Annotated in this window: 52 protein-coding genes (2 of these 52 running past the window's edge); all 52 read right to left on the bottom strand. The window is 38.7% G+C overall.

Annotated features, from left to right (window positions below; all coding sequences use genetic code 11):
- Positions 1–122, bottom strand: partial view of an outer spore coat protein CotE gene (gene cotE, locus AC6CHJ_RS04375; protein WP_066791840.1) — the start only. It extends 433 nt beyond the left edge of the window; the window shows 122 of its 555 coding nt (coding positions 1–122); it begins with the start codon at positions 120–122; the stop codon falls past the left edge of the window.
- Positions 123–268: 146 nt separating this feature from the next.
- Complete coding sequence (locus AC6CHJ_RS04370; RefSeq protein WP_066785828.1) at positions 269–703, bottom strand: YlbF/YmcA family competence regulator; 435 nt, start codon at positions 701–703, stop codon at positions 269–271.
- On the bottom strand, positions 703–2,250 hold the full coding sequence (gene miaB, locus AC6CHJ_RS04365; RefSeq protein ID WP_498287408.1) for a tRNA (N6-isopentenyl adenosine(37)-C2)-methylthiotransferase MiaB: 1,548 nt from the start codon (positions 2,248–2,250) through the stop codon (positions 703–705). The genes AC6CHJ_RS04370 and miaB overlap by 1 nt, the downstream gene beginning before the upstream one ends.
- A 166-nt stretch (positions 2,251–2,416) precedes the next feature.
- Positions 2,417–3,283 (bottom strand): 2-oxoacid:ferredoxin oxidoreductase subunit beta, encoded by an 867-nt coding sequence (locus AC6CHJ_RS04360; protein ID WP_066785824.1) that lies wholly within the window; start codon positions 3,281–3,283, stop codon positions 2,417–2,419.
- Positions 3,270–5,021 (bottom strand): 2-oxoacid:acceptor oxidoreductase subunit alpha, encoded by a 1,752-nt coding sequence (locus AC6CHJ_RS04355; protein WP_392994556.1) that lies wholly within the window; start codon positions 5,019–5,021, stop codon positions 3,270–3,272. The genes AC6CHJ_RS04360 and AC6CHJ_RS04355 overlap by 14 nt, the downstream gene beginning before the upstream one ends.
- 214 nt (positions 5,022–5,235) lie before the next feature.
- On the bottom strand, positions 5,236–5,592 hold the full coding sequence (locus tag AC6CHJ_RS04350) for an SdpI family protein (RefSeq protein ID WP_498287406.1): 357 nt from the start codon (positions 5,590–5,592) through the stop codon (positions 5,236–5,238).
- A gap of 165 nt (positions 5,593–5,757) precedes the next feature.
- Positions 5,758–6,024: a stage V sporulation protein S gene (locus AC6CHJ_RS04345; RefSeq protein WP_066785813.1), complete on the bottom strand. Its 267-nt coding sequence runs from the start codon at positions 6,022–6,024 to the stop codon at positions 5,758–5,760.
- Positions 6,025–6,141: 117 nt separating this feature from the next.
- Complete coding sequence (locus AC6CHJ_RS04340; protein ID WP_498287404.1) at positions 6,142–6,939, bottom strand: TIGR00282 family metallophosphoesterase; 798 nt, start codon at positions 6,937–6,939, stop codon at positions 6,142–6,144.
- A gap of 146 nt (positions 6,940–7,085) precedes the next feature.
- On the bottom strand, positions 7,086–8,642 hold the full coding sequence (gene rny / locus AC6CHJ_RS04335) for a ribonuclease Y (RefSeq protein ID WP_147194064.1): 1,557 nt from the start codon (positions 8,640–8,642) through the stop codon (positions 7,086–7,088).
- 245 nt (positions 8,643–8,887) lie between these two features.
- Positions 8,888–9,931 carry a recombinase RecA gene (gene recA / locus AC6CHJ_RS04330; protein WP_498287402.1) on the bottom strand — a complete coding sequence of 348 codons (1,044 nt, stop codon included), beginning with the start codon at positions 9,929–9,931 and terminating at the stop codon, positions 8,888–8,890.
- 170 nt (positions 9,932–10,101) lie between these two features.
- Complete coding sequence (locus AC6CHJ_RS04325) at positions 10,102–11,355, bottom strand: competence/damage-inducible protein A (protein ID WP_150283934.1); 1,254 nt, start codon at positions 11,353–11,355, stop codon at positions 10,102–10,104.
- A gap of 146 nt (positions 11,356–11,501) precedes the next feature.
- Positions 11,502–12,080 carry a CDP-diacylglycerol--glycerol-3-phosphate 3-phosphatidyltransferase gene (gene pgsA / locus AC6CHJ_RS04320; RefSeq protein ID WP_066785797.1) on the bottom strand — a complete coding sequence of 193 codons (579 nt, stop codon included), beginning with the start codon at positions 12,078–12,080 and terminating at the stop codon, positions 11,502–11,504.
- A gap of 46 nt (positions 12,081–12,126) precedes the next feature.
- On the bottom strand, positions 12,127–13,047 hold the full coding sequence (locus AC6CHJ_RS04315) for a helix-turn-helix domain-containing protein (protein WP_147194068.1): 921 nt from the start codon (positions 13,045–13,047) through the stop codon (positions 12,127–12,129).
- Positions 13,048–13,064: 17 nt separating this feature from the next.
- Positions 13,065–13,865, bottom strand: coding sequence for a DUF3388 domain-containing protein (locus AC6CHJ_RS04310; protein ID WP_066791839.1), 801 nt, complete (start codon positions 13,863–13,865; stop codon positions 13,065–13,067).
- Between the two features lie 458 nt (positions 13,866–14,323).
- On the bottom strand, positions 14,324–15,052 hold the full coding sequence (gene ymfI, locus AC6CHJ_RS04305) for an elongation factor P 5-aminopentanone reductase (RefSeq protein WP_147194070.1): 729 nt from the start codon (positions 15,050–15,052) through the stop codon (positions 14,324–14,326).
- On the bottom strand, positions 15,049–16,359 hold the full coding sequence (gene yfmH, locus AC6CHJ_RS04300) for an EF-P 5-aminopentanol modification-associated protein YfmH (protein ID WP_147194072.1): 1,311 nt from the start codon (positions 16,357–16,359) through the stop codon (positions 15,049–15,051). The genes ymfI and yfmH overlap by 4 nt, the downstream gene beginning before the upstream one ends.
- Entirely contained in the window at positions 16,359–17,627 is a 1,269-nt protein-coding gene (yfmF, locus tag AC6CHJ_RS04295; protein WP_498287400.1) for an EF-P 5-aminopentanol modification-associated protein YfmF, read from the bottom strand. Before yfmF ends, yfmH begins: the two co-directional genes overlap by 1 nt.
- A gap of 271 nt (positions 17,628–17,898) precedes the next feature.
- Positions 17,899–18,858: an ABC transporter permease gene (locus tag AC6CHJ_RS04290; protein WP_147194075.1), complete on the bottom strand. Its 960-nt coding sequence runs from the start codon at positions 18,856–18,858 to the stop codon at positions 17,899–17,901.
- A 1-nt stretch (position 18,859) separates the two neighbouring features.
- Positions 18,860–19,909 carry an ABC transporter permease gene (locus tag AC6CHJ_RS04285; protein ID WP_498287398.1) on the bottom strand — a complete coding sequence of 350 codons (1,050 nt, stop codon included), beginning with the start codon at positions 19,907–19,909 and terminating at the stop codon, positions 18,860–18,862.
- On the bottom strand, positions 19,909–21,444 hold the full coding sequence (locus AC6CHJ_RS04280) for an ABC transporter ATP-binding protein (RefSeq protein ID WP_251645691.1): 1,536 nt from the start codon (positions 21,442–21,444) through the stop codon (positions 19,909–19,911). Before AC6CHJ_RS04280 ends, AC6CHJ_RS04285 begins: the two co-directional genes overlap by 1 nt.
- 270 nt (positions 21,445–21,714) lie before the next feature.
- Positions 21,715–22,782 (bottom strand): BMP family lipoprotein, encoded by a 1,068-nt coding sequence (locus AC6CHJ_RS04275; RefSeq protein WP_066785773.1) that lies wholly within the window; start codon positions 22,780–22,782, stop codon positions 21,715–21,717.
- Positions 22,783–22,846: 64 nt separating this feature from the next.
- Complete coding sequence (locus AC6CHJ_RS04270) at positions 22,847–23,575, bottom strand: GntR family transcriptional regulator (protein ID WP_066785771.1); 729 nt, start codon at positions 23,573–23,575, stop codon at positions 22,847–22,849.
- 194 nt (positions 23,576–23,769) lie between these two features.
- Entirely contained in the window at positions 23,770–26,106 is a 2,337-nt protein-coding gene (locus AC6CHJ_RS04265; RefSeq protein ID WP_498287396.1) for an FtsK/SpoIIIE family DNA translocase, read from the bottom strand.
- 144 nt (positions 26,107–26,250) lie between these two features.
- On the bottom strand, positions 26,251–27,924 hold the full coding sequence (locus AC6CHJ_RS04260) for a ribonuclease J (protein WP_066785766.1): 1,674 nt from the start codon (positions 27,922–27,924) through the stop codon (positions 26,251–26,253).
- Between the two features lie 208 nt (positions 27,925–28,132).
- Positions 28,133–29,026 carry a 4-hydroxy-tetrahydrodipicolinate synthase gene (gene dapA / locus AC6CHJ_RS04255; protein WP_498287394.1) on the bottom strand — a complete coding sequence of 298 codons (894 nt, stop codon included), beginning with the start codon at positions 29,024–29,026 and terminating at the stop codon, positions 28,133–28,135.
- 12 nt (positions 29,027–29,038) lie between these two features.
- Positions 29,039–30,079, bottom strand: a complete 1,041-nt coding sequence (locus AC6CHJ_RS04250; protein ID WP_498287392.1) for an aspartate-semialdehyde dehydrogenase — start codon at positions 30,077–30,079, stop codon at positions 29,039–29,041.
- 80 nt (positions 30,080–30,159) lie between these two features.
- The gene (locus AC6CHJ_RS04245; RefSeq protein ID WP_066785757.1) at positions 30,160–30,747 is read right to left on the bottom strand and encodes a dipicolinate synthase subunit B; all 588 of its coding nucleotides are present in this window, start codon (positions 30,745–30,747) and stop codon (positions 30,160–30,162) included.
- 1 nt (position 30,748) lies between these two features.
- Positions 30,749–31,555: an NAD(P)-dependent oxidoreductase gene (locus AC6CHJ_RS04240; RefSeq protein WP_498287390.1), complete on the bottom strand. Its 807-nt coding sequence runs from the start codon at positions 31,553–31,555 to the stop codon at positions 30,749–30,751.
- Positions 31,552–31,821 carry a YlmC/YmxH family sporulation protein gene (locus AC6CHJ_RS04235; protein ID WP_066785752.1) on the bottom strand — a complete coding sequence of 90 codons (270 nt, stop codon included), beginning with the start codon at positions 31,819–31,821 and terminating at the stop codon, positions 31,552–31,554. The genes AC6CHJ_RS04240 and AC6CHJ_RS04235 overlap by 4 nt, the downstream gene beginning before the upstream one ends.
- 76 nt (positions 31,822–31,897) lie before the next feature.
- The gene (locus AC6CHJ_RS04230) at positions 31,898–33,124 is read right to left on the bottom strand and encodes a M16 family metallopeptidase (protein ID WP_498287388.1); all 1,227 of its coding nucleotides are present in this window, start codon (positions 33,122–33,124) and stop codon (positions 31,898–31,900) included.
- Between the two features lie 104 nt (positions 33,125–33,228).
- The gene (gene pnp / locus AC6CHJ_RS04225) at positions 33,229–35,340 is read right to left on the bottom strand and encodes a polyribonucleotide nucleotidyltransferase (protein ID WP_249775699.1); all 2,112 of its coding nucleotides are present in this window, start codon (positions 35,338–35,340) and stop codon (positions 33,229–33,231) included.
- Positions 35,341–35,655: 315 nt separating this feature from the next.
- The gene (gene rpsO / locus AC6CHJ_RS04220; RefSeq protein WP_066785740.1) at positions 35,656–35,925 is read right to left on the bottom strand and encodes a 30S ribosomal protein S15; all 270 of its coding nucleotides are present in this window, start codon (positions 35,923–35,925) and stop codon (positions 35,656–35,658) included.
- A 150-nt stretch (positions 35,926–36,075) separates the two neighbouring features.
- A complete protein-coding gene (gene ribF / locus AC6CHJ_RS04215) occupies positions 36,076–37,026 on the bottom strand; it encodes a riboflavin biosynthesis protein RibF (RefSeq protein WP_498287386.1) in 951 nt (316 codons plus the stop codon).
- A gap of 16 nt (positions 37,027–37,042) precedes the next feature.
- Entirely contained in the window at positions 37,043–37,954 is a 912-nt protein-coding gene (gene truB / locus AC6CHJ_RS04210) for a tRNA pseudouridine(55) synthase TruB (RefSeq protein WP_249775697.1), read from the bottom strand.
- A gap of 89 nt (positions 37,955–38,043) precedes the next feature.
- Positions 38,044–38,394 carry a 30S ribosome-binding factor RbfA gene (gene rbfA, locus AC6CHJ_RS04205; protein WP_066785730.1) on the bottom strand — a complete coding sequence of 117 codons (351 nt, stop codon included), beginning with the start codon at positions 38,392–38,394 and terminating at the stop codon, positions 38,044–38,046.
- 19 nt (positions 38,395–38,413) lie between these two features.
- Entirely contained in the window at positions 38,414–38,692 is a 279-nt protein-coding gene (locus AC6CHJ_RS04200; protein ID WP_147194098.1) for a DUF503 domain-containing protein, read from the bottom strand.
- The gene (gene infB, locus AC6CHJ_RS04195; RefSeq protein WP_392994589.1) at positions 38,692–41,238 is read right to left on the bottom strand and encodes a translation initiation factor IF-2; all 2,547 of its coding nucleotides are present in this window, start codon (positions 41,236–41,238) and stop codon (positions 38,692–38,694) included. Before infB ends, AC6CHJ_RS04200 begins: the two co-directional genes overlap by 1 nt.
- A gap of 14 nt (positions 41,239–41,252) precedes the next feature.
- On the bottom strand, positions 41,253–41,564 hold the full coding sequence (locus AC6CHJ_RS04190) for a YlxQ family RNA-binding protein (protein WP_066785714.1): 312 nt from the start codon (positions 41,562–41,564) through the stop codon (positions 41,253–41,255).
- The gene (rnpM, locus tag AC6CHJ_RS04185) at positions 41,561–41,839 is read right to left on the bottom strand and encodes an RNase P modulator RnpM (protein ID WP_066785711.1); all 279 of its coding nucleotides are present in this window, start codon (positions 41,837–41,839) and stop codon (positions 41,561–41,563) included. Before rnpM ends, AC6CHJ_RS04190 begins: the two co-directional genes overlap by 4 nt.
- A gap of 61 nt (positions 41,840–41,900) precedes the next feature.
- Positions 41,901–43,055: a transcription termination factor NusA gene (gene nusA / locus AC6CHJ_RS04180; protein ID WP_066785709.1), complete on the bottom strand. Its 1,155-nt coding sequence runs from the start codon at positions 43,053–43,055 to the stop codon at positions 41,901–41,903.
- 20 nt (positions 43,056–43,075) lie between these two features.
- Positions 43,076–43,558 carry a ribosome maturation factor RimP gene (gene rimP, locus AC6CHJ_RS04175; RefSeq protein ID WP_066785707.1) on the bottom strand — a complete coding sequence of 161 codons (483 nt, stop codon included), beginning with the start codon at positions 43,556–43,558 and terminating at the stop codon, positions 43,076–43,078.
- Between the two features lie 130 nt (positions 43,559–43,688).
- Entirely contained in the window at positions 43,689–48,023 is a 4,335-nt protein-coding gene (locus AC6CHJ_RS04170) for a PolC-type DNA polymerase III (RefSeq protein ID WP_498287383.1), read from the bottom strand.
- 96 nt (positions 48,024–48,119) lie between these two features.
- Positions 48,120–49,826 carry a proline--tRNA ligase gene (locus tag AC6CHJ_RS04165; RefSeq protein ID WP_147194105.1) on the bottom strand — a complete coding sequence of 569 codons (1,707 nt, stop codon included), beginning with the start codon at positions 49,824–49,826 and terminating at the stop codon, positions 48,120–48,122.
- A gap of 61 nt (positions 49,827–49,887) precedes the next feature.
- Positions 49,888–51,147 (bottom strand): RIP metalloprotease RseP, encoded by a 1,260-nt coding sequence (gene rseP, locus AC6CHJ_RS04160; RefSeq protein ID WP_066785698.1) that lies wholly within the window; start codon positions 51,145–51,147, stop codon positions 49,888–49,890.
- 38 nt (positions 51,148–51,185) lie between these two features.
- Positions 51,186–52,331 carry a 1-deoxy-D-xylulose-5-phosphate reductoisomerase gene (gene dxr / locus AC6CHJ_RS04155; protein WP_249775692.1) on the bottom strand — a complete coding sequence of 382 codons (1,146 nt, stop codon included), beginning with the start codon at positions 52,329–52,331 and terminating at the stop codon, positions 51,186–51,188.
- A 13-nt stretch (positions 52,332–52,344) separates the two neighbouring features.
- Complete coding sequence (locus AC6CHJ_RS04150) at positions 52,345–53,139, bottom strand: phosphatidate cytidylyltransferase (RefSeq protein WP_498287380.1); 795 nt, start codon at positions 53,137–53,139, stop codon at positions 52,345–52,347.
- Between the two features lie 6 nt (positions 53,140–53,145).
- Positions 53,146–53,931, bottom strand: coding sequence for an undecaprenyl pyrophosphate synthase (uppS, locus tag AC6CHJ_RS04145; protein WP_147194111.1), 786 nt, complete (start codon positions 53,929–53,931; stop codon positions 53,146–53,148).
- A 243-nt stretch (positions 53,932–54,174) separates the two neighbouring features.
- Entirely contained in the window at positions 54,175–54,732 is a 558-nt protein-coding gene (gene frr / locus AC6CHJ_RS04140; RefSeq protein WP_147194113.1) for a ribosome recycling factor, read from the bottom strand.
- Positions 54,732–55,469 (bottom strand): UMP kinase, encoded by a 738-nt coding sequence (gene pyrH, locus AC6CHJ_RS04135; RefSeq protein WP_066785685.1) that lies wholly within the window; start codon positions 55,467–55,469, stop codon positions 54,732–54,734. Before pyrH ends, frr begins: the two co-directional genes overlap by 1 nt.
- A gap of 74 nt (positions 55,470–55,543) precedes the next feature.
- Positions 55,544–56,431, bottom strand: coding sequence for a translation elongation factor Ts (tsf, locus tag AC6CHJ_RS04130; protein ID WP_066785683.1), 888 nt, complete (start codon positions 56,429–56,431; stop codon positions 55,544–55,546).
- 343 nt (positions 56,432–56,774) lie between these two features.
- Complete coding sequence (gene rpsB / locus AC6CHJ_RS04125; RefSeq protein ID WP_066785674.1) at positions 56,775–57,497, bottom strand: 30S ribosomal protein S2; 723 nt, start codon at positions 57,495–57,497, stop codon at positions 56,775–56,777.
- A 152-nt stretch (positions 57,498–57,649) separates the two neighbouring features.
- Positions 57,650–57,671 carry the 3' end of a hypothetical protein gene (locus AC6CHJ_RS04120; RefSeq protein ID WP_498287377.1) on the bottom strand. It continues 485 nt past the right edge of the window, so 22 of the gene's 507 nt are visible here — the last part of the coding sequence; its start codon lies beyond the right edge, outside the window; the stop codon is at positions 57,650–57,652.

Here is a 57,671-nt window from a genome sequence, read left to right as displayed (position 1 = left end):
ATGACCCAGCATCCTAAGATACTTGATGGATTATTTGGCGGACGCAGGTTTTCTGTGCATTCTGTACTTTTTTTACCCTTTGCAATCACTGCTTTTGTCACAATATGACGTAACTGTTTCAGCATGATTCCTCCTTTATTCCGTTCACCTCATCATATGCGGCTATGGCCTAGCAGGTTCTTAAATCAGTTGAAAAATAAAAATGGACAAAAAAGATGCCTTAAAACAAAAAGTTGTTTTAAGACATCTCTGATGATGGGCTACTAAATTATGAGCAGCTTCCAGGCTGTGAATTACGCACTTTAGATCCTGTTTCTCCTCTTAATACATCGCCGCCTGTTGTTTCCACAATTTCATCTGTTACTCTGTTAGCAATTGAATTTGATACAAGCTGTAATAGGTCGTTGACATCGCCTTGTGATTGTTTAAATTCTACGACGATCGGCAATTCATCAATTTCTGCTTCGATTTTCTCTATTTTTTCATCAATTAATTTTAGTGCTTTTTCTTTTCCGTAATGTTGGAAATTTACAGCTTGTTTTTGTAAGCTTTTTAGACTAGCGATTTTTTCGCGAACAAATTGATTTTCATTAATTTGTGCTTCTGCCCGTTTAAAGAAATCCACTTCTTCAGTATTTGCAATCATGTGTGCAATTTCATGTGCTTTTTTAATAATATCGTCTTTTGTATATAATTCTGTCATTATACCTTCACCTCTTCACTCGCTATTACTTCAACCAATTCACCTGACAAAGACCATGTTTTTGCTTCTGTCACTTTGACTTTAGCTAATTTGCCGATTACTTCTTTAGGTGCTTTAAAGTTAACGAGTTTATTTTTTCTTGTATATCCTGCTAAAACATCAGGATTTCGCTTACTTTCTCCCTCTACCAAAACTTCTACAATTTCACCATCATACTTTTTCAATGCTTTGCCGCAATATTCATTTACCACAGCGTTTAAACGCTGTAGTCTATCTTTTTTCACTTCTAACGGCACATTATCTTGCATTTTAGCAGCTGGTGTTCCAGCGCGAGCTGAATATATATAAGTATAGGCCATTTCAAAGCCTACTTCTTTGTAGAGAGATAATGTTTCTTCGAATTGTTCTTCTGTTTCATTCGGGAATCCCACAATAATATCAGTTGTCAACGCTACATCCGGCATTTTTGTACGAATTTTACGCACTAGTTCTAGATAGCTTTCACGCGTATATTTTCGAGCCATAATTTTCAGCATATCAGATGAGCCTGATTGGACAGGCAAGTGGATATGTTCTACTAAATTGCCTTTCTGCGCTAATACCTCTATTAATGCGTCATCAAAATCTCTTGGATGGCTTGTCGTAAAACGAATGCGCGGAATATCAATTTTACGTAAGTCGTCCATTAAGTGGCTCAAGCGATATTGTCTATTCTCAAAGTCTTTGCCATAAGCGTTAACATTTTGGCCAAGCAGTGTAATTTCTTGATACCCTTGAGAAGCAAGAGAACGTACTTCTTGAATAATATCTTCCGGCAACCGGCTTCGTTCTTTGCCCCTTGTGTAAGGGACGATACAATAGGTGCAAAACTTGTCGCAGCCATACATGATATTTACCCATGCCTTTGTATTTCCTTTACGTACCTTTGGAAGGTTTTCTATAACATCGCCTTCCTTGGACCATACTTCAATCACCATTTCTTTTGAAAGGTAAGCTTCGTTTAAGATTTCAGGAAGCCGGTGGATGTTGTGTGTGCCAAAAATCATATCAACTTGATCATATGTTTTTAATATTTTCTTGACCACTGCTTCTTCTTGGGACATACAACCACAAACACCAATCAGCAGATCTGGATTTTTTAGTTTTAATGGTTTTAGATGCCCTAGCTCACCAAATACACGGTTTTCGGCATTTTCTCGAATGGCACATGTATTCATCAGTATAACATTCGCTTCTTCGACATTTTCGGTTGGTTCATAGCCAAGCTGTAAGAAGATGCCAGCCATTACTTCTGTATCGTGTTCATTCATTTGACAGCCGTATGTACGGATTAAAAATTTACGTCCCGTCCCCATACCCATGAATTGTTCATCGATATTAAAATCCTTATGGTATTGAATTTCTTCCTTGCCGCGTTTTTTGGCATCTTTTAAAGAAGGGGCCGTATACGTGCTTTGAAAATATTTGCTATAGTCTTTTTCAGTATTTGCACTGGTTGACTTAGAATTTATTGCTTGTTGACTAGCTAGTCGTTGTTCTTCGTTCATGGTATTCTCCTTTCGATCGAGTACCCATCTTCCTATTATACTGGAGTTGGAAGGATTCCTACAAGATAAGAGTACGAAATGTTGGCTATTCGCCATAAAATTCTTTTTCGAATAAATAAAAAAGAGATCAAGTTAAATACTTGATCTCTTTTTAAAAAGTTAGCTACTACATAAAGTCGTTCATCAATTCTTGAAGTTGTTCTTCTTTCATCATAATGTCCGCTTTATTCAAAGGTTCTTTACTGTAGCCTTCCACTTTATCCTGATAAGATTCTTCTTCATTGTTTTGATAGATAATACCTGTCACTAGTCCATCATGTTCCATGACAGTTTTCATTGCTTCCGCCCGATTTGTATTATCATAGCCTTCAATGCTTGAAAGTTTTGTTAAGTTTTCTTTAAACCAATCATACGTATTCACTTTATTATAAGTAACACATGGACTAAACACATTGATAAAAGAAAAACCTTTATGTTTCATTCCTTCTTCAATAATAGCTGTTAGTTCTTTCAAGTCAGTCGAAAAACTTTGAGCTACAAATGTTGCACCAGAAGATAGTGCTACTTCAAGTGGTTTTAATGAAGGCTCAATGGCACCACCAGGAGTAGATTTTGTAACAAATCCTGCAGCTGAGCGAGGAGATGTTTGGCCCTTTGTTAAGCCATAAATTTGGTTGTCCATGACAACATAAGTAATATCAATATTACGACGGATCGAATGGATTGTATGCCCCATTCCGATAGCAAAACCATCTCCGTCACCGCCTGTTGCGATAACGTTTAAATCACGATTGGCCATTTTGAGGCCTTGTGCAATTGGTAATGCTCTACCATGAATACCATGCAAACCATAAGAATTGATATAACCTGATAGACGTCCAGAACAGCCTATCCCGGATACGACCGCCAATTCATGCGGTACGATTTCAAGATTTGCTGCTGCACGTTGAATAGCAGCTTGTACAGAAAAGTCGCCACAACCTGGGCACCAGTTAGGCTTTACTGTATTTCGAAAATCCTTAAATGTTACCATCTGTTAGCAACTCCTTTACACGGCCAAATAGTTCTTTTGGCAAGAACGGTGTGCCGTCATATTTCGTCAAGTTGACGATTTTGTCATGGTGTCCCATGTTTAATTTGATAATATTCGCTAGTTGGCCTGTTGCATTGTTTTCAACAACAATAATCTTTTTAGCGTTTTCTACTAACGGTTTCATTTCTGCAACCGGGAATGGATGTATTAATCGGATATGTGCATGGTTTGATTTAATTCCCTCTGCTTCAAGCATTGGAAGAATCTCTTCAATTGCACCTTTTGTTGAGCCAAATCCTACGATTAATATATCTGCCTCTTCATGTGGTGCTGCTTTGAAGACCGGATTCTCAAAATGTACATGCTGTAATTTTCTAAAACGCTTGTCCATTTGATTTTTACGGTTACCAGCTGCTTCAGAAGGTTTTCCTTCTTCGTTATGCTCTACGCCTGTAACATGGTGGATACCATATTTCTGTCCAGGAACAACACGTGTTGAGATACCATCTTCTGTCACTTCATATCGTTTGAAGTATTGTTTATCTTCAATTTCTGGCAATTCACCAAGATTTAGCTTACCACGGCTAATGTTAATTTTTGAGTAATCAAACGGTTCAACTGTTTGTTTACCTAGTGATAGCTGCAAGTCAGACAAAATAATGACTGGAAGCTGTAATTCGTCCGCAATATTAAATGCTTGGATTGTATCATAAAATGCTTCTTCGCCCGTAGAAGGTGCGATAACTACTTTCGGAATTTCACCGTGTGTACCATAAAGCATTGCCATCAAATCGGATTGTTCTTGTTTTGTTGGCAGTCCAGTTGATGGACCTCCACGCTGTGTATCAACGACTACAAGTGGTGTTTCTGTCATGCCTGCTAAGCCTAACGCTTCCATCATTAATGAAAGACCAGGACCAGCTGATGCTGTGAATGCTCGTACGCCGCCATAATTTGCTCCTATTGCCATTGTAGCTGCTGCGATTTCATCTTCTGTTTGGATGACTGTGCCGCCGAATTTAGGTAGTTTCTTAATAAGATATTCCATAATTTCAGACGCCGGAGTAATTGGATATGCAGCCATAAAACGAGTACCTGCTGCAAGTGCTCCTAGAGCAATGGCTTCATTCCCAATCATAAATAGACGATGTTTGCCATCTCCTGGCTCAAGTTCAAATTTCCCTGCTTGATCTTGTAATAAATCATTCATCACTAAATGGCCTTTGGCAATAGCCTCCATGTTTTTTTGGACAACTGTTTCACCTTTACGACCAAAGATTTCATCTACTACAGATTGAAATGCTGCATCCTTTAAGTTCATAAGAGCAGCAGTTGCACCGATGGCAACCATGTTTTTCATTAGGGAAGTCCCTAGTTCTGTTGCAATTTCTGTGAATGGAACAATATATAGTTCAGCTATGCAATCTTCAGGCTTAGTTGGTTTGAATTTAGCATCAGCCAGAATGACGCCTGCTTCATTTAATTCTTTATAATTGACATCGATTGTTTCTTGGTCAAACGCAACCAATATGTCCAGATCATCTGGAATCGTATGCACAGTCGATGTACGAACGTTGATTTTATTATTTGTGTGGCCACCCTTAATACGAGAAGAGAAATGGCGATATCCGTATAAATGGTAACCAAGTCGGTTCATCGCAGTGGAAAAAATCTCGCCGGTACTTTCAATACCTTCCCCCTGCTGCCCACCGACTTTCCATGAAAGCTGATGTAACATCAATTAACATCTCCTTAATATACAAACGTTTAGCAATAATCCTACATAAGTTTAACACGAACAAGCGCTTGAAACTATTGTTATGGGATGAAATTGCTTAAAATCAGACCTTTGACGGAAAGCACATTTTCGCAGATGTTTTAAGTACTCAATGTAATGATGCCAAAAGCTATTGCTTAATCTGCCTACTAATGACATAGTGGCAACAAATAATTTATTCTAACAAAGTTTTTTCTAGCTGCTTTAATTTCCTTTCTACAGCCATAATTAAAAGAATAGACGATACTATCATCAACCCGATAATAACAAGAAGAGTATACTCACCATTTGATAAAGCAAAGCTTACTACAATGTCCAAGACCATTAGAATAACACCATATAAAATTAATAGTTTGGCGCTGTATTTATTTCCTTCCTTCCAAAGCACCTTATTTTTCATGGAGCGTGTTGTTCGATAGCCGTATAGCCCATTTATATCTTTTGGTGGCTTATACAACAATATCAGTCCAGCAATGATAAAGATTCCTCCCACAAGAATGCTCATTCCAACATTAATTAATAGCGTGCTCATTCGAATCCCCCATTCTAGTTAATTTACATTATATAACATTTAAGTGAACGGTGGAGTCACAATGAAGTTTTATTGCTTTATGTACTTTTATCTGCCAATTAACCGCTGAAAAGCAAAAAAGACAAAGGGATATCTCCCAATGTCTTAAGTAATGAAGTTAGCAATCTATCTTACTCGTTTTTCAACAAGAAGCTTTAATGCTGTACGATCTTCTCCAGCAATTAAAATATCTGTAAATGCTGGCGAACAAGTTAAATCTGTTCCGCTTGGTGCTACAAAGCCCCGCGCAATAGCAATAGCCTTTACCGCTTGGTTCAGCGCTCCTGCTCCTACTGCTTGCATTTCTGCAAATCCTTGCTCTCTAATCACTGCCACTAATGCTCCTGCCACAGAATTAGGGTTTGAGCGAGATGATACTTTCAATGAATCCACAACTATTCCTCCCTTAGTTTGAAAAAATCAGGGACATTTGATTGTCCATGAAGCATTGTATGCTCGCTCGCTTCCAGTTAGACTTCAAATTATGAATTACAGTCATGGCAATCTTATTTATCCTTTAAAAGGCTTATCTCCATTAATATAGATTCGTTCAATACTTTTCGCTTTACCAGTTATCGTATCCAGCTCAACAATCAATCCGCTAAATACTTCTCTGCCTTCTTGTGGCACTTCAAAGCGTACAGGCATATTTGTTTTAAAACGATAAAGCACACTTTCCTTCTTAGTGCCTAATATCTCATCATACGGCCCTGTCATACCCACGTCTGTAATATAAGCTGTACCCTTCGGCAAAATTCTTTCATCAGCTGTTTGTACATGGGTGTGTGTTCCAACAACAACTGAGGCTTTTCCATCTAAATGCCAGCCCAATGCCACTTTTTCGCTAGTTGCTTCGGCATGGAAATCAACGAAAACAAGAGGAGAAGTTTTCTTTGCTTCATTAATTAATTCTTCTCCCATAGTAAAAGGGTCCTGATGCGGTGGCAAAAATGTTCTTCCGTGCAAATTGATGATAGTGAGTGTTTCCCCGTTTTTTGTGATTGAAACCATCCCTTTGCCCGGCGCCTCTTCAGAAAAATTAGCAGGACGTATTAAATAATCGACATCATCTATAAAATCAAATATTTCTTTTTGATCCCATGTATGATTGCCCATAGTGATAACATCTATACCCATCATCAGTAAATCCTGATAGATTCGTTTTGTTATGCCTTTACCTTTTGCTGCATTTTCTCCATTTGCTATCACAACGTCTACTTGATATTTTCTTTTCAAACGAGGCAAATAATATTGAACAGCCTCCAATCCTATATCTCCCACTATATCTCCTATAAATAAAATTTTCATTGTTCCACCCATTCCATAAAAAAAGGCTTCTCGACCGAAGATCTAAGAAGCCTTTTGTCATTTAGTTTAGTTTGTAAAAAGTTAGAAATGATTTCGTTTATCGTTCCACTTTATAGCTATAGCAAGAGATGATGTAATGCTCTCTTTTATTTTGCGTAGTCTACTGCCCGCGTCTCGCGAATAACAGTAACTTTGATGTGGCCTGGATAATCTAGTTCGTCTTCAATTCTTTTTCGAATATCACGTGCTAGGCGGTGTGAAGCCAAATCATCCACTTGATCCGGACGTACAATAATACGGATTTCGCGGCCAGCTTGAATGGCAAATGATTTTTCCACGCCTTCGTAAGACTCTGAAATTTCTTCTAGTTTTTCTAAACGTCTAATATAGTTTTCTAGCGTCTCACTTCGTGCTCCAGGACGCGCAGCAGATAAAGCATCAGCTGCTGCAACGATGACTGCAATAACGGATGTTGGCTCTGTATCACCATGATGTGAAGCGATACTATTAATCACGACTGGATGTTCATGGTATTTTGTTGCTAATTCAACACCGATTTCAACATGGCTTCCTTCTACTTCATGGTCAATCGCTTTTCCGATATCATGAAGGAGACCAGCACGTTTTGCCAACGTCACATCTTCACCTAATTCGGCTGCCATTAATCCAGCTAAATGTGCCACTTCTATTGAGTGTTTTAATACATTTTGGCCATAGCTTGTCCGGTATTTCATGCGACCAAGGATTTTCATTAAATCAGGATGAAGATTATGAATTCCTACTTCAAAAGTAGTCTGTTCACCTGTTTCGCGAATTTGTTCATCAATTTCACGACGAGACTTTTCTACCATCTCTTCTATGCGAGCTGGATGAATTCGTCCATCTTGAACTAATTTTTCAAGTGCCAATCTTGCTGTTTCACGGCGGATTGGATCGAAACCAGATAAAATAACTGCTTCTGGCGTATCATCAATGATTAAATCAATACCAGTAAGCGTTTCAAGCGTACGGATATTACGGCCTTCACGCCCGATAATGCGGCCTTTCATTTCATCGTTAGGCAAGTTTACAACCGATACAGTGGTTTCTGCCACATGATCTGCTGCAAAACGCTGTATCGCTAATGATAAAATTTCTCGTGCCTTTTTGTCAGCATCTTCCTTTGCACGTGTTTCTGCTTCTTTAGTCATAACGGCAATATCAGTTGTTAACTCATTTTCTACTTCTTCTAATATAATCGTTCTTGCATCTTCACGTGTTAATGCTGAAATGCGTTCGATTTCAGATTGTTGTTTAGCAACAAGCTCTTCCGCTTTGCTTTCCATCTGTACAATATGCTGTTGTCTTTCTACTAACGCCTCTTCCTTACGCTCTAAACCAGATTCTCTCTTGTTAAGCGCTTCATCCTTACGATCAAGATTCTCTTCTCTTTGCAATAAACGGTTTTCTTGTTTCGTAAGTTCTGAACGGCGTTCGCGGATGTCATTTTCTGCTTCAGTTCGAAGTTTGTGAGTTTCATCTTTTGCTTCAAGTAATGCTTCTTTCTTCAGAGCCTCTGCTTCCCTTTTACCTTCTTCAACAATTAGTTCTGCAGTGCCCTTTGCACCTGTCACTTTTGAATCATTCACCTTTTTCGTAATAAAATAGATCACAGCTGCACCGACGATCAGTCCAATCAAAGCGGAGATGACTATTTCTATCATTCGAACACCTCCCCTTGAGTTATTGATATTTTCTTTTAGTCGGCTTTACATTGAGTTAACAATATAGCGCCAATTTCATTTCAAATTTAGAAATAATACATATTAATTGTATAGTTGATAGATAGACCTGTCAAGGATTCACAGTTTTTGGATACCCAAAAATACTAATAATTCTGTGATTAAAATCCTATATTTCTCCTAGCTAAAAAGGCCTCTTTTAATAAGAGGCCTTCACAGTAATATTATTACTCTTCAAATAGAGTAGGATTTTCTTCTGGTTCTTCGATAACTTCATATTCTTGCTCACCAATACCTGAAGCAACCCGAATTTTTTGTGCAATTTCTTCACGTACTTCTGAATTCTCTTTAAGGAATTGTTTTGCATTTTCACGACCTTGGCCTAAACGTTCATCTTCATACGCATACCATGAGCCGCTCTTTTGTACGATATCTTTTTCTACGCCGATATCGATGATTTCTCCCTCTTTAGAGATTCCTTCGCCATACATAATATCAACTTCTGCAGTTTTAAAAGGTGGAGCTACTTTATTTTTTACTACTTTGATTTTAGTACGGTTACCGACCATATCATTACCTTGCTTAATTGTTTCAGCACGACGCACCTCTAAACGAACTGATGAATAGAACTTAAGCGCTCTTCCGCCTGGTGTAGTTTCAGGGTTCCCAAACATTACACCGATTTTTTCACGGATTTGGTTAATGAAGATGGCAATTGTATTTGATTTATTAATAATACCGGATAGCTTACGCAATGCTTGAGACATCAAACGCGCTTGCAAACCGACATGGGAATCACCCATCTCGCCTTCAATTTCTGCTTTTGGTGTAAGAGCAGCAACAGAGTCGATTATAATAATATCAATAGCACCACTGCGAACTAGTGCTTCTGCAATTTCTAGTGCTTGCTCACCTGTATCTGGTTGAGAAAGCAATAATTCATCAATGTTTACGCCTAGTTTGGACGCATAAACTGGATCAAGCGCATGCTCTGCATCTATGAAAGCTGCTTGTCCTCCATTTGCTTGTACTTCTGCAATGGCATGAAGTGCTACTGTTGTTTTACCAGAGCTTTCTGGTCCATATATTTCTATCACACGGCCGCGGGGATAGCCACCCACTCCAAGTGCTGTATCAAGAGCTAAAGATCCAGTAGAAGATGTAGAAACTTTACGATCTGCTTGCTCGCCTAATTTCATTACAGAGCCTTTACCAAATTGTTTTTCAATTTGTTTTAAGGCCATATCTAATGCCGCTTTCCGTTCGTCCACTCTGTTTCCTCCTATTAAGAACACTTTTTTATTTCTAAACCTACTATACTTCTTTTCTGAGAAAAACACAAGAAAAAAGCGAACATTTATTCGTTAAAATGTACACTTTTAAAAACCAAACGCTAAATTGAATATAGAATTCAATTTTAGCGTTTTTTAGTTGAAATCTTTTAGGCTCTTTCATAGCCCTTTTCAATTAATAGCTGAATTAAACGATAGAATGCAGATTTCGTTGCACGAAGTCGATTTGTATTACGGCTGCCAGATAATTGGAGGCGATACGTATGCGGAGGCTCATCACCAATTGCAATACCAATCCATACAGTACCAGCTGGTTTATTACCGTGTGCTTGCGGTCCTGCTGCGCCTGTTAAGCCAACGCCAATAGTCGAACCAAATTTCTCCTTCACTAAACGCGCCATTTCACTAGCACATTCACTGCTGACAACGCCATGCTGTTCAATCACTTCTTTCGCCATGCCTAATTGATTAATTTTTACTTGCTCATTATATGTGACCATTCCGCCGAGTAATGCTTCACCCACCCCCGGATTATTAGCCAGTTCTGCTTGGAATAGCCCAGCCGTTAAACTTTCAGCAGCAGCGATGGTTAATTCATTCTTCATCAGCATTTTAGTTAATACGCTTGATATAGAATCATCGTCTACCCCGTAAAAATAATCTCCTGCTATGTGTAAAATTTCTTCTTTGGCTACTCGAATTTTTTTCCATGCCTCTTCCGTCGTGTCGGCATTCGCTGTAATGCGTATTGTCACTTCACCATCAGAAGCTAATGGTGCTAGCGTTGGATTCGTTTGGTTTTCTAGTAAATGTTGAAGCTTATCTTCTAATTCAGCCTCGCCTATTCCGTAAAAACGAAGCACGTGAGAAACAATTTGGCCTTTTGAAACAAGAGAAGTAAGCAATGGCTTTGCTTCGAATTGGAACATGGGTTCAATTTCCTTCGGCGGGCCAGGTAAAAGAATGTAAGTGTGATTGCTCGCTGTATACATCATGCCAGGAGCCATGCCATTTTTATTAGCTAAAACATGCGAGCCTTTAAGAACAAGAGCTTGTTTGCGATTATTTTCAGTCATTGGTTTGTTTTGGTTTTGGAAGAATTCAACTATGCTTTTCATTGCATCCTTGTCTTCTTCGAGTTCAATATGTAAATGCTTTGCGATTGTTTCCTTTGTTAAGTCATCCTTCGTAGGTCCTAATCCACCTGAAAAAATAATAAGGTCCGAGCGATTTTCTGCAATAGTAATTGCATCAAGTAGTCGATTTGGATTGTCACCTACAACAGTATGATAATAAACATTTATTCCGATTTCAGCTAATTGACTTGAAATAAACCGTGCGTTTGAATTAGTTATTTGACCTAACAATAATTCAGAACCCACAGCAATAATTTCTGCATTCATCTAAATTCATCTCCTTAGACATCTCTTCATTAGTAAAAAGACTCACCGTTCAGTATATGGAACGCCACGTTAGTGGTTGTACTGCTGCAAGCAACAGGACAAAATGAGTCTTTATAGTATTTCCTTATTAAGTTTGAAATAAACCGCTATTTAGATTCTAACAAAATTTTTCGATTTAACCAGAAATAGTCGAGTCCAGACCAAATCGTAAAGATAAGGGCCACATACAACATAATTTGATCAAAAGGAATGCCCCACATAGCAAAAATAATATTATGAAGCAATAGGAAGGCAATAGCTAAAATTTGTGTCCAAGTTTTAATTTTGCCTAACTGATTAGCAGCAACTACTTCACCATGTTCTGCACAAATTAAGCGCAAGCCTGTAACTGCAAATTCTCGGCTGATAATAATGATGATGACCCATGCAGGAGCATAGTCCAAACCAACCAATAAAATGAAAGCAGAGGATACTAGCAATTTATCTGCTAACGGATCTAAAAACTTCCCTAAGTTTGTCACTAGATTGTATTTTCTTGCATAATACCCGTCAATCCAGTCCGTCAATGACGCAATAATAAAGATTAAAGCTCCGACTAAATGCTCTACTGGCATCGTAGCCCCTAACATAGTCAAATTGCCCCAATGAAAGTCGATTACCATTATTATTACAAATATCGGAATGAGACATACACGAGACACTGTAATTCTATTAGGTATATTCATGTAATTCACCTTTCTTGCAAAGGACAATCATCACTTTTATTGATGACTATTCCTCTTCCTCCAATTTGATGACGATATTTTGAGTATAGCGTTCTGTTGGAGATGCTGCAAACTTAATCTGCTTATTATTCACATAAATTGTACCATTAGGAGATGCGCCGAGCCTTACTCTGATGCTTTTCTTACCTGTTGCATCCATCTCTAAGACATCACCATTATTGTACATTTGGTCAGCTTTAAAATTTTTCGCTTGGCTTGAAATTTCATTACCGCTTTCATCTTGAATGCCAATCCATGTGCTACCTGTCACTTTTACTTTTACTTTCAAATCTTTCGTACCAGTTAAAGTATAAGTGGTTGTAATATTGTCGCTTTCTAATTTACCTTTGGAGATAAGCGGCTTCTCTTCTTTTTTCGAAGAGGTATTTTCTTCTTCTTTTGTATTCTCTTTTTCTTTATTTACGTTATCTTTTTGAGATGATTGCGCTTTATTTTTATGTGAAACATCAGTTGATTCAACATTCACATCTTGTTTAGGATCATCTACCACATCACTCTTAAAATTATGTTGTTTTAAGAACCAAATGGAGACAATAATAACAATAATAAATAGTGCAACAATAATTTTCGGCATCCAATCAACACTTTTTCTTGCTGCTTTTTTCGTCATGGCTCTCCGTTGTACAGGTTGAGATATAGGAGATGTTGCAGCACTTTGATCTGCAGATTTATTAGCTGGAATTTCACCTTTATATGTTTCTAGTAAGTCATTGCTATCCAGATCTACTGCTTCCGCATATTGTTTAATGAAAGCCCGCACATAAAAGGATCCCGGCATAATACTGTAATTGCCTTCTTCAATGGCAGATAAATACCTTTTTTGGATTTTTGTGATTTCCTGTAAATCATCCAGACTATAACCTTTTGACATTCTCGCTTCTTTTAAACGAGTTCCTAATTCTGTCAATGATATACACCTTCCTGTTAAAAATTAAATCCTCCAAATCCACCGAAATTACTTGGGTCTTGCATGAAATCTTTATCCTGCTCCAACAACTTATATGTAATTTCTTCATCTGGATGATGTCTTAGTTCGATAATGTAGTCAAAGTCTTCAATTGTGTATTCGGATTGCTGAACAAAGACATCAGGATGTTCCACCACTATAATTGTTGGTAATTGCATAATTTCTCGTACTAACTGTTTATGCCCTTCATCTGTTGAACGTCTCGTCACCACGCCATCTAAAATAAACACATTGTTACTGTTAAATTCATCGCCAAGCAACCGATTGCGTAATGTTTGTTTTATCATAGTAGACGATAAAAATAGCCAACGTTTATTTGCAGAAACACTTGCGGCTACGATTGATTCAGTTTTGCCAACTCTTGGCATACCACGTATACCGATCAACTTGCGGCCATCTTTTTTATAAAGTTCCGCCAAAAAATCGACCAACAAACCAAGTTCATCTCTTACAAAACGAAACGTCTTTTTTTCATCTGCTTCACGTTGAATATAACGACCATGTCGAATGGCTAAGCGGTCCCTTGTTGTCGGCTGCCTAAACTTAGTTACTCTAATCGTTTCCATCGTTGAAATAATGTTTTTAAAACGTTCAATTTGCTCGTCCTTTTCAGCACGTAGTAGCATTCCGCGCCTGACTTGGTCCACTCCGTTAATAGTAACGATGTTCACTCTCAGCATACCTAATAGCGATGCAATATCCCCTAGCAATCCGGGGCGGTTGATTTGTATTTCGTATTCAAAATACCATTCTCTCACATTCAACGTTCCCTTCTATTAAAAGACGCATGATACCTTTTCTATGTTCCATAATAGCCGATTTTTCTACATAAGAAAAGAAAAAGAGAGAGAATTCCCCCTTTTTCCACTCAAGTATTTTAATTGACGACAAGAGCCTTGTTTGACGTTTTTTCCATTCGGGAAGAAATGAAAGATAAAAGTCTTAGCTATAAATAAATTTATGGAAATATTGTAATCTAAAGCAAACAATAACTAAGGACGAATAGTACTCTATATTACAAAAAATTAGAAAGTCTTCTATATGCATTTCATAATATTTGATACTAATATTCCCTCATGTAAAGTCTTTTATTATTAAATTGAAATGAGAGGAATTACTTGAGGTAATAAGTGAAGCTTTTTATAATTCTAAAAAAGGTAACAGACCCTCCAAATATATACCATATATGTCTGCACCTTTAGGTTGTAAGCAATCATTAAATATACCAGCCACCATTTAATCGAAGTATTTGGCCTGTCATGTAATCCGCTTTGCCAGATAGTAAAAAATCGACCAAATATGCGACCTCCTCTGGTTTCCCTCCACGTGCTAATGGGATTTCTTCTATTAGACTAGCCTTCTCATCTTCCGATAAATGTCCATTCATTTTGGTCTCGATAAAACCAGGAGCCACAGCATTTACACGAATGCCATTATATGCAACTTCTTTTGCATATGCTTTCACAAACGTATGGATTGCTCCTTTTGCTGCGGAGTACACAGATTCAAATGATCCGCCTGCCTCTCCCCAAATAGAACCAATAAAAGTAACATAACTAATCTCATGCTGGCGTAATTTTTGAGATAGAATCCCTATTAACTGTATTGGTGTTTCAACATGCACTTGAAAAAGATAACCCATTTCATTTGCATCGGTATCTTCACAAAGCTTGTATAGCGCATGGCCGCTAGCAATGACTATAGCATGTATTGTAAAAATCGACTGGCTAATTTGTTCAGCTGCTTCTTCTTTTGATAAATCAGCTCGTATCGGCATGAATTCTTGCTTGGGATACTGTTGAATCAATTCTTCAGCCAGCTGCTGCATCCCCGCGACATTGTGGTTATATTGCATATATAAAGACCAGCCGTTCGCTGCCAACTCACTACAAATGGCACTCCCGATTGAACCGGAAGCGCCTAATACTAATGCAAATTTTTTCATTTGGATTCTTCTTTTTCTTTTGAAAGCGGCAATATCGTAAATACAGTTTGTTGAGATTCACCTTGCAAGGATTGGAACGCTTTTTGAACATCAGACACGTTCAATTCTTCAATGACTTCTACCGAATCAAACAGATTCATTTCATTAAATTTATAACGCGTAAATTGATTAGCGATATACTCAATCGAATTAAGAGCTCTTAGGTTAAAGCCGATTCGTCTGCGTTTTACCCTTTCTAATTCTTCTTCACCAAACGGCCACTTTTCTTCCGCTTTCTGTAATTGGTCTTTAATCGCTTCCACTAATTTATCTGGCTTATGTGTATCGGAGCTAATCATAGCAAACCCAAAACCATGTTCCAATGAAAAGTCATAGGAGTAGGATTCGTCGATTAAACCTTCATCATAAACTTTTGTATAAAAATCAGATGAGCGGCCAAACAAAACGTCTAAAGCTAAACTAATAGCAAGTTCATTTTTTAGCATCTCACGACCAGACAAATCTGTTTCTTTCGCTTTCAACCCGACAGATACCTTAGACTTTGATACATCCATATGAAGAGTTCGTTCAGGAATCGCAACTTCTTTTGGTTCTGATACTTCGATTCGTTTAATTTCTTCAGGTTTTTCAAAAGTCTTTTTAGCTTGGTTACTCTTGATGAGATCAAGCATTTCTTCTGGCTCAAGTGCACCAATTGCAAATAACAGCATATTGGATGGATGATAGAACGTGTGGTAGCAAGTGTATAAATGTTCTGCCGTAATTTTATCAATAGATTCTACAGTTCCCGCAATATCAATCTTTACAGGATGTTCTTTAAACATATTTTCAATTGTACCAAAGTATAAGCGCCAATCAGGCTGGTCATCATACATGGTGATTTCTTGCCCGATAATACCTTTTTCCTTATTTACAGTTTTCTCTGTAAAGTATGGTTCTTGGACAAAATCTAATAAAGTTTCTGTACTCTCTTTGACATTATTAGTAGCTGAGAATAAATAAGCAGTTCTTGTAAATGACGTAAAGGCATTTGCCGAAGCACCATATTGGCTAAACTTTTGAAAGACATCTCCATCTTCTTTTTCAAACATCTTATGTTCTAAAAAGTGCGCAATGCCATCAGGGACTGTAACAGCCTCTTTTTCACCAAGCGGTACAAACGAGCGGTCCACTGAACCGTATTTTGTAGTAAAGGTTACAAACGTTTTAGAAAATCCTTTTTTCGGCAAAATATAAACGTCTAGACCATTTTCAAGCTTTTCATAATAAAGCGTCTCATCTAATTGCTCAAAATAAATTGGTTCCATTATTTTTTCTCCTCCATTCCACTTAAGAAATAGACGGTTTCTTTATGCAATTGCTTTGCCATATCGACTATATCTTCCTTTGTCACGGCTTTCCATTTTTCCTGCCAATGCTCCACTTTGAATACTGGATCTAATTCTTTGTATTGATCGTAAATTTCGATTTGACCACGCGCTGAATCCAACGCTTCTTTTAATTGGTTTTGAAGCATTGCTTTTGTTTGGCTTATTTCCAAGTCTGTAATTTCACCACGAGACATGGCCTCTAATTGTTCGTCGATTAATTGTGTCGCTTTTTTCTCGTTTTCAGTATCAATGCCTGACATCACATAAACCAAGCCATATTGTGCAGAATACGAACTTGAGCAGTAATAGGCCATACTCTCTTTTTCACGAACATTCATAAATAATTTTGAATGTGGGTAGCCACCAAAGATGCCATTGAAAATTTGCATTTTCGGGAAATCAGCATCAGTAAAGAAAACAGGTACAGTAAAACCAATATGCAATTTGCCTTGTTTCATTTCTTGTTTTTCATGCACATAAGATTCTGTTGGCTGGATTTTTGGCAATTCATTCTGTTGGAAAGGGGCTTTGCGATCTTGGAATGGTAAGGCTGTTTTCAATTCAGCTATCATTTTCTCTTCGTCGATATCGCCAACTACATATATATCAATCACATCTTCAGCAATCATGCGTTGATATGTATTAGTTAATGATTGGGGTGTAATCGCTTCAACTGCAGGGATTGTGCCATTTGCAGAAATAGAAGCAGGATGGTCAGGTGCCAAAAAGTGATTTAAGCGATTTTGAGCATAACGTGATTTTTCATCAAAAATAGATTGAATCCGTTCTCTCACCATTTCTTTTTCACGTGCTACGATATTTTCTTTGAATTCTCCATTTACAAAGTTAGGGTCGAATAGGACCGTGTTCATCAATTCTAATACATGGTCCAGCACATCACCGTGTTGTAAATAGTGGTCATTAACCGTTTCAACATTTAACAATACTGTATGTTCATTGCCTTTTTTCGTTGTATCTAGGTAAAGGACTGTTCCATATAAATCATCTAAATGCATTCTCATACTTGCAGGTGATGGGTACTTGGCGTTACTGTGTTGTAAAACATTTGTTAATACAGTTCTTTCTGCTGCCTCTTCCACTTGTAAAGGCCTACGGAATTTAATTGAAAAATTAATGGTTTTGAATTGATCAGTTGATCTTGTATGAATATAAACGTCTTTTGCTATTTCTGTCGTTTTAAACATTCAAACCCCTCCTATCTAATTAATATAACAATCCATTACTCCAACTATACATGCCAATTGAATAAAATTGCAACTATTGTAAATGAGATGAATTATGGATGTTGCTTAGAGTTCTTGGACAGTATTAACTGAGTTAGAAGATGACAATCAACAACTAATGGTTTCTTTATCAGTAGGTAGAAATACTAATAAACTACTAACCGGAAATACACTTATGATTTCCACAAAAAAAAAGACTACACAGTACAACGACTGCATAGTCTCTTTTAAATTATCTTTTGCCTTTAATATATGGTGTACCCGAAGCTTTTGGTGCTTTGGCTTTTCCAATAAATCCAGCAAGTGCTAGTATTGTTAAAACGTAAGGCAAGATTAATAGAATAACTTGAGGCACATCTTTTACATAAGGGATTGAAGCACCAGCAATACTTAACGATTGTGCTAGACCAAAGAATAGCGCAGCCCCAAGAGCGCCTAGTGGATGCCATTTACCAAAGATCATAGCAGCAAGTGCCATGAAACCTTGACCGCTAATGGTTGTCGCGCTGAAGTTCCCAGCGATTGCTTGAGCGTAAATCGCCCCACCAATACCACCTAATGCACCAGAAATCATTACTGCAATATAACGCATTTTGGTAACATTAACACCCATTGTATCAGCTGCCATTGGGTGCTCCCCAACAGAACGTAGGCGTAAGCCAAAAGGTGTTTTATAAATAATAAACCATGCAATAAACGCTACGACAATCGCAAAGATGGACGTACCGTATACATCTGTAAAGAACATTTTTCCAAGCAGTGGGATGTCCTTTAAAACCGGTATATCAAAACGAGAGAAACGTTCAGAAATTGAATCTGTTTGTCCTTTATCATAAATCATTTTAATAGAGAAAACAGCTACTGCTAATCCTAATAAGTTTAGCGCAACCCCTGCTACTGTTTGGTCAGCTCGGAATGAAACAGCTGCAACAGCAAGGATTAAAGAAAAGACCGCACCTACAGCCAATGCAACGAGCAGGCCAACCCATGGCGTCCATCCGCCAAGTGTAGCAGCATACTTTAAGTTGAATACAATACTGCTGAATGCGCCGATAATCATAACCCCTTCAAGTCCAATATTGACAACGCCTGATCGTTCAGTAAATACGCCGCCTATGGCTGTCATGATCAATGGTGCTGCATAGTAGATTGCAGAAGGAATAATAAAATATAACACATCTAAAAAGCTCATGTTATTTTCCCTCCTTTTTTTTCTTGCTTAAACGGTCTAAGCCCACACGAATAATATAACCTGATGCTACGAAGAAGATAATTAATGCAATAACAATGGATACGATTTCCACTGGTATGCCAGCTTCATTCGGCATATTGAGACCGCCATTTTTTAATCCGCCAAAAAGTATTGCGCCAAGTAGTACGCCAAATGGCTGGTTTGCTCCAAGCAATGCAACAGCAATCCCATCAAAACCAATACCAGTAAAGCCTGTCATTTTAGTAATATTACCGAAGGTACCTAGGCCCTCCATAGCGCCTCCAAGACCTGCAAAAGCTCCTGAGATAACCATTGCTAGAATGATATTTTTGCTAACATTCATACCAGCATATTCTGAAGCATTTTGGTTAAAACCGACTGATTTTAATTCATAGCCTTGTGTTGTCTTCTCTAAAATAAACCACATGATTAACACCGCAATTAGGGCAATTAGAAAACCCCAATGCAATCTTGAATAATCAGTAAGAGATTCAAAGAAAGGAGAACGAAGTGAAGCAGAATCGTGAATTTTTTCTGTCTTATCGCCGCCATCAGATAATGCAGATATAGTCGCATTGGCTACATGCAATGCAATATAGTTCATCATAATGGTAACGATAACTTCATGGACCTGTAATTTAGCCTTCAAAAGGCCTGGAATAAACGCCCATAGGGCACCTGCAGCAGCTGCTGCAAGCAAAGCTAATGGTAGATGAATAATGTTGGGAAGGTCGAAAGCAGAGCCAACATAAGCTGCTGCTAACCAACCTACGATCAGTTGGCCTTCTACCCCGATGTTAAATAATCCTGTACGAAACGCGAATGCTACTGCCAAACCGGCGAACACATACGGCGTGATCTGGCGAACTGTTTCGCCCATGTTATAACTGCTGCCGAATACCCCGTTCCACAGAGCGATGTAACCATCCACTGGGTTAAAACCGCTAATAAGCATGACGATTGCGCCAATAATTAAACCTAACACAATCGAAATAAGTGGAACTAGAATATTTACTACTCTTTTAGACACTATGCGTCACCTACCTTTTCACTATGGCCAAGTGAATGACCAGCCATTAATAGGCCCAATTCTTGCTCTGTTGTTTCTTTTGGCGAAACGGTATCAATAATCGATCCATCGTGAATTACAGCGATGTTATCAGAGACATTCATTACCTCATCCAATTCAAATGAAATCAATAATACCGCTTTGCCTTTATCACGTTGTTCAATTAAACGCTTATGGATAAATTCAATCGCCCCTACATCAAGTCCACGAGTTGGTAGCGCAGCGATCAAAAGATCTGGATCTCGATTAATTTCTCGGCCGATAATCGCTTTTTGCTGGTTACCACCTGATAGTGCTCTCGCCTGCGTCATTTCACTTGGTGTACGCACGTCATATTCCTCAATAATATTGCGTGCAATGCTATTAACACGTTTGTAATCAATAATGCCACCCTTTGATACAGGTGATTGGTAATACGTTTGCAAGACGATATTATGTCCAATTGGAAAATCAAGTACTAAGCCATGTTTATGACGGTCTTGCGGAATATGACCAATCCCTGATTCCGTGATTTTACGTGGTTTCTTGCCGGTAATATCCTTGCCGTTAAGCGCTATTTGGCCACTTTTCACTTTACGAAGCCCAGTGATCGCTTCAATTAACTCTGATTGTCCATTGCCGTCTATACCAGCAATACCAACTATCTCACCAGCTCTTACAGCTAAAGACAAATCTTTAACACGATCAATTCCACGATTATCTTGGACAGTTAAGTTCTCAATGTTCAGTACTACATCTTTTGGATGAGCAGTTGTTTTTTCCGTTTTAAATACAACCTGACGACCTACCATCATTTCAGCCAGTTGGTCCGGATTTGTTTCTGCAGTAGTAACAGTGCCAATCCCTTGCCCTTTACGGATAATGGTTACTCTATCTGATACATCCATAATTTCTTTTAATTTGTGAGTGATTAAAATGATAGATTTGCCTTCTTTAATCAAGCGTTTCATAATTTGTATCAATTCATTGATTTCTTGTGGTGTTAATGATGCAGTCGGTTCGTCAAAGATTAACATTTCAGCTCCGCGGTAGAGCGTCTTTAAAATTTCGACACGTTGTTGCATACCAACCGAAATATCTTCAATTTTCGCATATGGATCAACATTTAATCCGTACTTTTCAGATAACTGCTGAACTTTCTTTGCAGCATCTCGGATATTAACTAAACCCATTTTTGTCGGTTCACTACCCAAAATGATATTTTCAGTTACCGTAAAGTTTTCGACTAACATAAAGTGTTGGTGTACCATCCCAATCCCAAGATCATTAGCCTTATTTGGATCGGTAATCTTGACCTCTTTACCATTCACTTTAATAACTCCCGCTTCCGGTTGATATAGACCGAATAACACGTTCATCAGCGTCGATTTCCCTGCGCCATTTTCTCCTAATAACGCATGTATTTCACCCTTCTTAAGTTGAAGAGTAATATTATCATTTGCTACGAAATCGCCAAATTGTTTGCGTATTCCAAGCATCTCAATGACATAATCCATTTTGCTCACTCCCTTAATCGATCAATATAATATGACGGTATATCAATTAAAATCTTTGGTTAAAAAATTAACACAAGAAGGAATTGAAGAGACTATTTTATTTTCAAACATTTATTCACAATCTAGCAGTATAAAAAATGTTCAAAAAAATAAGAATAAGGGTATTGTAAAAAGGCTCTTCGAAACCCTTCGTCTATTAATCTTTAAACTAAAAAATAGATAAAAAGATCATAAAGACCAATAACTGGCCTTTATGATATGAAGGTGACACTATTTTTCAGGTTTTTCTGGAACTGTAATGTCGCCGCTAATAATTTTTTCTTTGAATTCATCAATTTTCTTCTTAGTGTCGTCAGTAAATACGCCATGGTCGTCAGCTAAGTCAACACCTTTGTCTTTTAGACCAAATGTAATTGTTTTGCCGCCAGGGAATTTGCCGTCTTTAGTATCTTTAGATACTTTTTCAGCAGCAGTATCAACACGTTTAAGAACAGAAGTTAAAGTGATGTTTGTTTTATCATTCACTTTTCCTTCATCGTATTGGTCACGGTCTACACCGATTACCCATACATCAGCCTTAGCATCTTTTTTCTTGCGTTCTTTTGCTTCAGTGAATAGGCCGTTTCCTGTACCGCCTGCAGCATGCATGATAATGTCTGTGCCTGAATCATACATACGTTTTGCGATTGCTTGACCTTTAGAAGCATCACCGAATGAACCTGCATATTGGATATCAATTTTTACTTTTGGATTTGCAGCTTTAGCGCCTGCAACAAAGCCAGCTTCGAATCCACCGATAATATCGCCTTCTACACCGCCGATAAATCCGATTTTACCTGTTTTGGATTGTAAAGCAGCTGCAGCACCTGCTAGGTATGAAGCTTCGTTAGCACGGAACATGATTGATGCAACGTTATCTTGACCTTCAATAACTGAGTCAATAATGGCAAATTTAGCGTCTTTTTGTTGTTTTGCAACTTCAGATGTAGCATCATGCAAATTGAAACCTACAGCATATACTAAATCGAAATTACGGCGAACAAGGTTGTTAAGGTTTGTATTGTAATCACTTTCAGAAGCTGATTGAAGGTAGTCGAAGCCACCGTTACCTTTTTTCATTCCATTCTCTTCACCAAACTTCTCGATACCTTCCCAAGTTGATTGGTTGAATGAACGGTCATCGATACCACCGATATCAGTAACCATTGCTACTGAGAATTTATCTTTATCGCTACCGCTTTTTTTCGATTCGTCCCCTTTGTCTGATCCACATGCTGCAAGCAATGTACCAGAAGCTAGAAGTGCAGAAAGTGCTAAACCAATTTTACGCTTTTTCACTTGAAATCCTCCCAAAAAGTAAATTAATTAAATTTGTTGTTGACGATAGCAGGAATGAATACATTTATACGCGTTTACGTATTACATGGAAGCTGAATTTATCAGCTCTAAAATAGTTTTTCGAATATAAGACCAGCCGTTCTTGTTCATCATAATGGAACTGCTTCAGCAACAAGAGAGCTGTCTCGCGTCCGCATTCTAAGATAGGCGAAACGTGCCCATGATAGCCAATCGGATCAATATAAGTGACCGCATAAGCAACATGTATGTCCCCTGATTCTTCTAATGCTTGAAATATCGATAGATTGCGTCTTTTCAAAAAATCTTTCGGCAAATAGTTTGAAGGTACTTGGTCGATACAATATACCACAGGGTTATCGTCAGCTGTACGGACCCGTTCAATCGTAATTATCGGATCGCCAGCATCACATTGAAAGCGTTTTAAATCTTCGTCATTCGGAAGCAGCTCGGTAGAGTTTAAATAGACTGTACCGGGCTGCATACCTGCATCTTCTATCATAGAAGAAATACTTGATAACTGTTCAATGCCTGAAGTAAATATGGGCTTTGGATTCACAAAGGTTCCCACACCATGTCTTCTAACAATAATATTTTCTTCTTCCAAAAGTCTTAGTGCTTCCCGAAGCGTCGCACGACTTACCCCAAGTGTCTTCGACAACTCAAATTCAGATGGTAGTTTTTCATTTTCTTTGTAAATCCCTTTTTCTATGTCTGCCTTAAGATGATCGATCACTTGAAGATAGAGATGACGCTGGTCAGACTTTATTGTCAAATTAACCACCACCAGTAGAGATCAGACATCTGACGTAAAACATTCCTACTAATCAGTCATACTATAACACTTTTAAATAACGAAATAAATAACTTTCGAAAAAAACTGTGTTAAAACAGTTAATAAATTTTTAAAAATTGTTGAATTTGCTATTTTTCGTTACATTGTTAGAAAATTCATAATTGTCGGACGTGCTATTTCCCGATTAATACTTCTCTTGGTTTGCTTTTTTCAGCTGGTCCGACAATACCTCTTTCCTCCATCTGATCCATGATACGAGCGGCTCTAGCGTATCCTATCTTTAATTTTCTTTGCAGATAAGATACAGATGCAGTATCTTGGCTAGCTACCAAATTAACAGCTTCTTCAAAGAGGTCATCTGTATCATCCAAGTCTGTAATTTCCTCTTCTTCAGTAGGAATCATTTCCTCTTGGTATTGGGCTTTTTGCTGTGCTATAACAAAGTCTACAATCTGTTCTACTTCTTGGTCTGAGACAAAAGCCCCTTGTACGCGTACCGGCTTCGACTGCCCAGCTGGTAAAAATAGCATATCCCCCCGACCAAGCAAGCGTTCCGCTCCTCCCATATCAAGAATAGTTCGAGAATCGATTGCGGAAGATACAGCGAATGCTATTCTCGATGGGATGTTAGCTTTAATAATACCTGTAATGACATCCACACTTGGTCTTTGTGTTGCGATAATGAGGTGTATGCCTGCTGCTCTAGCCATTTGCGCTAAGCGTGTAATTGAATCTTCCACATCACTTGAGGCTACCATCATCAAATCGGCTAACTCATCAACAATAACCACAATAAACGGCATCTTGGGATGCTTCTCTCCATTTTCTTTATTAAAACGTTCGATATGTGCATTATATCCCTCTATATTGCGTGTTCCCGTATGTGAAAACAAATCATAGCGTCTTTCCATCTCATCTACGACTTTTTTCAACGCTTGTGACGCTTTTCTTGCATCTGTCACAACTGGCGCCAATAAATGTGGAATCCCATTATAAACGTTCAATTCTACCATCTTCGGATCAATCATCATCATTTTTACTTCATGAGGTTTTGCACGCATAAGAATACTAATAATAATGCCATTAATACAAACGGACTTCCCACTCCCCGTCGATCCTGCTACTAATAAATGAGGCATTTTGTTTAGCTGTGCAAGTTTTGCTTCACCGGTAATATCTCTTCCTAAACCGATCAATAACTTTTCATCCGGCTTATTGTTTTCTTTGGATTCTAGCACTTCTCTCAGGCTAACTATAGCGACCTCTTTATTAGGAACTTCAATACCAACAGCCGATTTTCCAGGTATTGGCGCCTCTATTCTAATATCCTTAGCAGCCAGGGCTAAAGCTAAATCATCTTGCAATCCTACGATTTTGCTAACCTTCACGCCTCTGTCTGGCAATACCTCATATTCTGTTACCGCAGGGCCTAAATGAACTTGGGTAACTGTGGCTTTTACACCGAATGATTGGAATGTTTGCTCTAATTTCTTAGCATTCCCTTGAATTAATTGAAATTCGCCGCTTTGATCCGTATGCGGTGGTAATTTTAAAGTAGCCATAGCTGGTAATTGATACGCCTCATTCTCTACCTCTGCTGCAGATATTACAGCAGCATCAATTGTATCTGCAGCTGTTTCAGGTTCTTCTTCAGGAATATCTGCTACAGGCTGATCTTGTTGTTGAATTCGTTGCGTAAAGGCAGAAATGATTGGCTCTTTTGGTTGCTCGGGGATTGTTGCTGCATGATATTCTTCATCATTAACGGTATGTTCGATAGTTTCCTCTTCAGACGCCGCAGCTTTTCTTTTTCTCTCTTTCTTTTTCTTACTCTTTGCTTCTTGGCGCCTGCTTACAGTGTCCTCTGACTCTTCTTTCATTTCCATAATTGACTGTTTAATTGTTGGCCATTTGCCAGCGATATAAGGAATTAGGGCTTTACCAGTAATTAAAAGGAGTCCAATTAACACCATTAGCCATCCTGCGATATTGGCACCTGCTGCATCAAATAAAGCGAAGAAACAAGCAAAAAGGATAGCCCCAATCATACCTCCTCCTAATGCATGAGAATGCTCTTTAATTCCTCCTGAAGTAACAAGCACTCTCCATGTTTCTTTTAAAACCGAATTATTGTGCAAGGCTTGACCATTAAACAGTTGCTCAAACAAGGAAATGTGGCTGAATAATGTTAATCCTCCTGTAATTAGTAAGACACCACCGATCAGGCGGTTTTTCAGATTAGGAATTGTGCGTTTGACCATTAGTAACAACGCACTCACGATGAACAAGAAAGGAACGATGATAGCCCAATTCCCAAATAAAAATAAGGCAATGTATTGGAACGCCTTTCCTACAATTCCATACTCAAAAAAGATAATAATCGCAAGGCCAATTAGTATTAATCCTATGATTTCATATACCAATGGTTGCGTCTTCGTAGCTTTTTTCGTTTTTTTGCTGACTGTTTTTTTATTCTTTGCAGGTTTCTTTTTCGTTGCTTTTTTTGCCATGCAACCACCTACTTTCTTTCGTTGATTAAGGTTTTTTACAATCTTTTTGTTTTGGAAGAATATCTTTATCATGTACATAATAAAACGGAAAAAGGATTTCCTACCATTTTTAAGAGGTAAGGAAATCCTTTTTCCCGCATAACGCTAATATTCCATAATAATAGGGATAATCATTGGTCTTCTTTTGGTTTTTTGGAATAAATAAGAGTTTAGCGTGTCACGGATTTCTTGTTTTATACTTGTCCATTCGTACGAGCCTTTATTCACATAACTTTCGACAACAGCGCGAACTAATTCAGAAGACTCGCTTAATAATTCTTCTGATTCTCTTACATATACAAAGCCTCTTGATAAAATTTCTGGACCAGAAGCAACTTTTTTCTCTTTGCGGTTGATGGTCACAACTACGATGAATATACCATCTTGACTTAGCAATTTACGATCGCGTAATACAATATTGCCTACATCGCCTACGCCTATACCGTCAATTAGCACGTTACCGGCAGTGACACGGCCACTCATACGCATTTTGCCGCCTTTATATTCTACAATATCTCCTTTATCTGCAATAAATATTTGGGCTTTAGACATACCTGTTTGTTGCGCCAACTTTGAGTGAGCTATTAACATACGGTAGTCGCCTTGAATTGGGATAAAGTATTTTGGTCGCATTAAATTCAGCATTAATTTCAAATCTTCTTGCGAGCCGTGCCCTGAAACATGCACTTTTTTATCAGCAGACAACACTTTTGCTCCTGCTTTTGCAAGGCTGTTCATTGTGTCTGCGATTTGGACTTCCATCCCTGGTGAAGGTGTGAAAGTAATAAGAACTGTGTCTGTATTTTTAATACGGATATCGCGGTGGTGTTTGCGGATAATTTTTTCTAATCCTTCTAGTGGTTCACCTTGATTTCCTGTTATAATCGCCACAATTTCTTCATCTGCATAATCATTCATTTTATTTGCTGGGATAATTCTGTCAGGATCAACAGATAAGTAACCCAGGCGCATACCAACTTCAAATGCATGCTCTAAGCTTTTACCTATAACAGCGATTTTTCGATCAGCATCAGTTGCTTGATCAAATACTTGCTGGATACGGATAAAATTAGAAGCATATAGTGCAACTAAAATACGGCCTTCTGCATTATGAAAAGTTTTTGCTAACTTCTCCTGTACAACATTTTCGGGAATTGTATAGCCAGGACGTTCTGCTTCAGTAGAATCAGACATCAAGATAAAGACGCCTTCTTCACCCAAGTTTGCCATTTTTGCAAGATCTGGCTTATATTTGCCTTTTGCTGATTGGTCAAACTTAAATTCGCCTGTATGGACAATAGCACCTTCACTTGTATGGAAAGCAATACCCAATGAATCTGGGATACTGTGTGTAGTATGGAAGAATGTCACATAAGTCGTTTGGAAGTTCATGCGACTCTTGCTCGTTACCTCAAAAAACTTAATTTGATATGGTGCAGGCAATTCTTTCAAATGTTCTTTTGCTAATGCGATCGTCAATTTAGATCCATAAACCGGCGCGTTCACTTTTTGTAGTAAATATGCGACAGATCCGATAGCATCTTCATGTCCATGTGTTAAGAAAATACCTTTTACACGTGATTTATTTTCGACTAAGTAAGATATGTCTGGTATGACATAATCAATGCCTAACATTTCGTCTTCCGGAAACATAAGGCCGCTATCCACGACAAAGATTTCTTCATCAATTTCGATAACGTACATTGCTTTGCCGACTTCACACACGCCGCCCAATGGGATGACGCGTATTACTTCATTTTTTGTTATTGTTTTTGCCACTTGTTTTCCTCCTAAATTAATCCCGAACACAAACCACTTACTCCCATTATATAGATAGTTGAGCGTTTTCACAAACAAAAAAGAATGGGTCAATGTCACCCATTCTCGAATCATCTGTGTTCGTTCAAATGTGGACCTTCTAAATCATTCATTCCGTTATAATCACTGCTGAGTTTAATTATGAAAATCCCTTTGTCTCATATACACCTTAGTCAAAACTCTTTTGCTTTTCTTCATATTCTCTCCAAGCAAGATCATATGCCCTCTTCTCCTCAGCTGTTAAAGAAATAATAGGCAGCCTTACACTCTCCGTACCTAATCCTTGCTTTGCTAATGCATACTTTAAAGTAGAAGGGCTAGGCGTTGCAAATAGTGCCCGTATAAGTGGCAGTAGCGCTTGATGAATGCGGGCAGCTTTTTCATGCTCACCATCATAATATGCCTTCATCATTTTTTGCATATCATATCCAACTAAATGGGAAGCTACAGATACAATGCCTGATCCCCCAATGCTGAGTAACGGCAATGTTAAACCGTCATCTCCAGAATATACTTGAAATCCTTGCGGGGCATTCGCTAATATTTCTGCCATTTGATCTAAACTTCCACTTGCTTCTTTGACTATTTGTATATTTGGAATATCACTTAATGCAAGAACGGTTTCTGGTGTCATATTAACACCTGATCTTCCCGGAATGTTGTAGAGCATAACCGGCAGAGAAGTCGCTTGCGCAATAGCTGCAAAATGTTCGTACATCCCCTGTTGGCTAGGTTTATTATAATACGGTGCCACTAGCATAATGCCGTCAACGCCTGCAGCTTCTGCCTGCTGTGTTAACAGTATTGATTCTTTTGTATTGTTACTCCCTGTTCCTGCAATGACTGGAATTCTCTTATTAGCTTTTTGCACAACATATTGAAATATTCTTATCTTTTCTTCAGAACTTAAAGTAGGAGATTCACCTGTCGTTCCACAGACGACAAGTGAATCTGTCCCATTCGCAATTAAATGCTCAATCAATCTAGCAATCTCTTCATAGTGAATGGTCCCATCTTCATGGAACGGCGTAATCATAGCTGTCGCAATACGACCAATATTCACTCAGCTGCCTCCTTACTTTAGTCCATCTTCAATCATTTTTTCAGCGATTTGGATAGAGTTTAGCGCAGCTCCTTTCAACAAATTATCAGCTACAATCCATAGATGAAAACCTGTGTCTTCTGTTAAGTCCTTGCGAATTCGACCTACAAATACATCATCCAAACCATCTGAATATAATGGCATAGGATAGTGCTGTGTTGCAGGGTCATCATGTAATACTACCCCCGGAGCTGTTTTTAAAATCTCTTTTATTTCTTCTACTGACACACCATTTCGCTCAATTTCAATATAAACTGATTCAGAGTGCCCTACTGTTACTGGCACGCGTACACAAGTTGCCGCTACTGGTAATGCTTCATCATGCAGAATTTTTTTGGTTTCATTAATCATTTTCATTTCTTCATAGGTAAAGCCGTTTTCTGTAAATACATCGATTTGCGGTATCACATTGCGTGCAATAGGATAGTGCTTCTTATCGCTTTTTACAGGTAAGATTTGGGCCTCTATTCCTGTAGGTTCATCAAAATAGACGCTTTGTTCTTTTAGCTCATTTACGGCACTGATTCCTGCTCCGGATACAGCTTGATATGTAGATACGATTATTTTCTTCAACCCAAATGCTTGCCGGATTGGCTGAAGTGCTGCGACCATTTGTATGGTAGAACAATTTGGATTGGCTATAATGCCCTGATGTGTTGCAAGATCATTAGGATTTACTTCAGGTACTACAAGAGGCGTATCTGGATCCATTCGAAATGCACTTGTATTATCAATTACGATTGCTCCGCGTTTTGCAGCTTCAGGCGCAAGTTCCTTAGAAACGGATCCTCCAGCGCTAAAAAAGGCAAAATCTATCCCATCAAACGCTTCTGGGGTAGCTTCTTCTATTTTATAACGCTCATTGCCTACTGCTAATTCTTTTCCGGCAGAGCGCTTTGACGCTAAAGGTTTTAATTGTGCCATAGGGAATTTACGTTTGATTAATTGTTCAATAATTTTTGTACCTACAGCCCCTGTGGCACCTACTACTGCTACTGTATATTTTTTCGTCATTATACATCGCTCCTCAGCTAATCATCCAAGTAATGGCGCTATTGTATCATACTTACCTAGTTATTTATATAATAATTAAATTATTTAGTATATTGAATCAATAATGGTTGCAATTGTGCTTTATTTAATGAAGCTTCTACTGTTTTTGCCATCAACGTAAAATCAGATATAAGAGAATTTGGCTTATTGATAGGATCATCTTGCCCAAACGGGATAAAGAAGACATTTTTTGTGTTTAATAGCTTCATAACATTTATTCCATTAAGTCCTAGCGCATCATTCGTAGAAATCCCCAGAACTACTGGGCTTCCATTTCTTAAAGTTGCTTTCGCCGCCATTAATACAGGAGAGTCAGTTGCGGCATTAGCAAATTTACTGATAGAGTTCCCTGTCATCGGAGCAATGACCATACAATCTAAAGGATTTGAGGGTCCAAATGGCTCTGCCTCCGCAATGCTTTTTACCACCTCATTGCCTGCCAAGCTCTCTATTTTCTCAATCCATTCTTCTCCTGTACCAAAACGAGTCGCCGCTGTTAAAACAGAATGCGTGATAATCGGGACAACGGTTGCCCCTAATTCAGTGAGAGAAGTGATTTTAGGTATTACGTCTGCATACGTGCAATGGGAAGCAGTAATCCCTAACCCAATCCGTTTGCCTTGTAGCATATTATTCCTCCTTTAGTTCGTTATTTTTTCGTACAATCACCTGTGCAAGCAAGTCTGCAGCATCTTGTGGGAAATACTTGCCGGGCAAACCAGGAAGGAATGTATAAATAAGCTTCTCTCTCTCTTCTATATTAAGGCAGCCTGGTAATGATGCTACATCAAATATGTTCAATTTTTTTTCTAATGCATTATAGAAATCTACAGTAAACCATTTATTCGGAATTGTATTAATTAAGTAATCGTGTTCTGTTGTGTTCTCCGGTATCAATTGATCTGCAACGTAGCCATAGGCAATGGCCTCTTGAATTTGGCTGTTGGATCTTGCCAAAATATGAACATTTGCACCCAATTTATGGAACATGTAGGCAAGCATCTTAGCTACACGGCCAAATCCTGTAATACAAAACGATTTGTCAAATACTGAAGTATTTTCTAAATCATAAAATGCCCGCAGCATTCCTTCAGAGGTCAATCTAGCATTCAGCCATATATACGATTCATCCTGCAGATAATAGATCACCTGCTCCTCTTTTAATTGCAGAAATTCCTGTTGTAGACTTTGATTGCTTTTACCGACAAATATTACAGCATTCGATGGGAGGCCCTCGAATGCACCGCGAGGAATTTCTGGCGCTTGGATTGGCAACACAATCCGCTCAGGCTTTTCCGTCTCAATGATTTGTTGGAGCTCCTCATTCCACTTGTCTGTATATTTGTAAATAACCTGCTCATAATCTAGTGACAAATAGAGGGCCAATTCTTTGAACCGCAAATCTCTTCCAAGGATTAACCATTTTTCATTTATCATTTTGTGTACCCCGATTTCAGTGGTTGTGTTTTTTTGAATAAAATTCGGTCTTCGCCAATCAGTGAAATTTCTGTCCATGGAATATAGGACTGCGGTTTTTGATCTTTTGATTGAAATGGCAAGCGATAACCTCTTTGGACTAATTCAAATCCATAAATTTGCCCTGTTTTCGGATCTAATAAACACTCTGTTTCTGCAAGCAACCCGCAGCGGACTCCATCACTCATCTGGATTAGTTCTTTATCCGCGAGCTCAGATAAAAGCATTTAACCCCTCCTTCTCCGTCATAATAGTGTATGTCATTATACATATGCATGTGCATAAAAAAAACTAAGAGGCATATTAAAGTCTCTTAGTTGGCTGAATAATCGATTTAGCAAATGGTTTTCCCAGTATATCTTGTATGATGTTATTCACACTTATTTCATTTACTGCTTGCAGTTCTTCTAAATTTATTTCAATCGATTTATGCTCTCCATAGATCAATTCATTTTTTGCATTTCGATGCATGACATCATTAGTGGTTTCAAGGCTTAACAAAAAATTGCTTTCTAATTGTTCTTTTGCGTACTTTATTTCTTTAGCTGTTACGCCATTTTCCTTTAGGTTATCTGTTATTTGCAAAATAGTTTCTTCCAAAAGATCCAATTGCTTAGGAGATGTACCGCCATAAATCATAAAAGCGCCAGTATCTTGGTAAGCAGAGTAATACGAATAAATTGAATAGGCTAACGCTTTCTCTTCTCTCACTTGTTGAAAAAGCCTTGATGACGTTGTATCTCCGATTATATTATTCATGACAAGAAGACTCATGAGATTTGGGTCTTTTATTGAAAGTGATGAGTATCCAAGCAATAAATGTGATTGTTCTGCATGGTTACGCTTGATAGTCACACCCGGATCAAATCGAGGTATTGTAGCAATCCGAGGGACTTCAGAGTCTCTTTCAAAATCTCCAAATAATGCGGCGACTGTGTCCAAAAGATGATCAGGGACATTGCCGGCAATGGAGATTACTATGCGTTCAGGCGTATAATGTGCCTCCATAAAATCTTCTAGCGTTTCTTTTGTGAAGGTTTCCAATGTATCTTTTTTACCTAGGATAGGAGCACCGATTGGATCGTCAGGAAACATGGCTCGCCAAAGCCTTTCATCTACTTCATCATCTGGCGTATCCTCAACTAATAGCATTTCCTCATAAATTACTTGCCTTTCTTTTTCAATTTCTTGCGGATCGAAGGATGAATGGAAAAACATATCCGCTAAAATGTTCAGCGCTTCAACTGCATGGATATCCAAAGTGGTGGCATAAAAACAAGTATTTTCTTTAGACGTAAAGGCATTTAATTGCCCTCCAATACGATCAAAGGATTCAGCTATTTCTTTTGCTGTCCTACTATATGTACCCTTAAACAACATATGTTCAATGAAATGTGTTATTCCGTTTAATTCAGGACTTTCATCTCTGGAACCTACATTTACCCAAATGCCCATGGACACCGATCTTACGTATGGACGTTTTTCAACAAGAATTCTAACGCCATTTTTACATATATGTTTAGTCCTCAATAATCTTCCTCCTTTATATAAAAAAGAGGCTGTCGTTTAATTAGACAACCTCGTTGCAGACATAATATATTCTTTAACTGCTTAACTTTTTAAATAAAACAGTCTTATTGTTGTTCTGCTCTTTCTTTTTCTTCTTTAATAACAATCTTGCGTGATAAGTTGACACGGCCTTGGCGATCGATTTCAATGACTTTCACCAATAGCTCATCACCTAATTTCAAGACATCTTCGACAGCTTTTGTACGTTCTTCTTGAATTTCAGAAATATGAAGCAAGCCATCCTTACCAGGGAAGATTTCTAGGAACGCGCCGAATTTTTCGATACGTTTAACTTTACCCATATAGTATTCGCCGACTTTTGCTTCACGCACAATGTTTTCGATTATTTCTTTAGCGCGTTTGATCATATCTTCATCTGAAGAAGCAATTGAAATCGTACCATCTTGCTCTGTATCGATTTTTACGCCTGTTTCTTCAATAATCTTGTTGATTTGTTTGCCCCCTGGCCCAATTACATCGCGGATTTTATCAGGGTTGATATGAATCTGCTGAATCTTAGGTGCATATGCAGATAAGTGTTCTTTCGGTTGAGCGATTGTAGCCAACATAGATTCTAAAATAATCATACGGCCGCGTTTTGCTTGCACTAATGCTTCTTCTAGAATTTCACGAGATAAACCATCAATTTTAATGTCCATTTGAAGTGCTGTTACACCTTTTGCTGTTCCAGCTACCTTAAAGTCCATATCGCCAAGATGGTCTTCCATACCTTGAATGTCCGTTAAGATGGAATAATAATCGCCCTTTTTAATAAGGCCCATCGCAATACCTGCTACTGGTGCTTTAATTGGAACACCTGCATCCATCAATGCTAGGCAAGATGCACAGATACTTGCTTGTGATGTTGAACCATTTGATTCTAATACTTCTGATACACAGCGAATAGTGTAAGGGAAATCTTTTTCATCTGGAATAATCGCGGATAATGCACGTTCTCCAAGTGCTCCGTGACCGATTTCACGGCGTCCTGGACCACGCATTGGTCCTGTTTCCCCAACTGAGAATTGAGGGAAATTATAATGGTGCATAAAGCGTTTTGACTCTTCTACACCAAGACCATCAATGATTTGAACATCGCTTAATGCGCCAAGCGTACAGATTGATAGCGCTTGTGTTTGTCCACGTGTAAACAATCCTGAACCATGAGCACGCGCCAACAATCCAGTCTCTGAAGATAATGGACGGATTTCGTCTAATTTACGGCCATCTGGGCGGATTTTTTCTTCGGTAATCAATCGACGGACTTCTTCTTTGACCATCTTATCTAAAATTTGGCCAACTTGTTTCAATGTAGCATCGTCTGCTTCTTGTTCTTCAAATTGTGCAATTACCTCAGCTTTTACTGCTTCAATCGCTTCATCACGTGCATGTTTTTCATGCGTTTGAATCGCTGCGTTCATTTGAGTTTCAAATTGAGAAGTAATGCTTTCAGTCAATTGTGGATCTAACTCATGCAATGTTACTTCGATTTTTTCTTTGCCTGCTTCCTTCGTTACTTCTTCTTGGAAGGCAATAAGCTTTTTGATTTCTTCATGTCCGAACATGATTGCTTCAAGCATTGTTTCTTCTGGCACTTCTAGGGCACCAGCCTCCACCATGTTGATCGCATCTTTAGTGCCTGCAACAGTAAGATTAATCAATGATTGATCTAATTGTTCCACAGTAGGATTAACAATAAACTCATCATTAATCATACCAACTTGTACACCTGCGATTGGTCCGTCGAATGGAATATCAGATACCATAAGAGCCAATGATGAACCTACCATAGCCGCCATTTCGCTGCTGCAGTTTGGATCAGCTGACATAACCATTGAGGTAACTTGTACTTCATTACGGAAACCGTCTGGGAATAATGGACGGATTGGTCGGTCAATTAAACGAGATGTTAAAACAGCACGTTCAGATGGACGTCCTTCTCTTTTAATAAAACCTCCAGGAATCTTACCGACTGCATAAAGTTTTTCTTCATAGTTCACAGTTAAAGGGAAGAAATCAGTTTGTTTTGGGTGTTTAGACATAGTAGCATTACATAGTACAGCTGTTTCGCCGTAACGTACCATTACTGCACCGTTTGCTTGTTTTGCAAGCTGGCCGACTTCGATTTGCAATGGTCGTCCTGCCCATTCATAGGTAAAAACTTTTTTTTCGTTCATCTATTGAACTCCTCTCTTAAAAAGAAAACCTAAATTACATATAAGCTTATGTTATGTAGTTACTTGTAGTTTATCAAAAATAAATGCGCTTTGCGAAACATTTCTCTACATTCCGCTTTTATTCGCTATAGATGGCTGGAATTTTATTAAACATAAAGAAAAAGCGGGACAAGCCCGCTTTCATCTCATGCATTTAATCTCGGCTCCTACTTCACTTCAATTGTGCAACTTGTACACAATGAGGATGGAGTAAGTTTCGACTGATTGAACTAACAAACAGCGCGGGCAGAATCCCTCGCTGTTTGATGTTTCATTTTATCGGCGTAAGCCAAGTTTTGTAATAATTTCACGGTAACGTTGTACGTCGTTTTCACGTAAATATTTTAATAAGTTACGGCGACGACCGACCATTTTGAATAGACCGCGACGTGAGTGGTGGTCTTTTTTGTGAACACGTAAATGTTCGTTTAAGTTGTTAATCTCTTCCGTAAGGACAGCGATTTGAACTTCTGGTGAACCAGTATCACTTTCGTGTGTACGGTATTCAGCAATGATTTCGTTTTTGCGTTCTTGTGTTAGTGCCATCCTATTCACCTCCTACTGATTAAAAAATATCCCCTATTACTGAGCAACTCGTTGGTGATTCGTAGAGCCAAGTAATGGTTCAGCGCCGCTAGAAGCGGATCACTTAGAAAATAGTAACATAAACAAGTTACTCATGCAACTATATTTGATTTAAACTAATGAGCGCAAGTATTCTAATGCCTGTTGTTTATCAGCTTCAATTTGGGTTTTCAATGCCTCAATTCCACTGAATTTTCTTTCGCCTCGCAAGTATCTATACCAATCCACTTTCACTTCTTCACCATAGATATTTTTATCAAATTGGTCAATAAACACTTCAATCGTTAAATTCTTTTCATCTGGATTTTTGAAAGTCGGTTTATAGCCGACATTACATACACCATTATGCCACTCATTCTGTACTTCAATCTTTACTGCATAGACACCAGTTGCCGGTATGAAAGTACCTTCTGCTTCTTGAACATTGGCAGTTGGAAATCCAATTTCTCTGCCTCGCTTATCCCCATGAACCACAACGCCAGGGATTTGATATGGTCGTCCCAACAAGTGGCGAACGGATTCCATATCGCCTTCTTTTAGGGCACTCCGAATCCGTGTAGAACTAATTTTATCTTCTTCAAACTGTTTTTTATCCACAATAGATACCTCGTAATCGCCATTGCTAAGTTGTTTCATATCTTCCATTTTGCCGCTACCTTTCTTGCCAAATGAATAATCAAAGCCAGCACTTACATGTTTAATATTTAACTCGCGAATAAATATATCAACAAATTCAGATGGATTTAAATTGGCAAAATCAGAAGTAAAGCGAACAACAAATACAGTATCAACTTGCAATTTTTTCAGGATTTCAATCTTTTGTTTCAAAGGAGTGATATAAAACACTTGTTCTTTTCGGCCTCCCAATACAATGGAAGGGTGTGGATCAAATGTCATCACAGCTAATTTTAAGTTTTTCGCTTTTGCTTGTTCTCTTGCCTCTTCTATAACCGCTTGATGACCAAGATGAATGCCGTCAAAAAAACCAATGGCTAGTGAGTAAGGGCCTTGAACTTCCGGCGAATTGATTTGATGCGGATACATGAGATGAATCACTTTCATAACAATTTCCTCCTACCTAATCCACGTTTGGAAACATTTTTTCTGGTTTCATGAATCCCTCTTTTTCTGGATGCTTTATATATACAGCAACTGCAGAATTGCCTTTCATATAAACAATTTTATCATTTTCATTAAGCGCAGGATGCATTAGCAGAACTTGTCCATTTTTAATGGCCTTTTCAATAGACTCAGTAAGCTCTATCTGTGGATATTCATAAAGTGCAAATTCCAATGGCTTCATGCACTCTTGAAGCAAGCCGGCATCAACTTTTTCTTGTAATTCGGATAATGTAACACAATCGTCCTTTGTAAAGGTACCTGACTTGATGCGTACTAATGAAGCCATATGAGCAGGATACCCTAACGCTTCACCAATCTGCACAGCAAGCGTTCGAATATAAGTCCCTTTGCTACAGCTTATACGGACAGAGAACCGAATTTTTTCACCCTTATATTCTGTAGAATGGTCTAATAACTCCAATTCATAAATGGTCACTTGCCTTGTTGGACGTTCAACAGTTTCGCCCCGTCTTGCATATTCATAAAGCTTTTTCCCATTTACTTTTACGGCAGAATACATAGGTGGGGTTTGATTGATTGTGCCGGTAAGCGATTGTAAAGCCTGAAGTAACTCATTGCGGCTAATTTGCTTTTCCGACAAATCTTCTTCCACTATCTCTCCTTCGGCATCTTCTGTAGTAGTGGAAACCCCAATTTCAATTACAGCCTCGTAGGTTTTTCCGGCATTCGTCAAATACTCAGCAAGCCTTGTAGCATTTCCTATGCATATTGGCAGCACACCTTCAACAGTGGGATCTAATGTGCCGGTATGCCCGACTTTCTTTGTATGTAAAATTTTTCGCACCTTGAATACACAATCGTGTGAAGTCATGCCTTTTTCTTTCCATAATGGTAAAATACCATGCATGTAACTCACTCCTTTGCCAACATTACACCAAATAATTTAATACATTTTTTAAGAGAAAAAGCCTGCAAGCTCTAATTGCAGGCTTTTGTCTATTGGTCTTGTGAATCGTTCAGTTGGCGCAGCAATGAATCGATTCGATTGCCATATTCTACTGAAGAATCAAAAGCGAAAGAAAGTTCCGGTGTAACTCGCAAACGAATGCGGTGGCTAATTTCAGAGCGAATAAAACCCTTCGCCTTTTCAAGCCCTTTTAACGTATCCTGGCGTTCTCTTTCATTTCCTAGGCAAGTAATATATGCCGTCGCTTGTTGAAGATCACCAGTTACCTCTACATCCGTTACAGTTACAAATCCAACTCTTGGATCTTTGATTTTACGGCTAATGATATCTGCCAATTCTTTTTTCATTTGTTCAGCGACACGTGTTGAGCGCATTGACATAAACGTTCACCTCAATTTCTTATATAAACTCCCGATCAATGTGAAGGCATTGCCATTCCGGATTTGACTCTAGAAAAGCGATAGCCCGCTCTAGCTCTCTTTCCGCTGCTTGTTGTGAAGAAGCAACAGAAACAAGAGCTAGAAGCGTTCTTTGCCAAACATCTTGATGGTCTATCTCTGCAATAGAGATATTGTATTTCTGTTTTACACGCATAGTCATAGACTGCAAAACAGCACGTTTTTCTTTTAGCGAATGTGCAGCAGGAACAAAAAATTCACACTCTGCATATGCCATCATTAGCGTTTAATCTCTTCCATTACGAAGGCTTCGATTTGGTCGCCTACTTTAAGGTCATTGTAGTCTTTGATTGTAAAACCACATTCATACCCTCTTGCAACTTCTTTTGCATCATCTTTGAAACGTTTTAAAGAATCTAACACACCTTCAAAGATAACAATTCCCTCGCGAATCACACGTACACCACTGTCACGAGTTAATTTACCTTCTGTTACATAACCGCCGGCAATTGTACCAACTTTTGAAACTTTAAAGGTTTCGCGAATTTCTGCAGAACCGATTACTTTTTCTTCATATTCAGGATCTAGCATGCCTTTCATTGCAGCTTCAATCTCTTCAATTACTTTATAAATAATGCGGTGAAGACGAATATCTACGCCTTCAGCTTCTGCAGCACGTTTTGCATTGACATCAGGACGAACATTGAAACCAATTACAATTGCATTTGAAGCAGCTGCAAGTGAAATGTCAGATTCAGTAATAGCGCCCGCGCCTGTATGAATAATCTTCACATTAACGCCTTCTACATCAATTTTCATCAATGAAGCAGCCATTGCTTCAACTGTACCTTGAACATCTGCTTTGACAATTAAGTTTAATTCTTTCATATCGCCTTGTTTCATTTGTTCAAACAAGTTATCAAGTGTAACGCGTTGTTTTTCAGTACGCATTTCTTGGATAGCAGTCGATTCGCGAGCTTCCCCTACTTGACGAGCTGTTTTTTCATCTTCAAATACAACGAAACGATCCCCTGCTTGTGGCACTTCGTTTAAGCCAGTAATTTCTACAGGCGTAGATGGACCTGCGCTTTTCACGCGGCGACCAAGATCGTTGACCATTGCACGAACACGACCATACGTATGACCAACAACAATTGGATCTCCTACATTTAGTGTACCGTTTTGAACTAATAATGTTGCTACAGAGCCACGGCCTTTATCTAATTGTGCTTCAATGACAGAGCCAATAGCACGACGTTTAGGATTTGCTTTTAATTCGCCTACTTCAGAAACAAGCAAAATCATTTCAAGCAATTGGTCGATACCTTCGCCAGACAATGCAGAAATCGGTACAAAGATAGTATCCCCGCCCCACGATTCTGGAACCAAACCATGTTCTGTTAATTCTTGCATCACACGATCAGGGTTTGCTGTTTGTTTATCCATTTTGTTGACAGCTACAATGATTGGAACTTCAGCAGCTTTTGCGTGGTTGATTGCTTCAATTGTTTGAGGCATAACACCGTCATCTGCAGCCACAACAAGGATTGTTAAATCGGTAATCTTAGCACCACGCGCACGCATAGTTGTGAAAGCGGCATGTCCTGGTGTGTCTAGGAAAGTAATCTTTTTGCCTTGGACAACAACTTGATAAGCACCGATATGTTGTGTAATACCGCCCGCTTCGCCTTCTGTAACTTTAGTGTTACGGATAGAGTCAAGCAAAGTTGTTTTACCATGGTCAACGTGACCCATAATTGTAACTACTGGCGGACGTTCTTTAATATCTGCAGTATTTTCATTTTCATCTTCTTCGAAGTAAGTATCTAAATCCGTAGCATCAATGCGTACTTCTTCTTCTACTTCAACACCGTAGTCTGCGCAAATTAATTCAATTGCGTCTTGATCAAGTTCTTGGTTGATTGTAGCCATAACACCAAGCATGAACAATTTTTTAATGATTTCAGATGGTTCACGGCCTAATTTTTTAGCTAATTCACCAACGCTAAGTGATTCATAAAACGTGATTTTTTCTGGCAATTCTTTTTTCACAGCTGGCTGTGGTGCCGGTTGTGGACGATTCTTACGGCGCTGTCCGCCATGAATGCCTGGTTTGCGTCGTTGGTTGTTGTTACGGTTGCCGCCTTGTGCATTATTGCTACGGTTGCCGCCTCTTGCATTATTATTAGGGCGGTTGCCACCTTGTGTGTTGCTTGTTTGGCTACCGCTTCTAGCATTATTGTTAGAACGTTGGCCACCTTGCGTATTGCTTGTTTGACTACCGCTTCTTGTATTATTATTCGGACGGTTGCCACCTTGCGTGTTGCTTGTTTGGCTGCCGCCTCTTGAATTATTGTTTGAACGGTTGCCACCTTGCGTGTTGCTCGTTTGGCTACCACCTCTTGAATTATTGTTTGGACGGTTGCCACCTTGCGTGTTGCTTGTTTGGCCACCACGATTATTCGTTTGGCTTCGGTTTTGATTATTATTTGTTGATGGTCTTTGTTTTGAGTTGTCTTTTGAAGTTGAATTATTATTCATAGTACTTCCTTGGTTATTATTTTGTTTTGTTTGAGCAGGACTAGAAGAGGGTTGCTCTTTTCTTGCTGCAGGACGAGTTCCTGGCTGCCCTTTTGTTGGGTTTGACTGTACACTCTGTTGTTGAGTGCCTTTTTTATATACATGATTTAATTTGCTAATCGTTTCTGGTTCTAACATGGACATATGATTCTTCACATCAATTTGGAGCTTAGATAACTGATCAATCACTTCTTTACTTGACTGGCTTACTTGTTTCGCATATTCATGAACGCGTAATTTTGTCATGTACTCACCCCCGGTTAGATTTCGTTGAGTAGCTGAGACAGCTTTCTTGCAAAACCGCTGTCCATTATTGCTACGGAAACTCTCGCCTCCCTACCAAGGGCGTGTCCGAGAACATCCCTTGTTGAAAATTCGTGTAGCTCAACGTGAAAAGAATGGCATTTATCGGTTAGCTTCTTTCTAGTATTTTTCGAAGCATCTGTCGATAAAATAACGAGCTTAGCTTGCTGATTTCTTACTTCTTTTACTACCTGTTCTTCGCCGGTTACCACCTTGCGTGCGCTTGCGGCTATACCTAGCAAATTTAAAATTGCTTGTTCTTGATTCATATTCGAGTTTCCTTTTGAACAATTGCTAATAGATCATCGTATATATGTGCTGGAATTTCCACTTGAAGTTGGCGTTCAAACACATTTTTATCTTTTGCGGCTTGAATCGCTGTAGCCGATTTCGAAACATATGCGCCGCGCCCCGATTTTTTTCCAGTCGGATCAACAGTTACTTCTCCTTCTTTGGAACGGACCACGCGAATCATTTCTTTTTTCGGAAACATCTCTCCGGTAGCAATACATTTTCTTAAAGGTATTTTACGATTGGTCGGCATCAGAATTCACCTTTCTTTTGACATTTGGGTTAATTGAAGACACTGACGTCAAAATCCCTTGTTAGTCTTCTTTGTATAGATCCACTTCGATTTCTTCTAGTGGCTCTTCATCTATCTCTTGTTCATAGATATCAGCAGTTTGGACAATTTGCTCTTCTGAACGTGGATAAATGCCTAATTCAGTCGCATCTGTTTCGCTTTTAATATCGATTTTCCAGCCAGTTAATTTAGCTGCTAATCTTGCGTTTTGACCACGTTTACCGATTGCTAGAGACAACTGGTAATCTGGCACAACAACTGTAGTAGATTTTTCTTCTTCATTTACTTGGACATCTAGTACTTGTGAAGGGCTTAGTGCATTTGCTACAAATACCACTGGATCCTCAGACCACTCAACGATATCGATTTTTTCGCCGTGTAGTTCATTGACAATCGTTTGTACGCGCGCTCCTTTTGCACCAACGCATGAACCCACAGGATCCACTTCTTCGTTATGTGCCACAACCGAAATTTTAGAACGGTCGCCTGCTTCGCGGGCAATCGATTTAATTTCTACTGTGCCTTCAAAAATTTCCGGCACTTCAAGTTCAAATAGACGACGTAGCAATCCAGGATGCGTACGTGAAACGAATACTTGTGGTCCACGGGATGTGCGTTCTACTTTTGTAATATATACTTTTATCCGATCATGCGGTTTGTATACTTCACCAGGAATTTGCTCGCTTTGCGGAAGAACCGCTTCAATTTTGCCAATTCCCACATAGATATTACGAGGATCTAAACGTTCGACTACACCGTTCATAATGTCATCAGCACGGTCTACATACTCTTCATAGACAATACCGCGTTCTGCTTCACGGAAACGTTGTGTCACAATTTGTTTAGCAGTTGTAGCTGCAATACGACCAAAATTGCGCGGTGTTTCTTCTTCTTCCACTACATCCCCAATTTCATAAGCCGGGTTAATTTTCTGCGCTTCTTCTATAGAAATTTGTAGGTGATCGTCTTCTATATCATCTTCTTCTACAACGTCTTTACGTGTAAACAAACGTACTGAGCCTTTATCTAAGTTTAAATCTACACGGACATTTGCCGCTTGATTGAAGTTCTTTTTATACGCATTAATGAGTGCCGCTTCAATCGCCTCAACGATGACATCTTTTGAGATACCTTTTGCTTCAAGTGCAGCGAACGCACCGACTAATTCCTTACTCATTGTCCAATTTCACTCCTAAGTTAACGTTCTGCTGAAAAGTCAATTGCTAAACGGGCTTTGGCAATTTTATCTTTCGGTATGAGAACTTTTATTTTTCTAGTTTTAATTTTTACTGCAAGCTCAGCGCCTTCATCTGTGTAAGATTCTAGATAACCTTCAAATTCCTTCATGCCATTAATCGGCTCATATGATTTTATATGCACAAACTGATTAACTGCTTTTACAAAATCCGCTTCTTTTTTTAATGGACGTTCCGCTCCTGGTGAGGAAACTTCCAAAAAGTAATTTTGTTCAATCGGGTCCACTTCATCCAGTTTCTCACTCAACAATTCGCTTACTTGTGCGCATTGTTCTATATCTATGCTTCCTTCAGGAGTATCCACATAAACGCGTAGAAACCATTCTCTGCCTTCTTTCACAAATTCAATCTCGACTAATTCAAGGTTCAGGCTTTCTACTATTGGTGTTACTAATTGTTCCACTTCTGTTGTAACCTTGCTCATACAATCCTCCTGACTAAAGTTTGTTGTCATAACAAGAGAAAAGAGCGGGATATCCCACTCTTTTGCTGTCGTTCTATCAACAAATAATTGTCTAAATTATAACACAATCGCACCTTGAATGCAACTAGGGCTAGAAGAGGGACAGCTGGTTGGCATCTGGCATTCCTTCTAAGCAGCCCAATTTATCCATATACTCAATCAATGTCTTGGAAACACGACCTCGAATTTGTAAATCTTCTTTTGAAAGAAATTCACCATCTTCTCTTGCCTTGACAATAGCATATGCCACGTTATTCCCTAAGCCTGGAATCGCATTAAATGGCGGAATTAACGTCTGGCCATCTATAACAAACTCCGTTGCCTTTGATTTGTATAGATCTACTTTCTGGAATGCCATACCTCTTTCGCACATTTCAAGCGCTAGTTCTAAAACAGTCAACAAGTTTTTCTCTTTTGGAGAAGCATCCAAACCTTTGCTTTCGATTTCTTCAATGCGTGATTTTATCATTTGCGAACCATTGACCATAGCGATTAAATCGAAATCGTCTGCACGGACTGAGAAATATGCACAATAGTATACAATCGGAAAATGCACTTTAAAATAGGCAATTCTAACAGCCATTAATACATATGCGGCAGCATGCGCTTTAGGGAACATATATTTTATCTTTTTACACGAATCAATGTACCACTCCGGCACACTTTCTTTCCGCATTGCTGCTTCCATGTCTTCTGTTAGACCTTTACCTTTACGTACACTTTCCATAATTTTAAATGCTAACGATGGTTCTAGTCCTTGGTAAATCAAATACACCATGATGTCATCTCGGCAGCCGATTACTTCCGATAACACACAAGTGCCATTTTCTATCAGCTCACTTGCATTCCCGAGCCATACATCTGTCCCATGTGATAACCCGGAAATTTGAACAAGCTCAGAGAACGTAGACGGTTTCGTTTCTTCTAACATTTGCCGTACAAATCGTGTACCAAACTCTGGAATGCCCAATGTACCGGTTTTACAGTTAATTTGCTCGGGCGTAATGCCTAACGATTCTGGACCTGTAAATATTTTCATTACTTCAGGATCATCTGTTGGAATAGACTTTGGATCAATTCCTGTTAAATCAAGTAGCATACGGATAACAGTCGGATCATCGTGTCCCAAAATATCCAGTTTCAGTACATTATCATGAATAGAGTGGAAATCAAAATGAGTTGTTTTCCATTCAGAATCTTGCGCATCAGCAGGATATTGGAATGGCGAAAAATCAAAGATATCCATATAGTTAGGTACGACTATAATGCCGCCTGGGTGTTGGCCGGTTGTTCTTTTGACGCCTGTGCATCCTTGGACAAGCCGATCCACTTCTGCACCTCTAAAATTTAAATTGTTGTCTGATGCGTAGCCTTTTACATAGCCATAAGCCGTTTTCTCGGCAACTGTACCAATAGTTCCGGCACGGTATGCATAATCTTCTCCAAACAATATTTTAGTATAGTTATGTGCCCGTGGTTGATAATGTCCACTAAAGTTCAAGTCAATATCAGGCACCTTATCCCCTTTAAACCCAAGGAATGTTTCGAAAGGTATGTCGTGTCCATCCTTTTTATAGGGAGTTCCACATGACGGGCAATCTTTGTTCGGCAAGTCAAATCCTGAGCCAACAGAGCCATCGTTAAAGAATTCTGATTGCTTGCAGTTCGGGCAAATATAGTGTGGAGGCAATGCATTTACTTCTGTAATCTCCATCATTGCCGCTACAAGCGAAGACCCAACGGAGCCACGGGAGCCCACTAAATAGCCATCAATCAATGATTTTTTTACCAGCTTATGTGAGATTAAATAGATAACCGCAAAGCCATGGCCAATGATAGAACCTAATTCTTTTTCTAGTCTGGCTTCAACTATTTCCGGCAGCGTTTCACCATATATTTGATGTGCCATTTTATACGTCATTTCACGTACTGTCTGGTCAGCGCCTTCAATTTTTGGTGTGTATAGCTCATCTTTAACTGGCACAACATCACCAATCATATTGGCGATTTTTTGGGAGTTGGTTACGACAATCTCTTTCGCCACATCTGCTCCCAAAAAAGCAAAGTCTTCCAGCATTTCATCTGTAGTTCTAAAATGAACTGTTGGCAATTTATAGCGATTTAGTGGGTTAGCTCCACCCTGAGAACGAACGAGCACTTGTCGGAAAATAGCATCATTTTCATTCAAATAATGAACGTTTCCTGTTACGACAACAGGTTTGCCTAACTTTTTACCGATTTTAACGATTTTTCGTATAATATCTTCTAAATTCCATTCATCTCGTATTAACTCTGCTTCGATAAGTGGGGAATATACCCCTTTTGGATGGACTTCTAAATAATCATAGAACTTCGCTACTTCCATCGCTTCTTCCATAGACTTCTGCATAACAGCTGTAAAAAACTCACCCTTATCGCAGGCACTGCCTACTAGTAAACCTTTTCGCAACCGTTGAAGTGACGACCGCTTGATTCGCGGTACACGATAAAATGTATTGACATGCGATTCGCTGACAAGTTTAAATAAATTTTTCAATCCATCGTTATCAACAGCGAGGAGTGTACAATGTGTTGGACGTGCCCTTTTGTAAGAATCTCCTTCACCGATATATTTATTAAAATCATCATGATATGTGATGCCTTTTGCATCTGCTTCTTTTAATAAATGAAGTAATAGGTATCCCGTTGCTTCTGTATCATAAATAGCGCGGTGGTGCTGTGTTAATTCAATGCCGAATTTTTTACACAATGTATTTAAACGGTGGTTCTTAAGCTCAGGATGCAAGAAACGCGCCAGCTCTAATGTATCGATTACAGGGTGATGAAACTCATCAACACCCGCTTTCTTATAAGCTTCATATAAAAAGCCTATATCAAAAGATGCATTATGTGCTACTACGATGGTGTCACCGATAAAAGCATGGAACTCTTTAATCATATCAGTCACTTCTGGAGCGTTTCTGACCATATCATCCGTAATACCTGTTAACTCTATTGTTGTTGTTGACAGTGGATGATGAGGGTTCGCAAAGCTTTCAAACTTGTCTATTACTTCACCATTTCGGATTTTTACGGCTGCCAGCTCAATGATAGTGTCATATGCTGCAGATAACCCAGTTGTTTCTACGTCAAAAACAACATAAGTGTCGTCTTCTAGTAGACGATGTTGTTCATCATATGCTATAGGTACGCCATCATCTACTAAATTTGCCTCTAATCCATAGATAATCTTTATCCCATGTTTTTTTCCAGCATTATAGGCATCAGGGAAAGATTGGACGATTGCATGATCTGTAATGGCAATCGCTTCATGCCCCCACTTTGCAGCTTGACCAACAAGAGCATCTACTGAAGATACTGCATCCATCTGACTCATTGGCGTATGTAGATGAAGCTCAACACGTTTTTCGCCTTCTTTTGCGTGATCCTTCTTCAAAACGGGTTTAATCTCTACCATATCCTGGGCCATGACAATTAAATCTCTGACAAATGTATCGTTTTGCACAGAGCCGCGTACTTTTAGCCACATTCCTTTTTTTGCACATTGCATCAAGGCTGCATCTTCTTTATCGCGAGAGAACATCTTGACTAAGATAGAATCTGTGTAATCAGTCATTTTCAATGTAAGAAGTGATCGTCCACTTCTTAATTCTTTGACCTCCGCATCAAATACATATCCTTCGATTACTACACGCCGTTCTTCATCTTGTATCTGATGAACGTCCATAATCGGTTCATCGTGCTTAATAGGAACCCCTAGTTGGAATGGTCTATCGGATAAATCCACTCCCTCAGGATTTTGCTGACGCTCTTTCTCACGTTTTTGCATATCCATAACAGCTTGCTTTGCAAAGGCTATCTCTTCTTGCTGCCGTTGTTCTAGGAACTGGCGTTGCTGTTCTGCCAAGTCCTCAGTCGATTCGACTAACTGAAAATCAACGGCCATATGAGGAAACCCATACTTTTTATAGGTCATGGATAATACATCTGCATATTTTGACTTCAATGTCATTAATTGAAACTCATGCTGACAATTGAGCATAATCTTCTGCCCATTCCATTCTGGGAGCTGCTTCGCAAGACCTTCACGAAGCGGAGGGGACATTTCGTCTATTTCTTCTACAATCATCAACCAATAATCAGAAATTAAATCTTGTGTTAACTGTTGGTTTGTTGCTTCAATTGTTATCTGAATATCTGCGATAGATGAAAAAGCTTGTTTTAAACGCATTTGGAAATCGCGTAGCAGTTGAAACGGCAATATATGCGGAAGCTTTATTGAAAAACGCCAAACTTTGTCTTTTTTATGCACAGTTAAGCGTTCTAGCTCAGCTGATTCAAAAAATGGCATAACCACATCTTCCGTCATATTGATTTGTTGCAAGAGCAATTGAAATCTTTGTCTTGCATCCTGTTCGTTAGCCATCATTTCACCTCTTTGTTAAATTTTATTAACACTCTTTGAAACAAAGAAAAGAAAGTACAAATTGTACTTTCTCCCTAAAACGCAAGTCACATACTACTATTCGGCATGAAAGAAGTTGTTCAAACGGTCCACCAATTCTTCTTTTGCCCATTCAAACGTTTCACCAGATTGGCGGAATTTCACTTCAACGATACCCTCAGAAGCTTTTTTGCCTACTGTGACACGCACAGGCAAGCCAATTAAATCCGCATCCGCAAATTTAACGCCAGCTCGTTCTTTTCGGTCGTCATATAATACATCATAACGATAAGAACGAAGCAATTTATAAAGATCATCTGTTAATGTTTTTTGCGCTTCATCTTTTTCATTAACTGAGATGAGATGAATATCATATGGCGCAATTTGTTTCGGCCACATAAAGCCATAGTTATCTTGGAATTGCTCTGCAACTGCTGCTAGTAATCTAGAAACACCGATTCCATAACACCCCATGATAAATGGTTGCTTACGTCCATTCTCGTCTAAGAAGCCTGCATTCATTGCATCACTGTATTTTGTACCTAATTTAAAGACATGACCTACTTCAATACCTTCAGCAAATTTGATTGTTCCTTGTCCATCAGGTGTAGGGTCACCTACTTGGATAAACCGGATATCCTCAAAATGGTCAATAGCAAAATCTCTTCCTGGGTTTACATTTTTGTAGTGGAAGCCGTCTTCGTTTGCACCACAAACACCATTGCGAATTGATTTAATTCCATGGTCGGCTATTACTTTCACGTTGACCGGCAGTTTAACAGGTCCAAGTGATCCCACATGACAATTTAATAATTCAAATACAGCTTGTTCCTCAGCAAGTTCCACTGACTCTGCATTTAGTGCATGTTTTAATTTTATTTCATTAATCTCATGGTCTCCACGAGAAAGAACCACTATTAATTCATCATCAACATTAAAAACAAGTGTTTTAATACATTGCTCCTGAGAAACTTCTAAATAGTTTGCTACTTCTTCTATTGTTCTTTGATCTGGCGTTTCCACTTTTTCCAGTGTACCCATCTCTTCATCTGAATGCGTGTATTCAACATTCACTTCTGCCATTTCTATATTTGCCGCGTAATCAGTTTCATCTGAATATGCGATCGTATCTTCTCCTATTTCAGACAGCACCATAAATTCATGTGTGTCCGTGCCACCAATTGATCCGGAGTCAGCTATTACAGCACGGAAATTCAATCCTAAACGAGTAAAAATGTTTGTATAAGCTTTCACCATATCCTGGTAGGTTTCATCAAGGCTTTCATTAGTTGAATGGAAGGAGTATGCATCCTTCATGATAAATTCTCGACCGCGTAGTAATCCAAAACGTGGGCGCTTTTCATCCCGGAATTTTGTTTGAATTTGATATAAAGTCAAAGGCAGCTTTTTATAAGAATTTATTTCATCACGTACTAATGAAGTAATTACCTCTTCATGTGTTGGCCCTAAAGCGAAAGGTCGTTCGTGACGATCAGTTAAACGCATAAGCTCTGGTCCATAAGCATCCCAGCGGCCGGATTCTTGCCATAACTCAGCTTGTTGCAAGGATGGCAATAACAATTCAACAGCGCCAGCTTCATTCATTTCTTCACGAACTATTTCTTCTATTTTTTGCAACACTTTAAAACCTAGTGGCAGATATGAATATACTCCACTCGCATGTTGACGGATAAAACCCGCACGTAATAAGAGCTGATGCGACAAGGCGTCAGCATCAGCAGGTATTTCGCGCAAAGTTGGTATAAATGTTTTACTTTGTTTCATGATTTAACCTCTCTTTGAGCTCTGTTTAATTGTCTATTATATCGAAGCTCTATTTAATACGCTAAAAGAAAAAGCGTTGAATATCATTCCAAGTTACAGCAATCATAAGAATCATTAATAAAACGATCCCTACGAAATGAACCATGCCCTCTTTTTGACGATCGACAGGTTTGCCACGTAATGCTTCAAATCCGAAGAATAGTAAGCGTCCTCCATCTAGAGCAGGTAGCGGAAGCAAGTTCATAATTCCTAAGTTAATACTTAATACTGCAGCCCAATTCATAATATTGACAACACCATATTTAGCCACTTCTTCAGTTGCCTTATAGATACCGACAGGGCCTGACAAGGCATCAATCGTAAAACCGCCAGTTATTAAGGCGCCTAGTATCGTAAATATTTTGATAATCCAGTGGTAGGTCTCAGTGAATCCGAACAATAATGCTTTGACTGGATTCTTTTCGACAGGGCTTTGATATTGTACCCCAATTTGACCGATTGACTGTCCTTCAATATCTTTCTTTTCTGGCGTCACTGTAAGAGTTTTATGAGAATCCCCACGTGTTACATCCAACGTTAGATCCTTCTTTGGATTTTTTTGGATGGCATCTGAAAGTTCTTGCCATGAATCAATTGATTTGCCATCAATGGATGTCACAACATCTCCCTTTTGCATCCCTGCTACAGCTGCTGGGCTGTCTTTTACAACACCCGCTATTACAGGTTCATACGTCGGTACACCTGTAATAAAAGCAATAATGATAAAAATGAAAACAGATAAAATAAAATTAAACAACGGACCTGCAAAAATAGTCATCGCACGTTTGCCGACCGATTTTGAATTAAACTGGCGGTCGTATGGAGCAATGATCAGCTCGCTGCCATTTTCTTCAATTACTGCATTTCGGGCAATATGGTAACGGACAAGTTTTTCATCTTCGTCATAACCTTCTACCCATAATTCTTTTTGAAGGTCTGCCTTTTCTACTTCTAAAAAGAGCATGTCCGGCAATTGTTTGTTTTGATTTAAAACGATTTTAGTTACTTCGTTTTGATTGTTTAGAAGCATTCCAATACGATAACCTGGTTGCAATTCAATGACATCTGCATCGTCTCCCGCCATACGGACATAACCACCCATTGGCAATAGACGAACAGTATATAATGTCTCGCCTTTATTGATCCCTATTATTTTAGGACCAAAACCAATTGCAAACTCACGCACTAATATGCCTGAACGCTTTGCGAAGATGAAATGACCAAGTTCATGGAAAAACACGATGGAACCGAATACCACAATAAATGCAATGATTGATTGCATGTAATCCCACCTTTTTATGCATTATAAAATTACTATTGCTATTTTAGCATGGTTTGAATCGTTTTTCTCGTTTCTTTATCTACTTGTAAAATAGTTTCTAAATCTGGGTTGCTAATATTCTCATGTTGGTTCATCATTCTGTCGATGATGTCTTCTATTTCAAGAAACTTGATCTTTCCTTGTAAGAAGGCACCTACTGCTGCTTCGTTCGCAGCGTTCATAACTGTTAAAATAGAGCCTCCCATCCGACCTGCTTGATAAGCAAAATCAAGGCAGCGGAAACGCTTTAAGTCAACATTTTCAAAGTGCAGTTGAGAGATTTTCGCTAAATCCAGTCTTTCTGCATTAGAGCGCGGCAACCTATCTGGATAACTTAAAGCATATTGGATTGGTGTACGCATGTCCGGTGTACCTAACTGTGCCATCACACTTGTATCATGATATTCAACCATCGAGTGAATAATGCTTTCTCGATGGATTAATACGTCAATTTTATCGTATGGCATATCATACAACACCGCTGCTTCAATGACTTCCAAACCTTTATTCATCAATGTAGCAGAATCAATTGTAATTTTTGCTCCCATAGACCAATTTGGATGATTTAGAGCTTCTTTAACTGTAACATTCTCCAATTCATCACGTGTTTGATCTCTAAAACTACCGCCAGAAGCCGTTAAGATAAGTCTTGAGACAGATTTTGGATTTTCACCCTGCATTGATTGCCAAAGTGCTGAGTGCTCACTATCTACAGGCAAAATCGGTGCACCGTATTTCTTAGCTTCACTCATGACCAAATGTCCTGCTGTGACAAGTGTCTCTTTATTCGCAATTGCAATCATTTTTCTTTGCTGGATCGCTGCCAAAGTAGCTTCTAGTCCAATACTGCCTAAGACAGCATTCAATAGTATATCGCTGTCAGTATATGTAGCTACATCTATTAACCCTTGAGCACCATACGTGAATTCTGAGTCTGGAAATTCTTTTGCAAGTTTTTGTGCATCCGCCTCTAGTTGAACAGATACCAACTTAGGCTTAAACTCTTTTATTATTTCCTTTGTAAGCTCAATATTTTTACCAGCAGCAAAAGCTACAATTGAAAATTGATCAGGATGTTCCCTCACAATGTCTAATGTTTGTAATCCAATTGAGCCTGTTGCGCCTAATAAACTGATACGTTTCATCTACTAATCACCCTTAACCAATAAAGTGTAAAAAATAAAGCAGTGGCAAAACAAATAAGATACTATCAAAACGATCCAAAATGCCACCGTGTCCAGGAAGGATTTTACCGGAATCCTTCACGTCATAATGCCGTTTAATAGCAGATTCTACCAAATCCCCTAACTGGCCAAATATGGACGCAACAATGGAAATAAGTATAATTGTGACATATGAATAATCTAGCTTTACAATTGCCTGGAATATTAAAGCTGCAATGACTGCAACCACAATGCCACCCAAAAAGCCTTCAACAGTCTTATTCGGTGAAATTTCCGGCCATAATTTACGTTTGCCTAATTTTCTTCCGACAAAATAGGCGCCAGAATCCGTTGTCCACACGATGACCAATGCATAAACAACAAATGCCAATCCTTCCACCCTTGCAGTAATGAAGTAATGAAAGCCAATTCCTACATACAATGCACTGATTACCAAGAATCCTACATCATCAAAGGTAAAACTATTTTTTACAAAGACAGTATAAATCAGCAATAGAATTGCTGCTATAAACATGTATTCTATTTGCGAAAAAGAAGTGGCTTCTTGTAGTTGTAAGCTCCATTGTTTCGGCATTAATACTACAAATAGTAGCAGTAACGTAATAATTCCGGGAACTGACAGTAAAGCTATTCCTCTCATTTTTAAAACTTCATATAATCCAATCGCTGCCATCACATACACTAATAGTGTGAACGGCAAATTTCCGTATACCACGAATGGAATAAATAAAAGCGCAGCAATAATTGCTGTGATAATCCGCTGTTTCAACTTTCATTATTCTCCTTTCAATCCCCCGTAACGGCGATTGCGTTTTTGGTAATCAATTATTGCACTGTACAAATGCTCCGCTTTAAACTCTGGCCAGTGTATATCAGAAAAAAAGAACTCCGTATATGCGAGTTGCCATAATAAAAAGTTACTTACTCGGTATTCACCGCTTGTTCGTATTAGTAAATCTGGATCCCCAATACTTGACGTCATTAATTGTTCAGAAATTGTTTCTTCAGTTATTGATGACATGTTAAGTTCACCTTGCTGTACAAGGCTCGCGATCTTTTGTACTGCCAGAACCATTTCTCTGCGGCTACCATAATTAAATGCAAAATTAAGCACCATGCCTGTATTATCTTTCGTTTTATCCATTGCATTTTGCACAGCTCGACTTGTATGCGAAGGCAACCCATCCATTTCGCCAATCATTTCGACCCGAATATTTAACTCCATTAACTCGGGCAGGAAGTCAGCCAAAAATTCTTCCGGTAAACGCATTAAGAAATCTACCTCAGTTGATGGTCTTTTCCAATTCTCTGTAGAAAAAGCATATAGTGTAATCGCTCCAACCCCAATGGCGTTCGCAGCTTTTGTAATCACACGTACATTATGCATGCCTTCACGATGCCCGATAAAGCGTGGTAAAGCTCGGCTTTTTGCCCAGCGACCATTACCATCCATTATAATCGCGATATGCTTTGGCACCTCTTGCATTTGAATCAGTTCCATTTGCGCTTGCAATGACAGGTCTTTTTTTTCAGTTTTCTTCCATCCGAATTTATCTAACATTTAGAATCCTCCACTAACTTACAAATCGGAACGTATACTTCCTCTATCATACCAAAAATAACAATTAATTTCCTTAATCTAAACAAAAAAGATGCTTAGCCTAAAACTTAGAGCCAATCTAAATGGATAGGTATTAGGGAAAGCTATGTATCAACTTAAATGCGCTTTCTTCATAAGGAGCATGTAAAACAAAAAAGACGTCCCTGAGTTATAGGACGCCTTGAAAAAGACAAGGTTCTATGATTAAACGGATAGGATTTCGCTTTCTTTTTCTTTAGCGATTTGATCTACTTTTTCAATGTTGGCATCAGTCAATTTTTGGATATCTTCAGAATATCCACGCAAATCGTCTTCAGTAATTTCGCCGTTTTTTTCTAGTTTTTTGCAATCATCGTTTGCGTCGCGGCGTACATTACGAATAGCAACTTTTGCATCTTCGCCTTCTTTTTTCACTAGTTTCACAAGATCTTTACGGCGTTCCTCTGTTAAAGCAGGAATTGAAAGACGGATGACGTTACCATCGTTAGTTGGTGTAATGCCGATGTCAGACTTCAATAAAGCTTTTTCAATTTCACCTAGTACAGATTTATCGTATGGTTGGATTACTAGAAGACGTGCTTCTGGCACAGAGACGCCAGCAAGCTGATTAATAGGTGTTGGTGCACCGTAGTATTCCACATTTACATGGTCTAGTAAAGAAGCATTTGCACGGCCTGCACGAATTGTTGCTAGTGCACGGCTAAATGCTTGTATTGCTTTGTCCATTCTCTCTTCAGCTTTCGCCAAAACTTCCTTCGACATTATGGGTTCCTCCTCACGATTGTTCCAATGTTTTCTCCCAACACAGCGCGCTTAATATTACCGTTTTCAGTAATAGAGAACACAATAAGTGGGATATCATTATCCATACAAAGAGTGGATGCTGTTGAATCCATTACTTGTAGTCCTTGCTGAATAACTTCTAAGTATGTTAGTTGTTCATATTTCACTGCTTCTGTATCTATTCTTGGATCTGCAGAGTATACGCCATCTACATTATTTTTAGCCATTAAAATGACATCTGCATTAATCTCAGCTGCACGTAAAGCTGCAGTAGTATCAGTAGAGAAATAAGGATTTCCTGTTCCTGCTGCAAAAATGACAACACGTTTCTTTTCTAAATGGCGAACTGCTTTTCTGCGAATATAAGGTTCAGCAACTTGCGTCATAACAATTGATGATTGTACGCGAGTAGGTACATCTAGATTTTCAAGTGAATCTTGTAATGCTAAAGCATTCATTACAGTGGCCAACATGCCCATATAATCAGCATTTGCCCGTTCCATGCCCATTTCAGCACCAATTTTGCCTCTCCAAATATTTCCGCCACCTACTACTAATGCTACTTCTACTCCAAGCTCTACTACATCTTTCACTTGCTCTGCAACTGATTTGACGATTTTAGGAGATAAGCCAAACCCTTCTTCTCCGGCAAGGGCTTCTCCGCTAAGCTTAATGACTACTCTTTTGTACTGCTGCATACTCTTTGGAACCTCCATCATGCTTTTTCTTGAAAAAGAGGGAACACGAAAAAGATGTGCTCCCTACTTTTTTTGCTATTCATACGAATATATTATTTGCCTTTTACTTGGCTCATTACTTCTTCTGCAAAGTTGTCTTCGCGTTTTTCAATTCCTTCGCCAACTTCATAGCGCACGAAAGAAGTTAAAGTAGCGCCAGCAGATTTGATGTAGTCGCCCACTTTTTGATCTGGGTTTTTAACGAATGCTTGGTCAAGTACGCAAATTTCTTCGAAATATTTACGAAGACGGCCTTCAACCATTTTTGCTACGATATTTTCTGGTTTACCTTCGTTAAGTGCTTGTTCAGTTAATACTTTGCGTTCATGAGCGATTTCTTCTTCAGAAACTTGGTCATGAGCGATGTATTTTGGATTTAATGCAGCAATATGCATTGCAACATCTCTTCCTACGTTTTCATCAGTAGTACCTTCAAGAACAGCTAACACACCGATACGTCCGCCCATGTGTAAGTAAGCGCCGAATGCATCTGCATCTGTTTTTGAAGCAACTGTAAAGCGACGAAGAGTGATTTTTTCACCGATAGTAGCTATTGCTTGGGAAATATGTTCAGCAACAGTTGCACCGTTTTCCATTTTTGAATCCATAGCTTCTTCTAGAGTAGCTGGTTTTGCAGCTAATAAGTGATCCGCTAATTCTTTAACCAATTTTTGGAATCCTTCGTTTTTAGCAACAAAGTCTGTTTCAGCATTTACTTCTAAAAGTACAGCGTCATTTCCTTTTACTTCGATATAAGTTGTACCTTCTGCTGCGATACGATCTGCTTTTTTAGCAGCTGAAGAAAGACCTTTTTCACGTAAGAAGTCGATTGCCGCTTCCATATCTCCATCTACTTTTACTAATGCTTTTTTACAATCCATCATACCAGCACCAGTTTTTTCGCGTAATTCTTTAACCATTTTTGCAGTTACTTCTGCCATTGAAAATTCCTCCTTATAAATTCACATGAATTATTCCAGCTATATAGGGAACTTAAGTCCAACGTCCGGTGTAGATGCTAATGCAATATTTCCTTAAATTATATAATCCAGCAAATAAAGAGACATCAGTACACTGTGTGTTTATTTAAGAATACCCCAATAATTAGCATTAAACCAACTTTCTGCTTTAATAGATTGGTACCCTTACCAAAAAAGTTACGGCCGTTTTCTATTATGCGTTCATTGGTTTATAAAGCAAGCAAAGCTCCACTTTATTTTTATTATTCTCAAAAAAAGGTGATAAGAGGGTTTAGCCGCTTATCACCTGTTTTTTAATCAGAAATTACTCAGCTGCAACCTCTTCAGCTGGAACTGCTTCTTCTTCGCCTTGTTTAGACTCGATTAAAGCATCTGCCATTTTTGAAGTAATTAATTTTACAGCACGGATCGCATCGTCATTTGAAGGAATAACGTAGTCGATTTCATCTGGGTCACAGTTTGTATCAACCATTGCTACTAACGGAATGTTTAATTTGCGAGCTTCCGCTACTGCAATACGTTCTTTACGAGGATCTACAACAAACATAACGTCTGGTAGAGCGTGCATGTCACGGATACCACCTAAGAATTTAACAAGGCGTTCGTGTTGTTTTTTAAGTTGAACAACTTCTTTTTTAGGAAGAACTTCAAAAGTTCCGTCCTCTTCCATTCTTTCGATCTCTTTCAAACGTGCAACACGTTTTTGGATTGTACCGAAGTTTGTAAGAGTACCACCTAACCAACGTTGGTTGATATAGTAGTTACCTGAACGTTCTGCTTCTTCTTTAATTGCTTCTTGAGCTTGTTTTTTAGTACCAACGAAAAGTACTTTACCGCCGTCTTCGCCAACTTGGCGCATGAAGTCGTAAGCCTCTTCTAATTTTTTAACTGTTTTTTGTAAGTCGATAATATAAATTCCGTTACGTTCCACAAAAATATATTTTTTCATTTTTGGGTTCCAACGACGTGTTTGGTGACCGAAATGTACACCAGCTTCTAGTAATTGTTTCATTGAAATTACTGACATGATAGTTCCTCCTGATATGGTTTTTTTGTCCGCCGCATTCGTCCTTTATAAGAGCAACTCGAAATTCGAGCACCTTCTCCTATATCAGAATACGTGTGTAATGTAACACCATTTGATAATATATCATATCACCTGGTATTCTGCAAGAAATATTATTGCCCAAACTTTAAAAGC

This window comes from Rummeliibacillus sp. GQ308 (genome assembly GCF_059759115.1).
The sequence above is the reverse complement of the archived record's forward strand: the minus strand, read 5'-3'. Positions and strand labels throughout refer to the sequence as shown.

Coding starts and splice junctions, on each gene's coding strand:
- AC6CHJ_RS04280 (WP_251645691.1), bottom strand. CDS start 21,444: ATGGATTATGTCATTGAGATGCTTGGAATACGCAAACAATTTGGCGAT.
- ymfI (WP_147194070.1), bottom strand. CDS start 15,052: ATGAAAAAATTTGCATTAGTATTAGGCGCTTCCGGTTCAATCGGGAGT.
- AC6CHJ_RS04250 (WP_498287392.1), bottom strand. CDS start 30,079: ATGACGAAAAAATATACAGTAGCAGTAGTAGGTGCCACAGGGGCTGTA.
- pyrH (WP_066785685.1), bottom strand. CDS start 55,469: ATGGAGGTTCCAAAGAGTATGCAGCAGTACAAAAGAGTAGTCATTAAG.
- AC6CHJ_RS04245 (WP_066785757.1), bottom strand. CDS start 30,747: ATGCTACAAGGCAAACGGATTGGGTTAGGGATTACTGCTTCCCATTGC.
- rbfA (WP_066785730.1), bottom strand. CDS start 38,394: ATGTCAATGCGCTCAACACGTGTCGCTGAACAAATGAAAAAAGAATTG.
- AC6CHJ_RS04360 (WP_066785824.1), bottom strand. CDS start 3,283: ATGGTAACATTTAAGGATTTTCGAAATACAGTAAAGCCTAACTGGTGC.
- rseP (WP_066785698.1), bottom strand. CDS start 51,147: ATGCAATCAATCATTGCATTTATTGTGGTATTCGGTTCCATCGTGTTT.
- miaB (WP_498287408.1), bottom strand. CDS start 2,250: ATGAACGAAGAACAACGACTAGCTAGTCAACAAGCAATAAATTCTAAG.
- dxr (WP_249775692.1), bottom strand. CDS start 52,331: ATGAAACGTATCAGTTTATTAGGCGCAACAGGCTCAATTGGATTACAA.
- ribF (WP_498287386.1), bottom strand. CDS start 37,026: ATGAAAGTGATTCATCTCATGTATCCGCATCAAATCAATTCGCCGGAA.
- rpsB (WP_066785674.1), bottom strand. CDS start 57,497: ATGTCAGTAATTTCAATGAAACAATTACTAGAAGCTGGTGTACATTTC.
- rny (WP_147194064.1), bottom strand. CDS start 8,642: ATGATAGAAATAGTCATCTCCGCTTTGATTGGACTGATCGTCGGTGCA.
- AC6CHJ_RS04240 (WP_498287390.1), bottom strand. CDS start 31,555: ATGATAAATGAAAAATGGTTAATCCTTGGAAGAGATTTGCGGTTCAAA.
- AC6CHJ_RS04265 (WP_498287396.1), bottom strand. CDS start 26,106: ATGGCAAAAAAAGCAACGAAAAAGAAACCTGCAAAGAATAAAAAAACA.
- AC6CHJ_RS04190 (WP_066785714.1), bottom strand. CDS start 41,564: ATGAATCAAGAACAAGCAATTTTAAATTTGCTAGGTATAGCCGCAAGC.
- AC6CHJ_RS04235 (WP_066785752.1), bottom strand. CDS start 31,821: ATGCTTTTATCTGAGCTCGCGGATAAAGAACTAATCCAGATGAGTGAT.
- rimP (WP_066785707.1), bottom strand. CDS start 43,558: ATGAGCAAGGTTACAACAGAAGTGGAACAATTAGTAACACCAATAGTA.
- AC6CHJ_RS04170 (WP_498287383.1), bottom strand. CDS start 48,023: ATGGCTAACGAACAGGATGCAAGACAAAGATTTCAATTGCTCTTGCAA.
- yfmH (WP_147194072.1), bottom strand. CDS start 16,359: ATGGAACCAATTTATTTTGAGCAATTAGATGAGACGCTTTATTATGAA.
- AC6CHJ_RS04325 (WP_150283934.1), bottom strand. CDS start 11,355: ATGAATGCAGAAATTATTGCTGTGGGTTCTGAATTATTGTTAGGTCAA.
- truB (WP_249775697.1), bottom strand. CDS start 37,954: ATGCATGGTATTTTACCATTATGGAAAGAAAAAGGCATGACTTCACAC.
- pnp (WP_249775699.1), bottom strand. CDS start 35,340: ATGAACGAAAAAAAAGTTTTTACCTATGAATGGGCAGGACGACCATTG.
- AC6CHJ_RS04350 (WP_498287406.1), bottom strand. CDS start 5,592: ATGAGCACGCTATTAATTAATGTTGGAATGAGCATTCTTGTGGGAGGA.
- tsf (WP_066785683.1), bottom strand. CDS start 56,431: ATGGCAGAAGTAACTGCAAAAATGGTTAAAGAATTACGCGAAAAAACT.
- AC6CHJ_RS04290 (WP_147194075.1), bottom strand. CDS start 18,858: ATGAGCTTTTTAGATGTGTTATATTTTATTATTCCTTCTGCAATCTAC.
- pgsA (WP_066785797.1), bottom strand. CDS start 12,080: ATGAATATACCTAATAGAATTACAGTGTCTCGTGTATGTCTCATTCCG.
- frr (WP_147194113.1), bottom strand. CDS start 54,732: ATGTCGAAGGAAGTTTTGGCGAAAGCTGAAGAGAGAATGGACAAAGCA.
- AC6CHJ_RS04340 (WP_498287404.1), bottom strand. CDS start 6,939: ATGAAAATTTTATTTATAGGAGATATAGTGGGAGATATAGGATTGGAG.
- AC6CHJ_RS04200 (WP_147194098.1), bottom strand. CDS start 38,692: ATGATGGCATATGCAGAGTGTGAATTTTTTGTTCCTGCTGCACATTCG.
- rnpM (WP_066785711.1), bottom strand. CDS start 41,839: ATGCCGACCAATCGTAAAATACCTTTAAGAAAATGTATTGCTACCGGA.
- AC6CHJ_RS04355 (WP_392994556.1), bottom strand. CDS start 5,021: ATGTTACATCAGCTTTCATGGAAAGTCGGTGGGCAGCAGGGGGAAGGT.
- rpsO (WP_066785740.1), bottom strand. CDS start 35,925: ATGGCACTAACACAAGAACGCAAAAACGAAATCATTGCTGAATACCGT.
- uppS (WP_147194111.1), bottom strand. CDS start 53,931: ATGTTAGATAAATTCGGATGGAAGAAAACTGAAAAAAAAGACCTGTCA.
- infB (WP_392994589.1), bottom strand. CDS start 41,238: ATGACAAAATTACGCGTTCATGAATATGCGAAACAAGTAAGCCAGTCA.
- yfmF (WP_498287400.1), bottom strand. CDS start 17,627: ATGTTTAAAACGACAGAAATAGCAAAAGACGTTTATATTCATACAAGA.
- AC6CHJ_RS04370 (WP_066785828.1), bottom strand. CDS start 703: ATGACAGAATTATATACAAAAGACGATATTATTAAAAAAGCACATGAA.
- AC6CHJ_RS04165 (WP_147194105.1), bottom strand. CDS start 49,826: ATGAAACAAAGTAAAACATTTATACCAACTTTGCGCGAAATACCTGCT.
- nusA (WP_066785709.1), bottom strand. CDS start 43,055: ATGAGTAAGGAATTAGTCGGTGCGTTCGCTGCACTTGAAGCAAAAGGT.